This is a genomic window from Kitasatospora sp. NPDC015120, assembly GCF_043080305.1.
GTDB lineage: Bacteria > Actinomycetota > Actinomycetes > Streptomycetales > Streptomycetaceae > Kitasatospora.
Genome location: NZ_JBIBVJ010000001.1, coordinates 82,928 through 138,689 on the forward strand (window position 1 = coordinate 82,928; position 55,762 = coordinate 138,689).

52 protein-coding genes and 1 pseudogene (1 of these 53 only partly in view) are annotated in these 55,762 nt (G+C 74.7%); 31 read left to right on the top strand and 22 right to left on the bottom strand.

Annotated features, from left to right (window positions below):
• Positions 1-171: 171 nt before the first annotated feature.
• From ACF1AK_RS00325 to ACF1AK_RS00335, 3 genes are all read right to left on the bottom strand, one after another.
• Positions 172-1,830 (bottom strand): alpha/beta hydrolase, encoded by a 1,659-nt coding sequence (locus tag ACF1AK_RS00325; RefSeq protein ID WP_391496544.1) that lies wholly within the window; start codon positions 1,828-1,830, stop codon positions 172-174.
• 157 nt (positions 1,831-1,987) lie between these two features.
• Complete coding sequence (locus ACF1AK_RS00330) at positions 1,988-2,764, bottom strand: HNH endonuclease family protein (RefSeq protein WP_391496545.1); 777 nt, start codon at positions 2,762-2,764, stop codon at positions 1,988-1,990.
• 104 nt (positions 2,765-2,868) lie between these two features.
• Positions 2,869-3,783 carry an NAD-dependent epimerase/dehydratase family protein gene (locus tag ACF1AK_RS00335; protein WP_391496546.1) on the bottom strand — a complete coding sequence of 305 codons (915 nt, stop codon included), beginning with the start codon at positions 3,781-3,783 and terminating at the stop codon, positions 2,869-2,871.
• Positions 3,784-3,905: 122 nt separating this feature from the next.
• On the opposite strand from ACF1AK_RS00335, the gene ACF1AK_RS00340 reads away from it, so the two are divergent.
• The 5 genes from ACF1AK_RS00340 to ACF1AK_RS00360 all read left to right on the top strand — a co-directional run bounded on the left by ACF1AK_RS00340 (position 3,906) and on the right by ACF1AK_RS00360 (position 9,249).
• Positions 3,906-4,937 carry a GlxA family transcriptional regulator gene (locus ACF1AK_RS00340; protein WP_391496547.1) on the top strand — a complete coding sequence of 344 codons (1,032 nt, stop codon included), beginning with the start codon at positions 3,906-3,908 and terminating at the stop codon, positions 4,935-4,937.
• 112 nt (positions 4,938-5,049) lie between these two features.
• Positions 5,050-5,649, top strand: a complete 600-nt coding sequence (locus ACF1AK_RS00345) for an NTP transferase domain-containing protein (RefSeq protein WP_391496548.1) — start codon at positions 5,050-5,052, stop codon at positions 5,647-5,649.
• 219 nt (positions 5,650-5,868) lie between these two features.
• Entirely contained in the window at positions 5,869-6,735 is an 867-nt protein-coding gene (locus ACF1AK_RS00350; RefSeq protein WP_391496549.1) for a hypothetical protein, read from the top strand.
• Positions 6,736-6,935: 200 nt separating this feature from the next.
• Positions 6,936-7,778 (top strand): hypothetical protein, encoded by an 843-nt coding sequence (locus ACF1AK_RS00355; RefSeq protein WP_391496550.1) that lies wholly within the window; start codon positions 6,936-6,938, stop codon positions 7,776-7,778.
• Between the two features lie 436 nt (positions 7,779-8,214).
• Positions 8,215-9,249 (top strand): DUF2637 domain-containing protein, encoded by a 1,035-nt coding sequence (locus ACF1AK_RS00360; RefSeq protein WP_391496551.1) that lies wholly within the window; start codon positions 8,215-8,217, stop codon positions 9,247-9,249.
• A gap of 34 nt (positions 9,250-9,283) precedes the next feature.
• Here ACF1AK_RS00360 and ACF1AK_RS00365 read toward each other — a convergent pair whose 3' ends face one another.
• Positions 9,284-11,533 (bottom strand): SpoIIE family protein phosphatase, encoded by a 2,250-nt coding sequence (locus ACF1AK_RS00365; protein WP_391496552.1) that lies wholly within the window; start codon positions 11,531-11,533, stop codon positions 9,284-9,286.
• Between the two features lie 332 nt (positions 11,534-11,865).
• Positions 11,866-12,363, bottom strand: a complete 498-nt coding sequence (locus tag ACF1AK_RS00370; protein ID WP_391496553.1) for an ATP-binding protein — start codon at positions 12,361-12,363, stop codon at positions 11,866-11,868.
• A 426-nt stretch (positions 12,364-12,789) separates the two neighbouring features.
• Between ACF1AK_RS00370 and ACF1AK_RS00375 the strand changes: the two genes are divergently transcribed.
• The 3 genes from ACF1AK_RS00375 to ACF1AK_RS00385 are packed head-to-tail and all read left to right on the top strand — an operon-like array spanning position 12,790 to position 16,284.
• Positions 12,790-13,500, top strand: a complete 711-nt coding sequence (locus ACF1AK_RS00375) for an urease subunit gamma (protein ID WP_391496554.1) — start codon at positions 12,790-12,792, stop codon at positions 13,498-13,500.
• Positions 13,497-15,212 carry an urease subunit alpha gene (locus ACF1AK_RS00380; RefSeq protein WP_391496555.1) on the top strand — a complete coding sequence of 572 codons (1,716 nt, stop codon included), beginning with the start codon at positions 13,497-13,499 and terminating at the stop codon, positions 15,210-15,212. The genes ACF1AK_RS00375 and ACF1AK_RS00380 overlap by 4 nt, the downstream gene beginning before the upstream one ends.
• A gap of 28 nt (positions 15,213-15,240) precedes the next feature.
• On the top strand, positions 15,241-16,284 hold the full coding sequence (locus ACF1AK_RS00385; protein ID WP_391496556.1) for an agmatine/peptidylarginine deiminase: 1,044 nt from the start codon (positions 15,241-15,243) through the stop codon (positions 16,282-16,284).
• A gap of 22 nt (positions 16,285-16,306) precedes the next feature.
• Here the strand turns inward: ACF1AK_RS00385 and ACF1AK_RS00390 are convergent, their stop codons facing one another.
• Complete coding sequence (locus ACF1AK_RS00390; protein ID WP_391496557.1) at positions 16,307-16,531, bottom strand: hypothetical protein; 225 nt, start codon at positions 16,529-16,531, stop codon at positions 16,307-16,309.
• Between the two features lie 143 nt (positions 16,532-16,674).
• Between ACF1AK_RS00390 and ACF1AK_RS00395 the strand changes: the two genes are divergently transcribed.
• Positions 16,675-17,298, top strand: a complete 624-nt coding sequence (locus ACF1AK_RS00395) for a TetR family transcriptional regulator C-terminal domain-containing protein (RefSeq protein WP_391496558.1) — start codon at positions 16,675-16,677, stop codon at positions 17,296-17,298.
• Here ACF1AK_RS00395 and ACF1AK_RS00400 read toward each other — a convergent pair.
• Complete coding sequence (locus tag ACF1AK_RS00400; protein WP_391496559.1) at positions 17,295-17,909, bottom strand: DUF1707 domain-containing protein; 615 nt, start codon at positions 17,907-17,909, stop codon at positions 17,295-17,297. The genes ACF1AK_RS00395 and ACF1AK_RS00400 overlap by 4 nt on opposite strands.
• A 26-nt stretch (positions 17,910-17,935) precedes the next feature.
• Positions 17,936-19,555 carry a hypothetical protein gene (locus tag ACF1AK_RS00405; protein ID WP_391496560.1) on the bottom strand — a complete coding sequence of 540 codons (1,620 nt, stop codon included), beginning with the start codon at positions 19,553-19,555 and terminating at the stop codon, positions 17,936-17,938.
• A gap of 253 nt (positions 19,556-19,808) precedes the next feature.
• Between ACF1AK_RS00405 and ACF1AK_RS00410 the strand changes: the two genes are divergently transcribed.
• The 3 genes from ACF1AK_RS00410 to ACF1AK_RS00420 all read left to right on the top strand — a co-directional run bounded on the left by ACF1AK_RS00410 (position 19,809) and on the right by ACF1AK_RS00420 (position 21,949).
• Positions 19,809-20,393, top strand: coding sequence for a hypothetical protein (locus ACF1AK_RS00410; RefSeq protein WP_391496561.1), 585 nt, complete (start codon positions 19,809-19,811; stop codon positions 20,391-20,393).
• 135 nt (positions 20,394-20,528) lie between these two features.
• Positions 20,529-21,227 carry a DUF3105 domain-containing protein gene (locus ACF1AK_RS00415; RefSeq protein WP_391496562.1) on the top strand — a complete coding sequence of 233 codons (699 nt, stop codon included), beginning with the start codon at positions 20,529-20,531 and terminating at the stop codon, positions 21,225-21,227.
• Complete coding sequence (locus ACF1AK_RS00420; RefSeq protein ID WP_391496563.1) at positions 21,224-21,949, top strand: DUF305 domain-containing protein; 726 nt, start codon at positions 21,224-21,226, stop codon at positions 21,947-21,949. The genes ACF1AK_RS00415 and ACF1AK_RS00420 overlap by 4 nt, the downstream gene beginning before the upstream one ends.
• Before the next feature lie 71 nt (positions 21,950-22,020).
• Here the strand turns inward: ACF1AK_RS00420 and ACF1AK_RS00425 are convergent, their stop codons facing one another.
• Positions 22,021-23,511 carry an MFS transporter gene (locus ACF1AK_RS00425; protein ID WP_391496564.1) on the bottom strand — a complete coding sequence of 497 codons (1,491 nt, stop codon included), beginning with the start codon at positions 23,509-23,511 and terminating at the stop codon, positions 22,021-22,023.
• A gap of 142 nt (positions 23,512-23,653) precedes the next feature.
• Here ACF1AK_RS00425 and ACF1AK_RS00430 point away from each other — a divergent pair, with 142 nt between their 5' ends.
• The gene (locus ACF1AK_RS00430; RefSeq protein ID WP_391496565.1) at positions 23,654-24,157 is read left to right on the top strand and encodes a MarR family winged helix-turn-helix transcriptional regulator; all 504 of its coding nucleotides are present in this window, start codon (positions 23,654-23,656) and stop codon (positions 24,155-24,157) included.
• Between the two features lie 98 nt (positions 24,158-24,255).
• The gene (locus ACF1AK_RS00435) at positions 24,256-24,777 is read left to right on the top strand and encodes a GNAT family N-acetyltransferase (RefSeq protein WP_391496566.1); all 522 of its coding nucleotides are present in this window, start codon (positions 24,256-24,258) and stop codon (positions 24,775-24,777) included.
• A 32-nt stretch (positions 24,778-24,809) separates the two neighbouring features.
• Here the strand turns inward: ACF1AK_RS00435 and ACF1AK_RS00440 are convergent, their stop codons facing one another.
• Together ACF1AK_RS00440 and ACF1AK_RS00445 are read right to left on the bottom strand one after the other, a co-directional pair.
• Complete coding sequence (locus ACF1AK_RS00440) at positions 24,810-25,322, bottom strand: methylated-DNA--[protein]-cysteine S-methyltransferase (protein WP_391496567.1); 513 nt, start codon at positions 25,320-25,322, stop codon at positions 24,810-24,812.
• The gene (locus ACF1AK_RS00445; RefSeq protein WP_391496568.1) at positions 25,319-26,836 is read right to left on the bottom strand and encodes a DNA-3-methyladenine glycosylase 2 family protein; all 1,518 of its coding nucleotides are present in this window, start codon (positions 26,834-26,836) and stop codon (positions 25,319-25,321) included. The genes ACF1AK_RS00440 and ACF1AK_RS00445 overlap by 4 nt, the downstream gene beginning before the upstream one ends.
• 146 nt (positions 26,837-26,982) lie before the next feature.
• On the opposite strand from ACF1AK_RS00445, the gene ACF1AK_RS00450 reads away from it, so the two are divergent.
• The gene (locus ACF1AK_RS00450; protein WP_391496569.1) at positions 26,983-27,438 is read left to right on the top strand and encodes an ASCH domain-containing protein; all 456 of its coding nucleotides are present in this window, start codon (positions 26,983-26,985) and stop codon (positions 27,436-27,438) included.
• A gap of 58 nt (positions 27,439-27,496) precedes the next feature.
• Here ACF1AK_RS00450 and rsgA read toward each other — a convergent pair whose 3' ends face one another.
• Together rsgA and ACF1AK_RS00460 are read right to left on the bottom strand one after the other, a co-directional pair.
• The gene (gene rsgA, locus ACF1AK_RS00455) at positions 27,497-28,618 is read right to left on the bottom strand and encodes a ribosome small subunit-dependent GTPase A (protein ID WP_391496570.1); all 1,122 of its coding nucleotides are present in this window, start codon (positions 28,616-28,618) and stop codon (positions 27,497-27,499) included.
• A 315-nt stretch (positions 28,619-28,933) separates the two neighbouring features.
• Positions 28,934-30,235, bottom strand: a complete 1,302-nt coding sequence (locus tag ACF1AK_RS00460) for a YihY/virulence factor BrkB family protein (protein WP_391496571.1) — start codon at positions 30,233-30,235, stop codon at positions 28,934-28,936.
• 188 nt (positions 30,236-30,423) lie between these two features.
• Between ACF1AK_RS00460 and ACF1AK_RS00465 the strand changes: the two genes are divergently transcribed.
• The 11 genes from ACF1AK_RS00465 to ACF1AK_RS00515 all read left to right on the top strand — a co-directional run bounded on the left by ACF1AK_RS00465 (position 30,424) and on the right by ACF1AK_RS00515 (position 40,313).
• A complete protein-coding gene (locus ACF1AK_RS00465; protein WP_310593185.1) occupies positions 30,424-30,507 on the top strand; it encodes a putative leader peptide in 84 nt (27 codons plus the stop codon).
• Between the two features lie 199 nt (positions 30,508-30,706).
• Positions 30,707-32,431, top strand: coding sequence for a nitrite/sulfite reductase (locus tag ACF1AK_RS00470; RefSeq protein WP_391496572.1), 1,725 nt, complete (start codon positions 30,707-30,709; stop codon positions 32,429-32,431).
• Positions 32,428-32,607: a hypothetical protein gene (locus ACF1AK_RS00475; RefSeq protein WP_350570673.1), complete on the top strand. Its 180-nt coding sequence runs from the start codon at positions 32,428-32,430 to the stop codon at positions 32,605-32,607. Before ACF1AK_RS00470 ends, ACF1AK_RS00475 begins: the two co-directional genes overlap by 4 nt.
• Entirely contained in the window at positions 32,588-33,289 is a 702-nt protein-coding gene (locus tag ACF1AK_RS00480; protein ID WP_391496573.1) for a phosphoadenylyl-sulfate reductase, read from the top strand. The genes ACF1AK_RS00475 and ACF1AK_RS00480 overlap by 20 nt, the downstream gene beginning before the upstream one ends.
• Positions 33,290-33,346: 57 nt before the next feature.
• Positions 33,347-33,928 carry an adenylyl-sulfate kinase gene (gene cysC / locus ACF1AK_RS00485; protein WP_391497321.1) on the top strand — a complete coding sequence of 194 codons (582 nt, stop codon included), beginning with the start codon at positions 33,347-33,349 and terminating at the stop codon, positions 33,926-33,928.
• The gene (gene cysD / locus ACF1AK_RS00490; protein WP_391496574.1) at positions 33,925-34,863 is read left to right on the top strand and encodes a sulfate adenylyltransferase subunit CysD; all 939 of its coding nucleotides are present in this window, start codon (positions 33,925-33,927) and stop codon (positions 34,861-34,863) included. Before cysC ends, cysD begins: the two co-directional genes overlap by 4 nt.
• Positions 34,863-36,188, top strand: coding sequence for a sulfate adenylyltransferase subunit 1 (locus ACF1AK_RS00495; RefSeq protein ID WP_391496575.1), 1,326 nt, complete (start codon positions 34,863-34,865; stop codon positions 36,186-36,188). The genes cysD and ACF1AK_RS00495 overlap by 1 nt, the downstream gene beginning before the upstream one ends.
• Before the next feature lie 280 nt (positions 36,189-36,468).
• Entirely contained in the window at positions 36,469-37,644 is a 1,176-nt protein-coding gene (locus ACF1AK_RS00500; RefSeq protein ID WP_391496576.1) for an aliphatic sulfonate ABC transporter substrate-binding protein, read from the top strand.
• Positions 37,645-37,809: 165 nt separating this feature from the next.
• Positions 37,810-38,613, top strand: coding sequence for an ABC transporter ATP-binding protein (locus tag ACF1AK_RS00505; protein ID WP_387672277.1), 804 nt, complete (start codon positions 37,810-37,812; stop codon positions 38,611-38,613).
• Positions 38,600-39,511: an ABC transporter permease gene (locus ACF1AK_RS00510; RefSeq protein ID WP_391496577.1), complete on the top strand. Its 912-nt coding sequence runs from the start codon at positions 38,600-38,602 to the stop codon at positions 39,509-39,511. The genes ACF1AK_RS00505 and ACF1AK_RS00510 overlap by 14 nt, the downstream gene beginning before the upstream one ends.
• Before the next feature lie 10 nt (positions 39,512-39,521).
• Entirely contained in the window at positions 39,522-40,313 is a 792-nt protein-coding gene (locus ACF1AK_RS00515) for a sirohydrochlorin chelatase (protein ID WP_391496578.1), read from the top strand.
• A 39-nt stretch (positions 40,314-40,352) separates the two neighbouring features.
• Here the strand turns inward: ACF1AK_RS00515 and ACF1AK_RS00520 are convergent.
• From ACF1AK_RS00520 to ACF1AK_RS00530, 3 genes and pseudogenes are all read right to left on the bottom strand, one after another.
• Positions 40,353-40,496: pseudogene (locus tag ACF1AK_RS00520) on the bottom strand (type II toxin-antitoxin system VapB family antitoxin); the annotation flags it as partial.
• A gap of 24 nt (positions 40,497-40,520) precedes the next feature.
• On the bottom strand, positions 40,521-40,844 hold the full coding sequence (locus tag ACF1AK_RS00525; protein WP_391496579.1) for a DMT family transporter: 324 nt from the start codon (positions 40,842-40,844) through the stop codon (positions 40,521-40,523).
• A 5-nt stretch (positions 40,845-40,849) separates the two neighbouring features.
• Positions 40,850-41,518: an FMN-dependent NADH-azoreductase gene (locus ACF1AK_RS00530; RefSeq protein WP_391496580.1), complete on the bottom strand. Its 669-nt coding sequence runs from the start codon at positions 41,516-41,518 to the stop codon at positions 40,850-40,852.
• Positions 41,519-41,663: 145 nt separating this feature from the next.
• Between ACF1AK_RS00530 and ACF1AK_RS00535 the strand changes: the two genes are divergently transcribed.
• The gene (locus ACF1AK_RS00535) at positions 41,664-42,266 is read left to right on the top strand and encodes a TetR/AcrR family transcriptional regulator (protein WP_391496581.1); all 603 of its coding nucleotides are present in this window, start codon (positions 41,664-41,666) and stop codon (positions 42,264-42,266) included.
• 209 nt (positions 42,267-42,475) lie between these two features.
• Here the strand turns inward: ACF1AK_RS00535 and ACF1AK_RS00540 are convergent, their stop codons facing one another.
• From ACF1AK_RS00540 to ACF1AK_RS00555, 4 genes are all read right to left on the bottom strand, one after another.
• Positions 42,476-43,201, bottom strand: coding sequence for a ricin-type beta-trefoil lectin domain protein (locus tag ACF1AK_RS00540; protein WP_391496582.1), 726 nt, complete (start codon positions 43,199-43,201; stop codon positions 42,476-42,478).
• A 328-nt stretch (positions 43,202-43,529) separates the two neighbouring features.
• Positions 43,530-45,212: a DEAD/DEAH box helicase gene (locus ACF1AK_RS00545; protein ID WP_391496583.1), complete on the bottom strand. Its 1,683-nt coding sequence runs from the start codon at positions 45,210-45,212 to the stop codon at positions 43,530-43,532.
• A 159-nt stretch (positions 45,213-45,371) separates the two neighbouring features.
• Positions 45,372-45,575 (bottom strand): cold-shock protein, encoded by a 204-nt coding sequence (locus ACF1AK_RS00550; protein WP_327676217.1) that lies wholly within the window; start codon positions 45,573-45,575, stop codon positions 45,372-45,374.
• A 321-nt stretch (positions 45,576-45,896) separates the two neighbouring features.
• Entirely contained in the window at positions 45,897-48,086 is a 2,190-nt protein-coding gene (locus ACF1AK_RS00555) for an MMPL family transporter (protein ID WP_391496584.1), read from the bottom strand.
• 570 nt (positions 48,087-48,656) lie between these two features.
• On the opposite strand from ACF1AK_RS00555, the gene ACF1AK_RS00560 reads away from it, so the two are divergent.
• The 3 genes from ACF1AK_RS00560 (at position 48,657) to ACF1AK_RS00570 (ending at position 52,954) form a co-directional block, all read left to right on the top strand.
• The gene (locus ACF1AK_RS00560) at positions 48,657-50,921 is read left to right on the top strand and encodes an MMPL family transporter (RefSeq protein ID WP_391497322.1); all 2,265 of its coding nucleotides are present in this window, start codon (positions 48,657-48,659) and stop codon (positions 50,919-50,921) included.
• A 132-nt stretch (positions 50,922-51,053) separates the two neighbouring features.
• Positions 51,054-51,947, top strand: a complete 894-nt coding sequence (locus ACF1AK_RS00565; protein WP_391496585.1) for a phosphotransferase — start codon at positions 51,054-51,056, stop codon at positions 51,945-51,947.
• A gap of 149 nt (positions 51,948-52,096) precedes the next feature.
• Positions 52,097-52,954, top strand: a complete 858-nt coding sequence (locus ACF1AK_RS00570; protein WP_391496586.1) for a polysaccharide deacetylase family protein — start codon at positions 52,097-52,099, stop codon at positions 52,952-52,954.
• Between the two features lie 309 nt (positions 52,955-53,263).
• Here ACF1AK_RS00570 and ACF1AK_RS00575 read toward each other — a convergent pair whose 3' ends face one another.
• The gene (locus tag ACF1AK_RS00575) at positions 53,264-53,965 is read right to left on the bottom strand and encodes an exonuclease domain-containing protein (RefSeq protein ID WP_391496587.1); all 702 of its coding nucleotides are present in this window, start codon (positions 53,963-53,965) and stop codon (positions 53,264-53,266) included.
• A gap of 321 nt (positions 53,966-54,286) precedes the next feature.
• Between ACF1AK_RS00575 and ACF1AK_RS00580 the strand changes: the two genes are divergently transcribed.
• Positions 54,287-54,538, top strand: a complete 252-nt coding sequence (locus ACF1AK_RS00580; protein ID WP_391496588.1) for a hypothetical protein — start codon at positions 54,287-54,289, stop codon at positions 54,536-54,538.
• A gap of 142 nt (positions 54,539-54,680) precedes the next feature.
• On the opposite strand, the gene ACF1AK_RS00585 is transcribed toward ACF1AK_RS00580, so the two are convergent.
• Positions 54,681-55,762, bottom strand: the 3' portion of a protein-coding gene (locus ACF1AK_RS00585) for an SAV2148 family HEPN domain-containing protein (RefSeq protein WP_391496589.1). 199 nt of this gene lie beyond the right edge of the window; 1,082 of the gene's 1,281 nt are visible here — the last part of the coding sequence; the start codon falls outside the window, past its right edge; it ends in the stop codon at positions 54,681-54,683.

The window sequence follows — 55,762 nt, forward strand, 5'->3', positions numbered from 1 at the left end:
CCCCGCCCCCCCCCCCCCCGGCCCCCGCCGCGGGGTCCCCGGCGTCGCCGCCGCGGGCGCCCGGCCCCCCCCCCCGGCGGGCCGGCCCCCCCCGCGCGGGGGGGGGGGCGCCCCCGGGTCCCCCCCCGGCCCCCCGCCCCGCCGTTGTCCTGCGTCAGGGCTGCCCGCGGCTCACTGCGCGGGGTCGCTCGCGCAGCGCGTCCCGGCGGCCGGCGCGGTGCCCTCCAGCAGGAAGGCGTCCACCGCGGTCCGGATGCAGGCGCTCCAGCCGTACCCGGTGTGCCCCTCGCCCTCGCGGGTGAGCAGCACGGCGTTGCCGAGCTGGCTGGCGAGCTTCTCGGCGTTGGCGTACGGGGTGGCCGCGTCGCCGGTGGAGCCGACCACCACGATCGGCGCCTGAGCCTTGGAGCTGATGGGATGCGAGCGCTCGGCCGAACGGAACGGCCAGGCCCGGCAGTCCGGGTCGAAGACGGCGGCGCTCGGGTCGTGGCGGCTGATCAGCGGGGCCTTCGCGGCCAGGTCGGCGTAGGCGGCCTGGAGCGCGTCGCCGGCGGGCACGTCGGTCGCGCCGTCGGCGCAGTGGATGGCGGTGTAGGCGTCGGCGGAGACGTTGTAGTGGCCGTCCTTGTCGCGCCGGTTGTAGGAGTCGGCGTAGCCGAGCAGGAGGTCGCCCTTGCCGTTGGCCATGGCCTGGGTCAGCACGGTCCGCAGCTGCTCCCAGGCGCTCTCGTCGCCGTAGAGCCCCTCGATCACGCCGGTCCACGCCAGGGTGCTGGTGAGGACGCGGCCGGTGCTCGTGGTGAGCGGCTTCTGCTTGAGCCCGTCGAGGAAGTCGGCGAGCTTGCCGGCGGCCTTGTCGGGGTCCTTGCCGAGCGGGCACGGCGACTTCTTGGCGCAGTACGCGGCGAAGGCGTTGAGCGAGCGCTCGAACCCGGCGTACTGCTCGATGTTGTGCTGGGCGAGCGGCAGGGACGGGTCGACGGCGCCGTCCAGGACGAGCCGGCCGACGCGGTCCGGGAACTCCTCGGCGTAGACGCTGCCGATGTAGGTGCCGTAGGAGAGCCCGAAGTAGGTGAGCTTCTGCTCGCCGAGCGCGGCGCGCAGCACGTCCATGTCGCGCACCGAGTCGCGGGTGCCGAGGAAGGGCAGCAGCTTGCCGTACTTGGCCTGGCAGGCGTCGGCGAGGACCTTGCCGTGCTCCGGGCCGGGGTCGTCGGCGCCGAGCCAGGCGTCGCGGGCCTTGTCGTCGAGGCAGTTCACCGGGGAGGTGCCGCCGACGCCGCGCGGGTCGATGCCGACGGTGTCGAAGCGCTCCCGGACGCCCTTCTGGAAGTAGTCGGGGTTGCGCTGGACGAAGCCGACGCCGGTGCCGCCGGGCCCGCCGGGGTTGACGACGACGGCGCCGATCCGCTCGCCGGGCTTGGTGGCGGGCTTGCGGACCACGGCGACGTCGAGGGTGCCGGCGCCCGGGTCGGCGTAGTCCAGCGGGACCTTGAGGGTGGTGCACTGCACCGCCGACTCGTCGGTCTTCGCGGTCCTCGGGTCGTCCTCGCAGGCCGCCCAGCCGAGCTGCTGGCCGTAGAAGGCCTGGAGGGCCGGGTCCGCCTGGCCGGTGGGCTTCGCGGTCGGCGTGGGCGTGGCGGTCGGCGTGGGCGCCGGGGCGGGGGCCGTGGCGGCGGTCGCGGGGCCGGTGGGCGACGGCGTGGCGGTCGCGGCGGTGGACGGCGTGCCGGGGGCCGCGTCGGTGGAGCCGCCCGAGCTGGTGCAGGCGGCCAGCAGGGTGGCGGCGGCGACGGCGGGCAGGGCGCGTCGCGAGAACCGGGTGATCATCGAATGCACCGCACACGAATACCACCTGACGATCCGACTGCTGACGGTGCCCCGCCCGCTGCGGGCCGCCGGCCGTGCACGCTTCCGGACAAAGAGCGACGAACCCTCCGAGGAAACGTTTCCTCGGAGGGTTCGCGGGCCGTTCGTCAGCGTTCGGTCAGCCGCCGCACTGCTGCAGCATCGCCTTCTTGTCGGCGTCCGTCACCGGCAGCTGGTACTTCAGCGACACCTGGGCGAAGCGCACCGCGTAGGAGCAGCGGATCTCCGGGTTGGCCGGCAGCCAGGCGGACGGGCCGGAGTCGCCCTTGGAGGCGTTCTGCGAGCCGTCGGCCGGGATGAGGTTGAGCGGGTCGTTGGCTATCTGCACCCGCTTCGGCTTGTCCCACTTGCTCGCCCCCATCTGCCAGTCGTAGGACAGCGGCATCACATGGTCGATCTGGATCCTGGAGGCCTGCTTCTTGTCCCACTCCACCGTCTTGCCGGTGTACGGGTCGTGGATGGTCATCGAGCTGACCACGCACGTCGAGCCGTCCTTGCGCTCCACCGCCGAACCGTCCCGGGCCAGCAGGTCGTTGCGGGTGTCGCAGTTGTTGTGCCCGCCGGGTATGCCGTCCACGTTGTCGGTCCAGGCCGGGCCGAACTCATTGCGGTCGTAGCCGTCCTTGGGGCCGGCCGCGGCGGTGGCGACCTTGGCGATCAGCTCGCGGCCGGCCTTCTGGTCCTCGGCCGAAGTCAGCGGCGCCAGACCGGGCTTGGTGCCGTCGGGGTTCTCCAGCGGGCTGGTGCCCCGGCCCGCCGCGGCCGCCGCCCCGGAGCCGGCGGACGCGCCGCCGTCCGCCGGCTTCTTGTCGTCCGAGCAGCTGCTCAGCACCGCGGCGGATATCAGGAGGACCACGGCGGTGGCGGACAGGGTGGTGCGACGGCGGGCGGACACGGGGACTCCCCAGGTGGGCGGGCGGCTGACGGCGCACCAGCAGACCAGCCGCCCCGCGGGCGGTCAAGCCACCACAACACGGAGCATTTCGATCATGGCGAAGCTCACACCCGCAGGTCCCGGACGACCTCCTCCACCACCGTCCCCAGCGGCGTCGCCGCCACCCCCAGCACCTGCCGGGTGAGCGCCGAGTCGAGCAGCAGCGGCCGGTCGTAGAGGTAGGCCATCTCCTCGACCTCGGCGAGGATCTCGTCGCCCGTCCCGGCGAGCTCCGCCGCCGGGACCGCCGTGAGCGCCGGCCGCGGCGCTCCGGCCGCCTCCGCCAGCAGCGCGGACAGCTCGCGGGCGGAGGCCTCGCTCGTACTGGGCACGTGCCAGGCCCGGCCCCAGGACGCCTCGTTGCGCGCGGCCGCGACCAGGGTGGCGGCCACGTCGCCGACGTAGCTCCAGCTGTGCGGCGCGTCCAGGTCGGCGGGGTAGCCGACCGGTGCGCCCGCCACCACGGCCGGCGCCACGGTGAGGGCGAACAGCGAGGTCGCGCCGCGGCCGAGGAAGTCGCTGGCCCGCACCTCGGTGACGCGTGCCCGGCCCGCCTCGTGGGCGGCCAGCGCGTCCGCCCACAGGGCCGCCCGCAAGGTGCCCTTGCGGCTGCTCGGGGCGGCCGGCCGGTCCTCGGTGAGCGGGCCGTCCACCGGGCCGTAGCCGTAGACGTTGCCGAGCATCACGTAGCCCGCGCCGGACCGTTCGGCGGCGGTCAGCAGGGCGGCGGCGAGCGGCGGGAACCCGGTCGGCCAGCGGTGGTACGGCGGGGCCGCGCAGTTGATCAGCGTGTGGGCGCCCTCGACCAGCGCGGTGAGGGCGTCGGCGTCGGTGGCGTCGGCGGCGACGCGCTCGACACCGGGGTGCTCGGGACCGCCGCCGCGGCGGGTCACGAGGCGGACCCGCTCGCCCTCCCGGGCCAGGCGCAGGGCGGTGGCGGTACCGGTCGGGCCGGCGCCGGTGACGACGTGGAAGGACATGGGGGGCTCCCGGGTTGCCTGAGGGGTGGTGACGCCGGACTGGGCGGCGCCGTGATCAACTCTCGGCCAGGGCCCCGCCGCGCGGCAGGGCTCCGGCTGCCAAGGTTCCGGAGGTTCTGGCCATGCCCTCGTCCGCGCTCCCGCCCGCGCCCGCGCCCCCGTCCGCGCTCCCGCCCGCACGGCCGGCCGCGGACGTGCACCGGGTCGCGGTCGTCGCCGTGCCCCCGGTGACCGCCTTCGACCTCGCCATCCCCGACATCGTCTTCGGCTCCGCCGAGGTGGACGGCCGCCCGGCCTACCGGGTGCGGATCTGCACGGTCGAGCCCGGACCGGTCGCGAGCACCAGCAGCCTCCAGGTCGTCGTCCCGCACGGCCTGGACGCGATCGCCACCGCCGACACCGTGCTGGTGACCGGCTCGGCCTCCCGCACCGACGCCGACGAGCGGATCCTCGCCGCCCTGCGCGCCGCGGCCGCCCGGGGCGCGCGGATGGCCTCGATCTGCACCGGCGCCTTCGTCCTCGCCCAGGCCGGACTGCTGGACGGGCACAGCGCCACCACCTACTGGGTGCAGGCGGGCGCGCTGGAGCACCGCTTCCCCCAGGTGCGGGTGCTCCCGCAGGCGCTGTTCGTCGACGACGGCCCGGTGCTCACCTCGGCCGGGCTGACCGCCGGCATCGACCTGTGCCTGCACATGGTGCGCACCGACCACGGCGCGGCGGTGGCCAACGCGGTGGCCCGGCTGGCGGCGGTCTCCGCGGTCCGCGACGGCGGCCAGGGACAGGTCCTGCCGACCCCGGTGGCCGCCCCGGACGGCAGCTCGCTCGCCGCCACCCGGGCCTGGGCCCTCACCCGGCTCGCCGAGCCGCTCACCCTGGCCGGGCTGGCGGCGCACGCGGGGGTGAGCGTGCGCACCCTCAACCGCCGCTTCCAGGCCGAGACCGGGACCACCCCGCTCCAGTGGCTGCTCACCCAGCGCCTCGAACAGGCCCGGGAGCTGCTGGAGTCCACCGCCCTGCCGGTGGACCGGGTCGCCGCCCGCACCGGGTTCGTCACCCCCGACTCGCTGCGCCGTCACCTCCTCCAACGGGTCGGCATGACGCCGCGCGCCTATCGTGCGCACTTCACCCGGCCGACGGCCCGCGCGAACGGCTGACGGCCGCGGCCGACGGGCCGGCGGGCCGGCGGGCCGGCGGCGACCGGGGCGGACGGACGGCCGACGGCCCCGGGCGGTGCGGGACGACGGCCGGGCGGGGCAGGCTGGGTGCATGGAACGGAGCGGAACGGTGGCCGCCCTGGTGCTGGCCGCCGGTGGCGGGCGGCGGTTGGGCGGACGGCCGAAGGCGCTGGTGCGCTACCGGGGCCGGCCGCTGGTGGAGCACACGGTGGCGGTGGTCCGGGCGGGCGGCTGCCGGGAGGTGACGGTGGTGCTGGGCGCGGACCGGGAGCGGGTGCGCTCGACGGCCCATCTGCCGGGCTGCCGTCTGGTGGCCAATCCGGACTGGGAGCGCGGCCTGGGCTCCTCCCTGCGCACCGGGCTGGCCGCACTGCCCGCCCGCTCCCCGGCGGCGCTGGTGATGCTGGTGGACACGCCGGGGGTGAGCCCGGCCGCGGTGGCCCGGCTGCTGGCCGCGCACCGGGCCGGGGCGGAGCTGGCCGCCGCCGCGTACCACGGCCGGCGCGGGCACCCCGTGCTGATCGGGGCCCGGCACTTCGCCGAGGCGGCGCAGGGCGCGCACGGCGACGCGGGGGCGCGCGCCCTGCTGGCGGCGCACGCGGACGACCTCACGCTGGTCGAGTGCGCCGATGTCGCCGCCCCGGACGACCTCGACACCCCCGACGACCTCGCCCGGTGGGGCGCGGAGTGACGCACGGGCCGCACCGGGCCGCACGCGTCCACCCCCGTTCGCCCGGGAGGAGGGCCCGGCTCCCGCCCGGGAGGGAGGCGTCTCCTCCTCTCCGCCGATCGATCGAGCGCACACCCCTGATTCGTCCCTGAGGATTGCCGCATTCCGCGCCGCGCCCCCCGGGTTTCGGGGAGCATGGGACACGTCACCCACCCCCGATGCGAACGGACGGTGCCCGCGATGCCCGGACTGCCCGACGACTTCACCGGACACGACCCGGCCGGACGCGGCCCGGCGGCGGGTGGCGCCCGGGCGATCCGCTGCCCCGCCTGCCGGCGGGAGCACCTGTACGAACCGCCGTCGCTGCCCTGCCCGTGCGGTGCCTCGCTCAAGGTGCCGTTGCTGCGCGGCGGGGTGCCGGTCCAGGTGCGCTTCCGCTCGTGGGAGGACTCCTGGCTGAGCATGCGCTGTCCGCACTGCGGACGCTCCGACCAGTGGCCGCAGCCCGAGTTCACCTGCAACTGCGGGGCCACCGTGCGGCTCCCGGTGGACCGCACCACCCGGCTGGGCGGCGGCTCCGCCACCGGTCCGCTGGGCGCCGCCGCCGGTCCGCGGACCTCCCACCCCCACCCGGTGCGTCCCGCGCCCTCGCTGGACGCACCCGCCGCGGCCCCGCCGGCCGCCGGTGCGGGCGCCCCGGCCGCGCCGTGGCGGCGGCGCGCGCCGTTCCGTCCGCACCCGGTGCGGACCTCCCAGGACGCCGTCTTCACCGCGGCCCGCTACCTGGAGTGGCTGGGCTTCGACGACCTGGAGCTGACCGAGGCCCAGGAGCGCGACGGGGTGACCCTGCTGGGCAGCCGGATGGTCGCGCAGGTGGACACCTGGACGGAGCCGGCCGACGTGAAGTCGGTCGAGTGCCTGTGGCTGCAGACCCTGCACGCGGAGGAGATGGCCGCCGCGATGTTCACCCTTGCGGGCTATTCGCACCAGGCCACGGTGCGCGGCGAACAGCTGCTGGTGGCCCTGTTCAGCCTGGACCTGGCAGGAGTGCCGCAGCCCGCCAACGGCGCCGCCGAGGCCCTGATGGAGACCGGCTGGACATCCTGAGGTTCCGTCCGGTTCCCCGGCCGGCCGCCCGCTGATCGTTTAGACGAAAACCCGCCCGGACGCAACAACCTCCGCTCGTGATCTGGTGCACAAGCTCGCCCCCGTGTTGAATTGCCGCCACAGCGCGGGCCTGTGGCGCGTCATGCCACGAGTGGGGAGGGGCCCGCTTCCTGCTGGATGGCGCACACAAGGAGGTGGCGTTGTCGGAGCACGGATGGGGCCCGAGCGGCCGGGACGCACGGGGGCCGGCGGCGCCTCCGGAGCCGGGGGACACCGTATGGCGGCTGCGGTCCCGGGCGTGCTGGCGGGAGGCCGCCGAACTGTTACGGCCGGCCGCCGAACGCGACCCGGCGGCGGCGCTCGTCAGGGCCGAACTGCTGATCGAGCAGTGTCTGTTCACCGCGGCCCACTGGAGCCAGGCCGAGCAGGCGCTGCGACTGGCCGAGGCCGTCGCGGCGACCACCGAGCAGCGTGCGGCGGCGGCCTGCGCGCGCGGCTTCCTGGCGTACGTGGCCAGTGTGCTCGGCGCCCGCGACCGACTGGACGAGGCACAGGCCGCGCTCGGGCGCACCTCGGCCCTGCTGCCGCCGGACGCCCCGGGCCGGCCGCTGCTGGACTTCCGGCGGGGGCTGGTCGCGGAGAACCTGCTGCGCGATCCGACGGCGGCCTGGATCGCCTACCGGCGGGCCCACGACGGCGCGGGCGAACGCGGCGACGAGCTGCTCCGCTCCTCGACCTGGCGGCACCTGGCCGCCCTGGCGCTCGCGGCCGGGGACCACGAGCGGGCGAGGGAGGGGTTCGACGCCTCGCTGCGGCTGCGCGAGCAGCTGGGCTTCACGGTGGGTGTGGCACCGGCGCTGGCGGCGCTCGCCGAGGTGTCCGAACCGGCCGAGGCCGTACGGCTGCGGGCGGAGGCGACCAGGCTGGTGCAGGCGCTGGGGGGCGTGCCGGTCTGGCTCGCCCGCCAGCTCGGCGCGGCACGCGCACCGGGTGCCCACCCGGACGAGCACGCCGAGAGGCAGGCACAGCGGCCGATCAGCTAAGGTGAGGCTAACCTGGCCGGGTCGAGCAGTGACCCGGCCGGGTCGGCCCTCACGTACCCGGGTTCCACCGGCCCCCCGGCGCACGTGATCCCCCGCCGCCGGTGGTCCCGGCGCGAGCGGCCCCGGCGCGCCGGAGTGCGCGCCCTTCGCGCCCGGCGCCGGATTCACCGCCCCGGCGCCCCACTCCCCCGTGCACCTCGAATCCCGCGAACGCCGCCGGGCCGGCCACCGCTCCGCCGACCGGGGCGAAGGTCCGGAATTCCGGACTCCCTTTTATTCGCGCCAATGCGATGAAAAGATTAACCCCTCGCCAAAAATCCCCCGCCCCGGTGCATTGACAGGAAATCAGTCATTCCCCGGCCGGGCATCCGTCATGATGGTCCCCGCCGTCACGGCGCGGGAATTGCGACGCAGGAGAGCGAGGCTGGTCCAGGCGATGACATTGTCCGACATACCGCTGGGTTGGGCCGTCACCGGCGTCGCGGTGCTGCTGGCCGGCGCGCTCCTGGTGACCCTGGTCCGGAGCCGGGGGGCGGCGCGCAGCGGGGCCGCCGCGGATTCCTGGGAGCGGGCCGAGGAGCGCCGCCGCCGCAAGGAGTCCCTGTACGGCGGGGCCTCGTACACGCTGCTGTTCTGCTGCGCGGCCGTGGCCGCCGCGCTCTCCTTCCACGGCCTGGTCGGCTTCGGGGTGCAGAACCTCAACCTGTCCGGCGGCTGGGAGTACCTGGTCCCGTTCGGCCTGGACGGCGCGGCGATGTTCTGCTCGGTGCTCGCCGTGCGCGAGGCCAGCCACGGGGACGCGGCGCTCGGCTCCCGGCTGCTGGTCTGGCTGTTCGCCGGGGCCTCGGCCTGGTTCAACTGGGTGCACGCCCCGCGCGGCTTCGGCCATGCCGGGGCGCCGCAGTTCTTCGCGGGGATGTCGCTCTCGGCCGCGGTGCTGTTCGACCGGGCGCTCAAGCAGACCCGCCGGGCCGCGCTGCGCGAGCAGGGGCTCGTCCCCCGCCCGCTGCCGCAGATCCGGATCGTCCGCTGGCTGCGCGCCCCGCGCGAGACCTACGCCGCCTGGTCGCTGATGCTGCTGGAGAACGTCCGCAGCCTGGACGAGGCGGTCGACGAGGTCCGCGACGACAAGCGCGAGCGGGCCCGGGAGAGGGAGCGCCGCAGGCTGGCGGGGCGCCGCGAGCGGGCCGAGATCCGGGCGATCAACCGCACCAACAGCGTCTGGCGCCACCGCGGCGGCGGTGCGCCCCCGGCGGCCCGGCAGCTGGAGTCCGGCCCGGAGTCCGTCATAGCGGCCCCCGGGGGCGCGGGGCCGGAGCGGCCCGCCGGGGGCGCCGCCGCCCAGGCCGGTCTGCCGGCCGTGCCCGAGCGGCGCACCCTCGACCTCACGACGCAGGACGACATCGCGCCGCTGCCCCGGCTGGACTCGCTGGAGCAGAAGCTGAAGGACCTGGAGCAGCAGTTCGGCTGACGCCCCGGCGGCGGCCCGGCCACCGCTCCGGCCGTCACTCCGCGGGCGTCGCGCTGAGCTCGAACCACATCCGCTTGCCCGACCCCCGGGGCTCCACGCCCCAGCCGTCGGCCAGCGCCTCGACCAGCATCAGCCCGCGCCCGGAGGAGGCCTGCTCCCCCGGTGTGCGGCGGGTCGGCCAGAGGTCCGACTCGTCCTCCACCTCGACCCGCAGCCGCGCCCGGCCGCCGTCCGCGGCCGGCTCCCGGTAGAGGCGGGCGGTGAACATGGCGTCCCGGTCGGTGTGCCGGATGGCGTTGGTGACCAGCTCGGAGGAGAGCAGTTCGGCGGTGTCGATCAGCTCCGCCACCCCCCAGCGGCGCAGCGCGTCGCGCAGTTCGGCACGGACCTCGGAGATCCGGGCGAGGTCGGCCTGGCCGATCCGGCGGCGCAGCTGCTGGGCGGCCAGACCGCCCTCGGGGCCGTCCCAGCGCAGCAGGAGCAGCGCTATGTCGTCCTCGCGCTCGCTGGAGTCGGCGGCCTGCGAGGCGATCCGGTCGGCGAGCTCGTCCAGCGGGTCGCGGCCGGTCTCGACGCGGTCCACGAGCGGTTCGGAGAGCACGGCGGTGAGCCGGGCGATGCCCTCGTCGAGGTCCATGCCGCGCGCCTCGACCAGGCCGTCGGTGCAGAGCAGCACGGTCTCGCCCGGGTCGAGGCTGAACCGGGTGACCCGGTACTCCTCGTCCGGGGCGATGCCGAGCGGCAGTCCGCCGGCCACCGGGACGGTGGTGGCGGTGCCGTCGCCGCGCCGCACCACCGGGTCGAGATGACCGGCCCGGACGGCGTAGACCACGCCGTAGTCGACGTTGACCTCGGCGTAGGTACAGGTGGCGAAGTGGTCGGTGTCGAGGTCGGCGAGGAAGCGCGAGGCCCGGGCCATCACCGCGGCGGGCGGGTGGCCCTCGGCGGCGTAGGCGCGCAGGGCGATCCGCAGCTGGCCCATGATGCCGGCCGCGTGCACGTCGTGGCCCTGGACGTCGCCGATCACCAGGCCGACGTGACCGCCGGGCAGCGGCACCACGTCGTACCAGTCGCCGCCGATCTGGAGGCCGGAGCCGGCCGCCAGGTAGCGGACGGCGGTGGTGACGCCCGGCACGGACGGCACGGTGCGCGGCAGCATGACGCGCTGCAGGCCGGCCGCCAGCTCGTGTTCGGCGTCGTGCAGCCGGGCCCGGGCCAGTGACTGGGCGACCAGGCCGCCGAGGGTGGAGAGCAGGGTGCGCTCGTCGGCGTCGAGCCGGCGGTCGTCGTCGAAGCTGACCACGCAGACGCCGATGGCCCGGCCGCTGGCGACCAGCGGCAGGAACGCCCAGGAGCTGCGGGTGGTGCGGCGGGCCTGCTCCCAGACGTCGGGGTAACGCTCGCGGTACTCCTCGCGGCTGGCGCAGAACACCGGGGCGCGGCCGCGCAGCGCCTCGGCGGCGGGGTGGCTCGGCGGCAGCACCGAGCGGTCGTAGCAGGAGAGCTCGTCGGTGCGGTAGCCGGAGGCGCCGAGGATCTGCACCCGGCCGGCCTCGAAGGAGGCCAGCACCAGGCCGTCCGGCGGCAGGCCGGGCAACGGCAGCTCGGTGAAGACCCGGGCGACGTCCCGCACGGTGACCGCCTCGGAGAGGGCGCGGGCGGCCTCCTTGATGAAGCGGGAGCGCTCCTCGCGCAGCAGGGCGAGCCGGTCGGCGCGGTCGCGCTTGTGCAGTTCGACGGTGGCGTCCCAGACGAAGCCGACCATCCGGGAGGCCCGGCCGAAGGCGTCGGCCAGGACCCGGCCGCGGAACCGGACGGCCCGCATGGCGCCGTTCGGGCCGACCGTCCGGTAGTAGGCGCCGCACTGGCCGAGCTCGGCGACGGCGCGCTCGACCCGGCGGCGCACCACGGGGGCGTCCTCGGGGTGGAGCAGGGCGAGGAAGGAGGCGGAGGAGCGGTCGAAGCGGCCCTTCTCGACGGCGTCGAGCCCGACGATGGTGCAGGCGCGCTGGTCGCCCTCCAGGATGTCGCGGCGGATGTCCCAGTCGAACGAGCCGATGCCGTTGGCGGCCATCGCGGGCTCCAGCCAGTCCGGCGTGGTGTCGCCCGGGGAGAGCGGCAGGCCGCCGGAGAGCATCGGCGCCAGCCGGCCGGCCGCCAGGCCGGGAGCGGTGCGCAGCGCGTGCCGCCGGGCCGCCTGTGCCGGGGGTCTGGCCCGCCCGGAGCCGGTCGTGGACGGACCGGAAGGAAGGGCCGGCCCCGGTGACTCGGACTCTGTGGGCATGCTGCTCCTGCCGCTGCCGTGACGGACCGCGCCGACCGTCCGGACGGGCCGCGTGGCGTGTGTGGGTGGTGCTCGACGGTCGCGCGCCGACGGGCGGTCAGTGGTCGAGGTGGTCCTTCCCCGCCGCTTCTCGCACGTGGGCACACATTCCCACCATCCTGGCCAATGTTCGGCCCGGCGGCAATGGCAACGGGCCGGAAATCTTGCCTTCCGCCTTCGCTTCCAGGCATCGTTCGACAGCGAACAGTGCTCGTACGACAAACGGCGGCCGGGCGGGACCGGAGAGGGCCGAACGGAGCACGGAAACGGGGCCGGGGCGGGGCGGGGCGGTCTCAGGCGTCGACGGTGGCCAGCTCGAACCAGGTGACCTTGCCGTCCCCGCGCAGCTGGACCCCCCAGGAGTCGGCGAGCGCCTCGACCAGCAGCAGCCCGCGGCCGGAGGTGGCGTACTCCACCTCCTGGTCGCGGCGGCGCCCGGGCAGGCGGGCCGTGCCGTCCTGGACCTCGATGCGCAGCCGCTGGTCGCCGGTGAGCACCGCCTCGAAGACGGCGCCCTGGCCGGTGTGCTGCAGCGCGTTGGTGACCAGTTCGGAGGTCAGCAGCTCGGCCGTGTCGGCCAGCTCGGGCACGCCCCACACGCCGAGCGCGGCGCGCAGCCGGCGGCGCACCGCCCCGACGCCGACCAGGTCGGCGGCCTCCAGCGCCAGGTGGAGCCTGCGGTTGAGCGCACACCCGGGCGCGGGCACGCCCGGCCGGGTGGCGCCCGCCGGGCCGGCCGCGTGCACGGGGCCCACCGTGCCCGCCGGGGCACCCTGGCCGGTTCCGGTCACCCGGAAGGCTCCGCCCGAACTTGTCCGCTGCCGCGGGAATCGCGACTGACCGTCCATCACCCCTGCCCCCGCCCTCGTTGCGGGCCGCCGGGCCGGATCCCCCGCCGGCCGGTCGGCCTCCTTGGTACTGACCAACCATCCTCATGCCCAGCTTTCGGCATTTGGAACAGTGCCCGGGCGATCACCTGGGGTGAAAGGGGCACGGGGCGGTCCGCGTGATCCAACTGCCCTCGGCGGTCAGGTTTGCGAAGCGTACGGGCGGTTTTCGACCTCCGGCGCCACCGCGCCCGGTCGGTCGGCGAGCCGATCGCCGCGGGAACGGCAAGGCTGGACAGGGCGGGCGGCTCCGGGTTCAATGACCGGAAGTGTTTGAACGCCGTTCTAACCACCCTCACCCCCTCTCCCGGCGACCGCGAGCGAGGAACCGTGCGACTGACCCCCACCGAGCGGGACCGGCTGCTGATCTTCACAGCAGCCGAGCTGGCCCGCGCCCGCCGCGCCCGAGGCGTCCGCCTCAACATCCCCGAGGCGACCGCACTGATCGCCGACACCGTCTGCGAGGCCGCCCGGGACGGCCGGCGCCTCGCCGAGGCCATCGAGGCCGGCCGCTCCGTGCTCACCGCCGACGACGTGCTGCCCGGCGTGCCCGACGTGGTCACCGTGGTCCAGGTCGAGGCGGTCTTCGACGACGGCACCCGGCTCGCCGTGGTCAACGACCCGTTCCGGGGCGCCGGCTCGCTCGGCGCCGAGGCCCCCGGCGGCGCGCTGCCCGGCGACGGCGCCGGCTACGACCCGGTCGAGGAGAGCGTCGTCCTGCCCGTCCACAACACCTCCGGGGTGCCGATCTCGGTCACCTCGCACTTCCACTTCTTCGAGGCCAACCCGCGCCTGGCCTTCGACCGCGGCGCCGCCTACGGCACCCACCTCGCGATCCCGGCCGGCTCCTCGGTGCGCTTCGACCCGGGCGCCACCGTCGAGGTCGGCCTCGTCCCGATCGGCGGCGAGCGGGTCGCGATCGGCTTCGCAGGCCTGGTCGACGGCCCGCTGGACGCCCCCGGTGCCAAGGAGGCCGCGCTGGCCAAGGCCCGCGCGACCGGCTACCTCATCCACTTCGACGACGCGGAGGTCGAGTCGTGACGTCCATCACCCCCCACGACTACATCTCCGTGCACGGCCCGCGCGCCGGTGACCGGATCCGGCTCGGCGACTCCGGGCTGATCGTCCGCGTCGAGTCGGACTCCCAGGCGCCGGGCGACGAGTTCCTGGCGGGCTTCGGCAAGACCGCCCGCGACGGACTGCACCTCAAGCCCGCCGCCGTCCGCGACACCTGTGACGTGGTGATCAGCAACGTCCTGGTGATCGACGCGATCCAGGGCATCCGCAAGACCTCGATCGGCCTGATCGCCGGGCGGATCGCCTCGATCGGCCGGGCCGGCAACCCCGACACCATGGACGGCGTCGACGTGGTCGTCGGCACCGGGACCACGATCGTCTCCGGCGAGGGCATGATCGCCACCGCCGGCGCCATCGACACCCACGTCCACCTGCTGTCGCCGCGGATCATGGAGGCCTCGCTCGCCTCCGGCGTCACCACGATCATCGGCCAGGAGTTCGGCCCGGTCTGGGGCGTCGGCGTCAACTCCCCCTGGGCGCTGCGGCACGCCTTCAACGCCTTCGACGCCTGGCCGGTCAACATCGGCTTCCTCGGCCGCGGCTCCTCCTCCGACGAGGCCCCGCTGGTCGAGGCCCTCGCGGAGGGCGGCGCCTCCGGCTTCAAGGTGCACGAGGACATGGGCGCCCACACCCGCGCCCTGGACACCGCGCTGCGGGTCGCCGAGGAGTACGACGTCCAGGTCGCCCTGCACACCGACGGCCTCAACGAGTGCCTGTCCGTCGAGGACACCCTCAAGGTGCTGGAGGGCCGGACCATCCACGCCTTCCACATCGAGGGCTGCGGCGGCGGCCACGTGCCCAACGTGCTCAAGATGGCGGGCGTGCCGAACGTCATCGGCTCCTCCACCAACCCCACCCTGCCCTTCGGCCGGGACGCGCTGGGCGAGCACTTCGACATGATCGTCTCCGCGCACGACCTCAAGACCGACCTGCCCGGCGACGCCGCGATGGCCCGCGACCGGATCCGGGCCGGCACCATGGGCGCCGAGGACGTCCTGCACGACCTGGGCGTCATCGGCATCACCTCCTCCGACGCCCAGGGCATGGGCCGGGCCGGCGAGACGGTGCGCCGCACCTTCGCCATGGCCGGCAAGATGAAGGCCGAGCTCGGGCCGCTCGACGGCGGCTACGGGACCACCGAGGGCGGCGACGACAACGAGCGCGTGCTGCGCTACATCGCCAAGCTCACCATCAACCCCGCCATCGCCCACGGCCTGGCCCACGAGGTCGGCTCGATCGAGATCGGCAAGCTCGCCGACATCGTGCTCTGGCGCCCGGACCACTTCGGTGCGAAGCCGCAGCTGGTGCTCAAGGCCGGTTTCCCCGCCTACGGCGTGGTCGGCGACCCCAACGCCTCCACCGACCGCTGCGAGCCCCTCGTGCTGGGCCCGCAGTTCGGCGCGCACGGGGCCACCGCCGCCGACATCTCGGTCGCCTTCGTCGCCCAGGCCGCCGCCGACGGCGCCTACCTCGACCGCCCCGCCGACGGCCTGCCCACCCGGCGCCGGCGCGTCGGCGTGCGGGGCACCCGCGGCATCGGCCCGCGCGACATGGTGCGCAACGCCCGGGTCGGCCGCGTCGAGGTCACCGAGACCGGCCTGGTCTCCCTCGACGGCTCCCCGCTGCGCTCCGAGCCCGCCGACAGCGTCGCGCTCAGCCGCCTCTACTTCCTCTGACCCTCCCGCCCCACCGAAGGACGCCGCGATGACCACCCCCGCCCCCGCCTCGCTCGGCTACCGGATGCCCGCCGAGTGGCACCCGCACGACCGCACCTGGATGGCCTTCCCGACCGACAACCCGACCTTCGACACGCCGGAGCACCTGCACGCGGCGCGCGAGGCCTGGGCGGACGTCGCCAACACGATCGTCCGGTACGAGCCGGTCACCCTGGTCGTGAACACCGGGGAGACGGCGGAGGCCCGGAAGTACGTCGCCGACGCGGTCGAGATCGTCGAGCGCCCGCTGAACGACGCCTGGATGCGCGACATCGGCCCGACCTTCCTGGTCGACGGCGAGGGCGGCCTCGCCGCGACCGACTGGGTCTTCAACGGCTGGGGCGCGCAGTCCTGGGCCCGCTGGGACAAGGACCAGCACATCGCCGAGCACATCGCCGGGCTGACCGGGGTCCGGCGGTTCGCCTCGAAGCTCATCAACGAGGGCGGCGGCATCCACGTCGACGGCGAGGGCACCGTGCTCGTCACCGAGACCGTCCAGCTCGGCGAGGGCCGCAACGCCGACTGGACCAAGGAGCAGGTCGAGGCCGAGCTGCACGCCTTCCTCGGCACCACCAAGGCGATCTGGCTGCCGCGCGGGCTCACCCGCGACTACGACGAGTTCGGCACCCGCGGACACATCGACATCGTCGCCTCCTTCGTCCGCCCCGGCGTCGTCGTCGCCCACGTCCAGCCCGATCCGGCGCACCCCGACCACGCGGTGTGCCAGGAGCTGGTGGCCGTCCTGCGGGCCTCCACCGACGCCCAGGGCCGCCCGCTGGAGGTCCTCGAACTGCCCGCCCCCACCGTCCTGCTGGACGAGGAGGGCGAGCCGGTCGACTACTCGTACATCAACCACTACGTGGCCAACGGCGCCGTGGTGCTCTGCGCCTTCGACGACCCGCGCGACCAGGAGGCCGCCGCGATCCTGGCCGAGGCCTACCCCGGCCGCACGGTCGAGCTGGTCGACGCGCGCGAGATCTTCGCCAACGGCGGCGGCATCCACTGCATCACCCAGCAGCAGCCGAAGGCCTGAACCCCGCCCGCCACCACCGGGTCTACCGGTGGTGGCGGTTCAGGTCGTCGGTGGTGAGTCCGTGGGAGCTGTGCATCGCGATCGAGCTGAAGGAGGAGCGGAGGGCCCTGATCCGGGCCAGCCGCTCCTGCTCGGCCAGCACCCCGTCGAGGTTCTCGGTCGGGCCGCTGCGGCGGCGGTCCAGGTACACCGTCAGTCCGGTCACCAGGACGGCGAGGCCGGCGAACAGGGCGATCATCGTGGCCATGGCCACCACCCCCGGAGGTCGGGAACGTCCTGAGCGGTTCGTACCCGCAGGGGCGGAGCGCCGAACCTCCGCCGCCCCGCTCCGTGGCCGTCCGGCCACGGCCGGTACCGTGAAGGACCCTTGAGTCCCGAGGAGCAGCACCGATGGCCGACGCCCGCCCGCGCCGACCGGCCCGCCCGCGCGAGGAGGTCTTCGCCACCGCGCGCGCCGCGATCGCCCAGCACGGGCTCGCCAAGCTCACCATGGCCGGCCTCGGCAAGCAGCTCCGGATGAGCGCCGGGCACCTGCTCTACTACTTCGGCAGCAAGGACCAGTTGCTGCTGGAAACGCTGCGCTGGAGCGAGGAGCAGCTCGGCGCCCGCCGCCGGGCGATGCTCGCCGAGGGCGGGCGCGGCGTCCGGCAGCGGCTGGCGGAGTACACCGCGCTGTACCTGCCGGAGGGTCCGGGGGACCCGCGCTGGATCCTCTGGGTCGAGGTGTGGGGGCGCTCCCCCGCCAGCGAGGAGCTGCGGCGGGGGCAGCTGGAGATCGAGGCGCCCTGGCAGGCCGATCTGGTCGCCCTGATCGAGGAGGGCGCCGCGGCGGCCCGCTTCGCCCCCGGCGACGCCACCGAGCGTGCCGTCCAGATCCGCGCCCTGCTCGACGGCCTCGCCGTCCCCCTCGCCCTCGGCCTGCCCGGCGCGGACCGCCCCCGCGCCCTCCACCTCGCCGCCACCGCCTGCACCGCTCTCCTCGGCTCCGGCCCGGCCGCCGGGGCCGACGGCTAGCGCGCCGGCCGGCCGGGGAGCTTGCGCCGCTCCCGGCGGTTGGGGTGGCGGACGACCACTCCCGCCACTCCGCCGGATCCGGTCAGCCGGATCAGCGGCGTGCCCGGGAGCCGGTCGGGAGTCGTCCGGTCCTTCAGGCCGCCGATGCCGGGATCCATGCCGCCGGTGTCCACGGCCCAGGTGCCGGGGACGACGACCGTGACGCCGGCCATCTCCCCGTACGCCTCCACCACGACCTCCGCGAGGCGGCACTCGGCCCGGGTGAAGTCGAGCTTCACGCCGCCCAGCCCTCCGTGGGCGATCACGCGCCCGGGAACCTCCCAGTACCCGGGGCCGCGCGAGACTCCCTGCACCCCCGCCCTGAGCAGCAGCGGCGGCCGGTCCTCCGGCCGAACCGGCCCGGGCAGGTCGGCGGTCAGGACGGCCAGCTCGCCGTGGGTCTTCGCGCCCAGCGCCCGCTCCACGCGCTCGCCCAGCTCGTCGAGATCGATCCGCCCTTCGGCCGCCGCATCGCGCAGCCGCGCCACCACGGCCTCCCGGTCGTCGTGGGAGGCCCGGAGGCCGCCCGGGGGCACGGGGCTCGGAGAGTTCTCCGGAGGCTGGACGGTCATGACCGCCAGGATAGGCAGCGGGCGGGCTACTCGGTCCAGACGGCGGCGGCGGTGCGGTCCTCGGTGTAGCCCTTGGCGCGGACCTGGACCTGGCGGAGGAAGTCCACGGTGCCCGGCGGGTGGGGGTGGGCCCAGTGCGAGGCCAGGAAGTGGGCGACGGCCGGTTCACCGGCGACCGGGCGGGACAGTCCCGGGGTGCAGAGCAGCAGGATGTCGCCCGGGGTCGCCGGGACCATCCGGAAGCGGAACGGGCGCGGGCCCGCCGTCGCCGGCTCCGGCACCGGCGGCTGGCCGTCGGGCTGGTGCAGCAGCCGGGCCGCGTACGCGTCGATCCAGTGGCCGGACCGCAGCAGGAACAGCCCGCCCGGCCCCACCCCGAACGCCGCCCGGTAGCCGGCCGCCGGGTCGAGCGACACCAGCAGGCAGTGCAACGAGGCCGGGGACGGCTCGGCGTCGCCGCCGTCCGGCGCGGGCTCCGGCGCCAGGGCGCGCAGCGGGGCGACGGCGCTCAGCGCGAGCCGCTGCAGGCCGTAGCGGAGCCGGTCGCGGGCGCCGTCGCGCAGGTCGGCGGCCAGGCCCTGGCGGCTTCGGCCGACCGCACCGGCGAGCTGGCGGCAGGCCTCGGCGGCCGCGGTGGCGACCTCCCCGGCGGCCGGTCCCGCGTGCTCGAAGCCGCCGAGCACCGCGAGCAGCAGGCCGTCGGTCCCCTCGCCGAACCGGGTCACCAGCAGCGAGTCCCGGCGGGGCTCGCCCCGGTGGCGGGCGGAGTCGCCGCGGACGGAGACCGCCCGCAGGGTGGTGGCGGCGTACTGGGCGCCCTCCAGCACGGTGTCGGCGACGACGCCGCCCAGGGAGCCGGGGTCGGCCTCGGGCAGGGCGGTCGGCTCGGGGCCGTAGGCGGGCGGGCGCTCGCCGACGTGCGGCACGGCGGGCGCGGCCGCGGGCCGTCCGGGCCGGGGGGCGGCGGGGCGCGGCGTGGGCGGCTCGACGGCGGCCGGTTCGGGCTCGACGGCGGCTTCGGGCTCGGCGGCCGGTTCGGGCTCCGGCTCGGCCGCGACGACCGGCTCCGGCTCCGGATCGGGCTGGGGCTCGGGCTCGGGCTGCGGCTCGGGACGGGGTTCCGGTTCCGGCTTCGCTTCGGGTTCCGGCTGCGGCTCCGGGGCCGCAGCCGCTGCGCCCCCGGCACCGGGCCTGGAGCGCGGTTCCGGCACCCGGGCGTCCGTCGCCCAGAAGGGGGCGGGGAAGCGGTGCGTCTCTCCGGCCACCGGAGCAGCGGCGGCCGGAGCAGCGGCGGCCGGAACAGCGGCAGCCGGGGGCTCGCCGGCCGGGGGCTGCGGCGCGATCACGCCGACGGCGGTGTCGAACCAGTCGTCGATGCTGTCCCGCTCCAGCACCTCCCCGCCGGCCTCCGGCGCTTCCGGCACCGCCTCCGGGACCGTCACCGCCGCCGCCTCCTCGGGCGGTGCCTTCCGCTGCTGCCCGATGAGTCCGGCCGCCGTCTCGAACCAGTCGTCGACGCTGCCCTCCCCCGACCGCGCGTCCGGAGTGTCGGGGAGGGTGCCGGCCGGGCCCGCGTAGACCGTGTCCCACCAGCCGTCGTCCGGCCGGTGCTGCTCCTGCTGCGCGGGTGCACCCTGCTTGGTCATCTGGCGGCTCCTGGTCGCTGGTTCGACGTCATTGTCCCCAAGCACCACCACGCTGTCCGGGTTTCGGCGACAACCGCGCGCACATCGGCCGATATCGATCACCGGGTTCGCTGCCCGTTTCGTTTCCGTTCCTCCCGCAGTCGACCGAACCGCCCCGACCAGGGTGTTTCCGGGGTATTACGGCGGCTCCGGGGCCGAAAATGAGGACCGAGGAGGGGGCTCGCTTCACTCGTTCGGCTGATTAAATGTGCGCATGACCGCGTCGGCCCCCAGCACCCCCCGGCCGGGGAGGACCGCACTCGCGGCCCGCCCGGTGGGCGCGCTGTGGGTCCTGCTGCTGGCCGGGCTGCTGCTGGCACTGCCGTGCACCGCGCACGCCAAGGCGGTCACGGCCGAGCGGACCGGCTTCCCGGTGACCGTCCCGGCCGACCCCCCGGCGGGCCCCCCGTCCGGTGTGTCCGCCGGTACCACCACGGCCGGCCTCGTCGCGGCCGGCGCCGCGTTCGTCGCCCCGGTCCACCCGCACGGCGACGGCACCGCCGCCACCGGTCCGGCCACCGCGCCGCAGACCCTCGGCGACCGGATCCGCGCGGAGAGCCACCGGCACTGGACCTGGTGCTCGGTCGACGGCGACCCGCCGCACCGCAACAACGGCTGCTCCAGCCACCCGTACTGCGCCCAGGACGCCCAGCTCCCCAACCCGCCGCCGCACCCGCAGCCCGCCGCGGCGCCGCCGGCCACGGCCCCCGAGGCGCTGCCCCGGGTCGTGCCCGCCGGACTGCTGGTCGGTCCGCACCCCGTGCCCGACCTGCACGAACTCCAAGTACACCGGTCCTGAGCGGAACCCGCCGCCGGACCCGGCCCTCCCCGGCGACCCGTGTGTCACCGGGCGGGCGGGACCGACGGAGCCGCCCCTTCCCGCCACTTCTTCCAGACCGCCGCGCCCGATGCGCGGTGGGGACAAGGACACCACATGGGTTCCGCCTCCAAGCAGACTCAGCCGAACAAGGCAGCGAACAAGGCGCCGGGCAACAAGCCGAGCGCCAAGCAGGCGAGCACCGACCGCCGTGCCCGGATCGCCGAGCTGCGCGCGGCCGAGCAGCGGCGCGACCGCCGCAACAAGATCATCGCCGGCTCGGTCGCCGGTGTGCTGGTGATCGCGGCGATAGCCACCGGCACCTGGATCGTGGTCGACGCCAACAAGGACAAGAAGGCCAAGGAGGCCGCCGCCGCGGCCCCGATCGACGGCGTGCAGACCTTCGGCGACCTGAGCCGCAACCACGTCAAGGAGAAGGTCAGCTACCCGCAGACCCCGCCGGTCGGCGGTGACCACAACGCGATCTGGCTGGACTGCATGGGCACCGTCTACGACCAGCCGGTCGAGAACGAGCGCGCCGTCCACTCGCTGGAGCACGGCGCGGTCTGGGTGACGTACAACGGCAAGGCCACCCCGGACGACATCAAGACCCTCTCGGAGAAGGTGAAGGCCACCCCGTACTCGCTGATGAGCCCGTACCCGGACGAGCAGGGCACCATCACCCTGAGCGCCTGGTCGACCCAGCTCACCGTGGACAGCGCGAGCGACCCCCGGGTGAACCAGTTCTTCACCAAGTACGTCCAGGGCAAGCAGACCCAGGAGCCGGGCGCCTCCTGCACGATGGGGTCGATGTGACCGCCGCCGAGGGCGGCACCGCCGGGGACCCGCTGGACGCCGCGGAGACGGACCGCGCGGCCGCGCGCCGGCGGATCTGGTGGCCGGCCGCGCTGGCCGCCGCGCTCGCCCTCGCGCTCGGCGTGCCGGCCCTGGTGGCGGGCGGGAGTCCCGCCTCCGGGTCCTCCTCGCTCAGCGTGCCGGCGGACAGCTCGCCCGAGGCCGGCTTCGCCCGCGACATGTCGACCCACCACCAGCAGGCGGTGGACCTGTCGTTCATCGTCCGCGACCGGACGTCGGACGAGCCGACCCGCACCCTGGCGTTCGACATCATCAACACCCAGGCCAACCAGCGCGGCATGATGATGGGCTGGCTCGACCAGTGGGGGCTCACCCAGCACTCCACGGCCAAGCCGATGGCCTGGATGGCGATGGGCGGCCACGGCCACGGCGCCGACTACCAGGCGCACGACGGCTCGCTGATGCCCGGCATGGCCACCACCACGCAGCTCGCCAAGCTCCGTTCGCTGAGCGGGCGGGACGCCGAGGTGTTCTACCTGCAGCTGATGCTGGAGCACCACAAGGGCGGCGTGGAGATGGCCCAGGGCTATGTCGACATGGCCCGCAACGAGGCGGAGAAGCGGCTCGCGCAGTCGATGGTGGTCGGCCAGAGCGCGGAGATCGACCTGATCACCGACATGCTCAAGGAGCGCGGCGCCGCCCCCGGCGTGCCCGCCTCCTGACGCCCCGGCGCACCCGACGGCCGGGGCGGTGGACGGTTCGCCCGTCCGCCGCCCCGGCCGTTTCCGCGTCCTCAGCGCCGGCGCACCGGCCGGGAGAGCGCCACCGCCAGGGCTGCGACGGCGGCCAGGACCAGCAGGACCGCACGGCCGCCCGGCACCGGTCCGGCCAGGTGGACGCCGAGCACCGGCAGCGCGGTGCCGAGCGCCGTACCGAGGCTGCGCGCCATGTTGACCATGCCGCCGCCGACCGCCGAGCACTCGGCCGGGATCGCCCGCATCACCAGGGCGTTGTTGGCGGGCAGCAGCAGGCCGAGCCCGCCGCCGGCCACCAGCAGGGGCAGCGCCGGGGCGGCGGCCCCCGCGGCGGGCAGCAGCGCGCAGCCCAGCAGCCCGGCCCCGGCCAGGGCCGCGCCGAGGCGGCAGCGGGCGACGTCCGACCAGCCGCGCGGCAGCAGCGCGCCGCCGGCCGTCGCGGCCACCGCGAACGCGGCCGGGAGCACGGTGATCACCAGACCGGCCCGCCCGGTCGGCAGGCCCGCCTCGGCGAGCAGCACCGGGCCGAGCACCAGCGGGCAGAACAGCAGCAGGTAGCCGATCAGCGAGACGGCGAGGCCCGGGCGCACCCCCGGGGTGTTGACCAGGCCGGGGGCGAGGACCGGCCGGGCCGCGCGGCGTTCCTGGCGGACCAGGCCGAGGCCGCACAGCACGGCGGCGAGCACCAGGGCGGCGACGGCCCAGCCGGGCAGCGGCAGGCCGGAGGCGGCGGAGAGCGCGAGCAGCAGCGCGGTGGTGGAGGCGGCGAGCAGCAGCAGTCCGGCCAGGTCGAAGCGTCCGCCGTCCGGGTCGGACCGGACGAGCCGGCGGCTCCGGGCGGCCCCGCGCGGCCGGGGCACCGGGCGGGGCAGCGCGCGCGGCACCGGGCCGGCGTCGGGGCGGCGGGTCCGGGGCAGCAGGAACCAGCCGGCCAGGATGCCCGCCAGGGCGACCGGCACGTTGATCCAGAACACCCAGCGCCAGGAGGCGTGCTCGACCAGCAGTCCGCCGAGGCTGGGGCCGAGCGCCAGGCCGAGGCCCTGGGCGGCGGCCTGGATGCCGAGCGCCCGGCACATCGCGCGTTCGGGCACGCCGCGGGCGACCAGCGCGACGCTGTTGGCCTGCATCATCGCGCCGCCGACGGCCTGGACGGCGCGGCAGGCGACCAGGGTGCCGAGGCCGCCGGCGAACCCGGCGCCGAGCGAGGCCAGGCCGAAGACGGCGAATCCGCCGATGTACACGGTCTTGCGGCCGACCAGGTCGGAGAGCCGTCCGACCGGCGCCAGCAGCGCCACCAGGACCAGCAGATAGGCGAGGGCGACCCACTCGACGGCGGCGAAGCCCGCGCCGAAGTGGCGCTGGAGCGCCGGGTAGACGAGGGCGGTGACGCTGGCGGTCAGCTGGCCGAGGAAGGCGCCGAGGCAGACGGTGCCGACGGCGAGCCAGTGGGCGTACCGCCAGTCGGCTATGCCGCGTGGCCGGGGCTGCTCGGTGAGCAGCCGGGTGGTGAGGGTCGACGCCGCGTTCATACGGCGAAATATATCGGATACAGATATGTTCTATCTACGATCTGATCTGCGTGCGAGCGGTCCAGGACGCGGCGGGACCGCTCGTCCCCGACCCGTTCGAGCGGGTCGGGCGGTGTCCGGACCAGGCGCTACGCTGTCGGCCATGCCGTCGTCACCCTCCGTTCCCGAACCCGCCGCCGATCCGCAGGCCGTGGCGCCGGCGGCGATCGAGCGCGCCCGGCGGCTCACCGACGCGGTGACCCGGCTCCGCCGCGCGCTGCGCAGCAGCATCCGCACCGACTACCCCTGGGAGTCCCTGCCGATGGCGCAGGTCGAACTCCTCCAGACGCTCGCCGCCGCCCCGCTGCGGGTCGGCGAGCTGGCCGCCCGGCAGCGGCTCGCCCCCAACACCGTCAGCGGCCTGGTCGGCAAACTGCTGGACGCCGGGTTCGTCGACCGCCAGACCGACCCCGGGGACCGCCGCACCGCACGCATCGCGCTCACCCCGGCGGGGCGGGGCCAGCTCGACGACTGGCAGCGGGCGCACGAGCGGCGCATCGCCACCGCGCTCGACACCCTCTCCCCCGCCGACCGCGACGCCGTGATGCACGCGCTGCCCGCCCTGGAGAACCTGGCCCGCGCGCTCGCCGAGCCCGCCGGCGGCTGACCGACGGCTGACCGGCGGCACCGACGGCACGGCGAGGCCCGCGCGGGCCCGGGGAAATCCGGTACCGCGCCCGGCGCCCGCCCCGCTAGCGTCCCGCCATGGACCCCGCGCTGCTCCGCCTGGAACCCTGGACCGACGCCGACCTCGCCCTGCTGCGCCTGGTCAACACCCCGGAGATGCGCCGGCACACCGGCGGCCCGGAGGACGAGGAGCGGATGCTGCTGCGCCACCGGCGCTACCTGGACTTCGTCCCCTCCGGCACCGGCTGCATGTACCGGATCGTCCTGGAACCGGAGGGGGTGGCGGTCGGCACCGTCGGCTACGCCGAGCGCGACCGGCGGGGCGGGACCGTCTACGAGATGGGCTGGAACGTCCTGCCGCCGTACCAGGGCCGGGGCATCGCCCCGGTCGCGGCGCGGGCCGCCGTCGAGGCCGCCGCCCGCACCGCCCGCCACCGGTACCTGCACGCCTTCCCCTCGGTCCGCAACCCGGCCTCCAACGCCGTCTGCCGCCGGGCCGGCTTCACCCTCCTCGGCGAGACGGACTTCGAGTTCCCGCCCGGGCGGTGGATGCGCAGCAACGACTGGCGGGTGGACCTGCGGGCGCTCCCGGCCGGCTGACCGGGAGCGCCCGCGTCGCTCCGCCCCGGGGCTCAGAACAACGAGGTGCCGCGCTCCAGGTCGAGCAGGAAGCGCTTGCGGTCGACACCGGCGGCGAAGCCGGTGAGCGTGCCGTTGGCGCCGAGGACGCGGTGGCAGGGGCGGATGATCAGCAGCGGGTTGGCGCCGACCGCCCCGCCCACCGCGCGCACCGCACGTGGGGACTCGCCCGCCAGGTCGGCGAGCTGTCCGTAGGTGACGGTCTCGCCGTAGGGGATCTTGTCGAGGGCGTCCCAGATCCGGCGGCGGAACTCGGTGCCGACCGGCGCGAGCGGCAGGTCGAAGCCGGTGCGCTCGCCCGCGAAGTACTCGGTGAGCTGGGTGACCGGCTGCGCGAGCGCCTCCGGGTCGTACACCCAGTCGTCGGCGGGTTCGGCGAGCGCGTACCGCTGGCCGGGGGCGGTCACGGCGGCCAGTCCGGCCGGGCCGCCGCCCTCCGGCACGGTGCCGCTGAGCAGCAGCCGGCCGAACGGGCTTTCCATGGAGGTGAAGACGGTGGTGCTCATGGTGCGGTGTTCTCCGTTCCGGTGCCGGGTTCTGCCAGGCTCGCCCAGAGGCGGTGCACGGCGTAGGAGCGCCAGGGGGCCCAGGCCCCGGCCGCGAGGGCGGCGGACTTCGGGTCCCCCGGGGCGCCGAGCCGGAGCAGTCCGTGCTTGACGCCGATGTCGCTCGGGAGGAAGACGTCGGGGTCGGCCAGGGAGCGCATCCGCAGGTAGCCGACGGTCCACGGGCCGATGCCGGGCAGGGCGAGCAGCTGGGCCGCCGCCTCCTCCCGGTCGACGCCGCCGTCGAGCCGGACGGTGCCCTCGGCGAGGGCCGCGCACAGGCCGGTGAGGGCGCGGCGCCGGGCGGCCGGCATCGCGAAGTCCTCCGGGGCGGCGGCCGCCAGGGCGGCGGCGGTCGGGAAGAGCAGCCGCAGCCCGCCGTTGGGCTCGGGCAGCGCCGCGCCGTACTTCTCGGCGAGCCGGCCGGCCAGGGTGCGGGCCGCGCCCACGGTGATCTGCTGGCCGAGGACGGCGCGCACGGCCAGTTCGTGCGGGTCGACGTGGCCCGGCGAGCGCAGTCCGGGGCGGGCCCGCACGAGCGGGCCGAGCAGCGGGTCGGCGCCGAGCTGCTCGTCGACCGCGACCGGGTCGGCGTCCAGGTCGAACAGGGTGCGCAGGCGCTGGACGGCGGTCGGCAGGTCGCGCAGGTCGGCGAGCAGCAGCCGGCAGTCGAGCCAGCCGCGGGTGGCCGGGTCGTCGGGGGCGAGGCCGTCCACCTCGGCGATGCCGTGGCCGTACGGGAGCGCCAGGGTGCGGCGGTAGGTGCGCACGCCGGGGCGCGCGCCCGGGACGACCTCCTCGACGCCGGGGACGGCGCGCAGGGCGAGGAAGTCGATGAGGTGGTCGCTGTCCACGGCGCCCCGGTAGGCGAGCCGCAGGGCGAGGCCGCCGGCCGGGGTCGAGGTGCGGCGCCCGGCCGTGACCTCGGCGCGCAGCCCGCTGGGGGTGCGGTCGTAGACCTCGCGGACGGTGTCGTTGAACTGCCGCACCGAGGTGAAGCCGGCGGCGAAGGCGATGTCGGTGACCGGCAGTTCGGTGGTCTGGAGCAGCAGTCGGGCGGTCTGGGCGCGGCGGGCGCGGGCGAGCGCGATCGGGCCGGCGCCGAGTTCGGCGGTGAGCTGGCGCTGGAGCTGGCGGGAGCTGTAGCCGAGCCGCTGGGCCAGGCCGGCCACGCCCTCGCGGTCCACGACGCCGTCGCCGATCAGCCGCATGGCCCGGCCGACCAGGTCGGCCCGGTGGTTCCACTCGGGCGAGCCGGGGACGGAGTCGGGGCGGCAGCGCCGGCAGGCCCGGAAGCCGGCGCTCTGCGCGGCGGCGGCGCTGGGGTAGAAGGTGCAGTTGACGCGCTTCGGGGTCACGGCCGGGCAGCTCGGCCGGCAGTAGATGCCCGTCGAGGTGACGGCCGTGAAGAAGACGCCGTCGAAACGGGCGTCCCTGCTGTCCACGGCGCGGTACCGGATGTCGTCGTCGATCACGTTGTCCAGTCTGCGGCACCCGGGGGCCCTGGACTGGCGGAAATCGGACGTGGCAGCCGGGGGGCGTCGGGCGGAAATTCACGCGCCCTCGCCCGCCCCGGCCGGATAGCCTGCGCACGGCCCGCCCCCGAACCCCAGGAGATCCCGTGTCCGAGCAGCCCTACACCGGCGCGGACGACCCCCGGGTCGCCGCGCTGCCGGTCGAGGAGTTCGCCTTCCCCGGACCGCTGCGGGACCGGCTGGTCGCCGCCGTGCTGTCCGGCGCCAAGACCAGCACCACCGGGCTGCTGACCGCGTACGAGCGGGAGGGCGCGCCCCTGCCCGCGGTCGGCGGCCGCGGGGCGGTGGCCGACTCGGACGGGCGGATCGTCGCGGTGATCGAGACCACGGAGGTCCGCGTCGTCCCGCTCGGCGAGGTCGACCTGCGGCACGCCCTCGACGAGGGCGAGGGGTACGCGTCGGTCGCCGAGTGGCGGGCCGGGCACGAGCGGTTCTGGCACGGCCCGGAGCTGCGCGCGGCGCTCGGGGACCCGGCGTTCACCGTCGACGACAGCACGCCCGTCGTCCTGGAGCGGCTGCGGCTGGTGGCCGACCTCCGCTGACCCGCGGGCCTGCGGGCGGGCCCGTGGAACCGGGGCCCGCCCGCCCGACGACCGGTCGTCACCGCTTCACCGGACCTCCCGCGGCGCGCATCGACTTGGTGATGGTCTTCCACTTCTTCAGCCGGGCCGAGGCCAGCCGGGCGTCCGAGCGGGAGGCGATCCAGTCGTTCTCCCGCTGGAGCTTGCGGTAGCTCTCCATCCGGCGTTCCGGCAGCGAACCGTCGGCGAGCGCCGCCCGGACGGCGCAGCCGGGCTCGCTGTCGTGCCGGCAGTCGTGGAAGCGGCACTGCTCGGCCAGCTCCTCGATGTCGGCGAAGGCGAGCGCCACGCCCTCGCCACCGTAGAGGCCGACCTCGCGCAGGCCGGGGGTGTCGATCAGCACCCCGCCGCCGGGCAGCGGGACGAGTTCACGGGTGGTCGTGGTGTGCCGGCCCTTCTGGTCACCGGAGCGGGCCTCCTGAACGGCCATCACCTCGGCCCCGGCGAGCACATTGGTCAGGGTGGACTTCCCGACGCCGGACTGCCCGAGCACGGCGGTGGTGCCGGGCGTGCAGGCGCGCAGCACGTCGATCCCCTCGCCGGTCTCGGCGCTGACCACCAGCACGGTCACCCCGGGCGCGGCGGCCTCGACGTCGGCCCGGATGAAGTCGGCGTCGTCGACGAGGTCGGCCTTGGTGAGCACCACCACCGGCTCGGCGCCGGACTCCCAGGCGAGGGCGAGGAAGCGCTCGATCCGCCCGAGGTCGGGCTCGGCGGCGAGCGAGGCGGCGACCACCACGGTGTCGACGTTGGCGGCCAGCACCTGGCCGTCGGAGCGCTTGCCGGCGACCTTGCGGATGATCGCGGTGGAGCGTGGCAGCAGCGCCGCGACCGCGGGCATCGGCAGCCCGGCCGAGAGGTCGACCGCCGCCCAGTCCCCGGTGCACGGGCAGTTGATCATGTCGGCGTCGCCGACCTGACGGGTGTCGGCCCGGACGGTGCGCAGCTCGCCGGTCCCGGGGTCGGCGAGCACGGCGTCGCACTGGCCGCGGTCGACCCGCACGATCCGGGCCGGGACCAGCCCGGCCTCGGCGAGCGGCGCGAACAGCTCGTCGAGCTCGGCCGTCCAGCCGTAGCCGGCCAGCGGGGAGGCGTCGATGGTGTTGTCGGAGGAAGCGGAAACGGAGGCAGCGTTGAACAACGCAGTGGGCCCTTCGGGAGGAAAGTGATCCCGCCGGGCTGCTGCGGCTGCGTGCGCGAGGGGCTACGTCAGCCGGCGGCCGGCAGGCAGAGGTGGATGCGGGCGCTGCCCAGGGCAGCCGTCATGACAGTCGTGGTCATGGGGCTCACCTCCTGCTTTCTCTCCTCGGGCGGCGCCGACGCCGCCCGAACCGGACGCTCACACGCTAGCGGCCCGGCCCCGTCCTGCCAACCGGTTTTCCACCTGCGCCTTCGCCCGCTCCCCGCCCGGGCCGGGGCGGCATCCGCCTCCCCGCGCCGCCGCTGCCGGCCCGGCTCAGCGCCGGTCCCACGGCGGGCGGGGCGGGCGGGTCGGCAGCGGGTACTCGGGCGGCGGGGCGGTCGGGCGGTCGCTGTCCGGCGGGGGCGGGGCGGGGCGGTGGTGCGGGCCGCCGCCGCGGGTGGTCAGCCGTCCGCGGACGTTGTCGGCGGCGAGCACGTCGGCCCACCGCTCGGGGTACTCGGAGGGCACGTCGCCGTCCTCGCCGTCGTCCTCCCAGTACTCCTCCTCGCCGCCCTCGGCGAGGCCCAGTTCGCGCGCCCGGCGGGCCCGTTCGACGGCGCGCCGGGCGGCCACCTCGCGGACCACCGCGGCGGCGGCCTCCTCGTGGGCGCGCTCGGCCTCGGCACGGGCGTCGGCGGTCTCCAGGGTGGGCCAGCGGCGGTCTATGGCCGCGTTCATGGCGGCGCCGATGAGCACCGCGAGCGCGACCACGAAGATCCACAGCAGCACCGCCACCGGCGCGGCCAGCGAGCCGTAGACCGAGTGGCCCTCGATCGAGCTGACCAGGTAGAGCCGCAGCGCCACGCTGCAGAAGACCAGCACCACCAGGGCGACCAGGGCGCCGGGGATGTCCTCGCGCCAGGGCGTGGAGACCGGCACCGCGAGGTGGTAGAGGGTGGTCAGCGAGACGATCAGCAGCAGGATCGCGAGCGGCCAGTAGGCGGCGTTGAGCAGTTCGGCGCTCTCCGGCACCGCGTTGGTCACCAGTTCGGGTCCGGTGGTCAGCAGCGGCAGCACCAGCGAGCCGATCACCAGCGCGCCGAGGTAGAGGCCGAGCGACATCAGCCGGGTCTTGACGATGCCCCGTCTGCCGTCCAGCCCGTACATCACGGTGATGGTGTCGATGAAGATGTAGAGCGCCCGGGATCCGGACCACAGGGACAGCAGGAAGCCGATCGAGACCAGGTCGGGCCGGGTCCGGTCGAAGACCTGCTTCAGCAGCGGCTGGACCACCTGCGTGATGGAGGAGTCCGAGAGGACGGTGCCGGCCGCCTTGACGATGTCGGCCTTCAGCTTGTCGATGGTGCCGGCGCCGAGGAAGTCGTCCAGGTAGCCCAGCGTGCCGGCCAGGCAGAGCAGCAGCGGCGGGATGGAGAGGAGGGTGAAGAACGCCGCCTCCGCGGCGAGTCCGGTGACCCGGTACTCGACGCAGGTGTTGGTGGTGTCCTTGACCAGGGCCCAGGCGGTGCTCCGCCAGGTGACCTGCTTGGCCGCCCGGCGGCGCCGGGCGCCCTTGCCCCGACGCCGGGAGGGCCGCTCGGGGTTCGGCCTGGTCGTCTCGCCTGCTGCTTGCACAGGGGTAACGGTATCGGGCCGGGACCGCCCGGCGGATCTCCCGGCTCGGGGTGCCGCCGGGACGGCTCGCGGGGGGCCCGGTCGGCGGGAGCGGCCGGAACGCCCCGGCATCTCGGCATCCGAAACCCGAGCATCCACCATGCGGACGTTAGTGGACCGCGAGTCGTGCGCCGTGCGAATCTCTTGCCATGCCGAGCGCCGGAACCACCCTAGTAGGTCGACTGCACGTCGATCTCCTTCGCGTGTCCAGCGCCATCTGTCCGGTGACCTGAGCCCGACCCCGCCGCCTCCCACCGCACCCGGCGCCATCTCCCCCGCCATCCCCGCTGAAGCGGATGCGCAGGCGCCCGCCCGGCCACCGCGACTGCTCTCCCGGAACCAAGAAAACCGCAGGTCACAGCAGTAACGCACCGCCGAGCACGCCCAGCGACCAACCCGGCGTCAGAGCCACCTGCCCCGAAGGACTTCACCATGGCCACCACCCCCGAGACCGCCGAGCCCCCGGCCGACCGCGCCCCCGCGCGCCGCCCCGCCGCCGCTCGCAAGGTGACCCGTCACCGCGGCGAGGGCCAGTGGGGCATGGGCCACTTCACCCCGCTGAACGCCAACGAGCAGTTCAAGAAGGACGACGACGGTCTCAATGTACGGACACGTATTGAGACGATCTACGCCCACCGGGGCTTCGACTCGATCGACCCGGCCGACCTGCGCGGCCGGATGCGCTGGTGGGGTCTGTACACCCAGCGCAAGGAGGGCATCGACGGCGGCAAGACCGCGATCCTGGAGCCGCACGAGCTCGACGCCGAGTACTTCATGCTCCGCGTCCGGATCGACGGCGGCCGGCTGACGGTCGCCCAGCTGCGCGCCGTCGCCGAGGTCTCCGAGCAGTACGGCCGCAACACCGCCGACCTGACCGACCGCCAGAACGTCCAGTACCACTGGATCCGGATCGAGGACGTCCCGGCGATCTGGCAGAAGCTGGAGGCCGTCGGCCTGTCCACCACCGAGGCCTGCGGCGACACCCCGCGCGTCATCCTCGGCTCCCCGGTGGCCGGCATCGCCGAGGACGAGATCATCGACGGCACCCCCGCCATCGAGGAGATCCAGCGCCGCTTCATCGGCAACCCGGACTTCTCCAACCTGCCGCGCAAGTTCAAGTCCGCCGTCTCCGGCTCCCCGCTGCTGGACGTCGCCCACGAGATCAACGACATCGCCTTCGTCGGCGTGGTCCACCCCGAGCACGGCCCCGGCTTCGACCTCTGGGTCGGCGGCGGCCTGTCCACCAACCCCCGGCTCGGCGTCCGGCTCGGCGCGTGGGTCCCGCTGGACGAGGTCGCCGACGTCTACGGCGGCGTCATCGGCATCTTCCGCGACTACGGCTACCGCCGGCTGCGCAACCGCGCCCGGCTGAAGTTCCTGGTCGCCGACTGGGGCACCGAGAAGTTCCGTCAGGTGCTGGAGGACGAGTACCTCAAGTACAAGCTCGTCGACGGCCCCGCCCCGCAGCAGCCCGCCGGCCGCTGGCGCGACCACGTCGGCGTGCACCGGCAGAAGGACGGCAACTACTACGTCGGCTTCGCGCCGCGGGTCGGCCGGGTCGACGGCCGGCTGCTCGGGCAGATCGCCGACCTCGCCGAGGCCCACGGCAGCGACCGGCTGCGCACCACCGCCGAGCAGAAGATGCTCGTCCTCGACATCCCCGGGGACCGGGTCGAGTCGCTGGTGGCCGGCCTGGAGGCGCTGGACCTGCGGGTCACCCCCTCGCCGTTCCGCCGCGGCACCATGGCCTGCACCGGCATCGAGTACTGCAAGCTCGCCATCGTCGAGACCAAGGAGCGCGGCCGCACGCTCATCGACGAGCTGGAGAAGCGCCTGCCCGACTTCGACGAGCCGCTGACCATCAACATCAACGGCTGCCCGAACGCCTGCGCCCGCATCCAGGTCGCGGACATCGGTCTCAAGGGCCAGCTGGTGACCGACGAGCAGGGCAACCAGGTCGAGGGCTACCAGGTGCACCTGGGCGGCGCGCTCGGCCTGGAGGCCGGCTTCGGCCGCAAGGTCCGCGGCCTCAAGGTCACCAGCGAGGGCCTGCCCGACTACGTCGAGCGGGTGCTGACCCGGTACCGGCAGGACCGCACCGAGGGCGAGCGCTTCGCCCAGTGGGCGGCCCGGGCCGGCGAGGAGCAGCTGTCGTGAGCGAGCGCGCGGCACCGTTCTTCTGCCCGTACTGCGGGGACGAGGACCTGCGCCCGTCGGAGGCCGGGCACGGCGCCTGGGAATGCCACGGGTGCCGCCGGGCCTTCCAGCTCAAGTTCCTCGGCCTGCTGTCACCGACCAACGGGGGTAACCGAAGTGACCGGCACGACGACTGACCACGAGGAGCTGGCCACCCGGGCCGGCCGGGAGCTGGAGGAGGCCACCGCGCAGGAGATCCTGCGCTGGGCGGCCGACACCTTCGGCACGCGCTTCTGCGTCACCTCCTCCATGGAGGACGCGGTCGTCGCCCACCTGGCCGCCTCGGTCCACCCCGGCGTGGACGTGGTCTTCCTGGACACCGGTTACCACTTCCCCGAGACCATCGGCACCCGGGACGCGGTGGCGGCGACCATGCCGGTCAACGTCATCACGCTCACCCCGGCGCTGACCGTCGCCGAGCAGGACGCCCGCTACGGGCCGCGGCTGCACGACCGCGACCCCGACCTGTGCTGCTCGCTGCGGAAGGTCGAGCCGCTCAACCGCGGCCTCGGCGGCTACGACGCCTGGGCCACCGGACTGCGCCGCGACGAGTCCCCGACCCGCGCCGGTACCCCGGTGGTCGCCTGGGACGCCCGGCGCCGCAAGGTGAAGATCGCGCCGATCGCCCGCTGGACGCAGGAGGACGTGGACGCCTACGTCAACGCCCACGGCGTGCTGCTCAACCCGCTGCTGTGGGAGGGCTACACCTCGGTCGGCTGCTCCCCGCTCTCCTGCACCCGCAAGCCGGGCGAGGGCGAGGACGCCCGGGCCGGGCGCTGGTCCGGCTCCGGCAAGACCGAGTGCGGCATCCACCTCTAGCCCACGACTCCCGTCAACCACCGTTCTAAGGACATCACCGTGACCACAGCCGACACCCTGGCCGCCGCCGGAGCCGCAGAGGCGGCCCGCGCGGCCGGCCCCTGCGAGCGCGGCGCCACCGTGTGGCTGACCGGGCTGCCGAGCGCGGGCAAGACCACGCTCGCCTTCGCCCTGGCCGGGCGGCTGCGCGCCGAGGGCCACAAGGTCGAGGTCCTGGACGGCGACGAGATCCGCGAGTTCCTCTCCAAGGGCCTGGGCTTCAGCCGCGAGGACCGGCACACCAACGTCACCCGGATCGGCTTCGTCGCCGAGAAGCTCGCCGCCAACGGCGTCAAGGTGCTCGCCCCGGTGATCGCGCCCTACGCCGACTCCCGCGCCGCCGTGCGCGAGCGGCACGCCGAGCACGGCACCGAGTTCCTGGAGATCCACGTCGCCACCCCGGTCGAGCTGTGCGCCGAGCGCGACGTCAAGGGGCTGTACGCGAAGCAGGCGGCCGGCGAGATCTCCGGCCTCACCGGCGTCGACGACCCCTACGAGGCGCCCGAGCACCCGGAGCTGCGGCTCCAGACCCAGGGCCGCGCGGTCACCGAGTCGGCCGCCGAGCTGCACGCCTTCCTGACCGAGAGGGGCCTGGCATGACCACCGCGACCGACAGCCTGCTCCCCACCGACGACACCCCCTTCGCGCTGTCCCACCTGGACGCGCTGGAGGCCGAGTCGGTGCACATCTTCCGCGAGGTCGCGGGGGAGTTCGAACGCCCGGTGATCCTGTTCTCCGGCGGCAAGGACTCCATCGTCATGCTGCACCTGGCGCTCAAGGCCTTCTGGCCGGCCGCCGTGCCGTTCTCGCTGCTGCACGTCGACACCGGCCACAACTTCCCCGAGGTCATCGCCTACCGGGACCGCGTGGCGGCCGAGCACAACCTGCGCCTGCACATCGCCTCCGTGCAGGACTTCATCGACCGCGGCGTGCTGCGCGAGCGCCCCGACGGCACCCGCAACCCGCTGCAGACCGTCCCGCTGCTCGACGCCATCGAGAAGGGCCGCTTCGACGCCGTCTTCGGCGGCGGTCGCCGCGACGAGGAGAAGGCCCGCGCCAAGGAGCGCGTCTTCTCGCTGCGCGACGAGTTCGGCGCCTGGGACCCGCGCCGCCAGCGCCCCGAGCTGTGGTCGCTCTACAACGGCCGGCACGCCGTCGGCGAGCACGTGCGGGTCTTCCCGCTGTCCAACTGGACCGAGCTGGACGTCTGGCAGTACATCGAGCGGGAGGGCATCGAGCTCCCGGAGATCTACTACGCCCACGAGCGCGACGTCTTCCCCCGCAACGGCATGTGGCTGACCGCCGGCGAGTGGGGCGGCCCCAAGGAGAACGAGCCGGTCGAGCGGCGGCTGATCCGCTACCGCACCGTCGGTGACATGTCCTGCACCGGTGCCGTCGACTCCGACGCCACCACCATCCAGGCCGTCATCGCCGAGATCGCCGCCAGCCGCCTCACCGAGCGCGGCGCCACCCGCGCCGACGACAAGCTCTCCGAGGCCGCGATGGAAGACCGCAAGCGCGAGGGATACTTCTAATGAGCACCACGCAGGACACCAACGCCACCTCGCTGCTGCGCTTCGCCACCGCCGGCTCCGTCGACGACGGCAAGTCCACCCTGGTCGGCCGGCTGCTGCACGACTCCAAGTCGGTGCTGGCCGACCAGCTGGAGGCCGTCGAGCGCGTCTCCCTGGGCCGCGGCCAGGAGACCCCCGACCTGGCGCTGCTCACCGACGGCCTGCGCGCCGAGCGCGAGCAGGGCATCACCATCGACGTCGCCTACCGCTACTTCGCCACCCCCCGGCGGCGGTTCATCCTCGCCGACACGCCCGGGCACGTGCAGTACACCCGGAACATGGTCACCGGCGCCTCCACCGCCGAACTGGCCGTCGTCCTGGTCGACGCCCGCAACGGCGTGGTCGAGCAGACCCGCCGGCACGCCGCCGTCGCCGCCCTGCTGCGGGTCCCGCACGTGGTGCTGGCCGTCAACAAGATGGACCTCGTCGACTACGCCGAGCCCGTCTTCGCCGCCATCGCCGCCGAGTTCACCGCCTACGCGGCCTCGCTCGGGGTGAAGGACGTCGTCGCGGTGCCGATCTCCGCGCTCGCCGGGGACAACGTCGTCGAGCCGTCCGCGCACATGGACTGGTACGGCGGCCCGACCCTGCTGGAGCACCTGGAGACGGTGCCGGTCGGCAGCGACCCGAGCGTCGAGCCGGCCCGCTTCCCGGTCCAGTACGTGATCCGCCCGCAGACCGAGGAGCACCCCGACTACCGCGGCTACGCGGGCCAGCTGGCCTCGGGCGTGCTGCGCGTCGGCGACGCCGTCACCGTGCTGCCCTCCGGCCACACCACCACCGTCGCCGGCATCGACGCGCTCGGCCGGTCCACCGCGATCGCCTGGGCCCCCCAGTCGGTCACCGTGCGGCTCGCCGACGACCTCGACATCTCCCGCGGCGACCTCATCGCGGCCGGCGTCACGCCCGTCCCCACCAAGGACATCGAGGCCACCGTCAGCCACCTCAACGAGCGGCCGCTGCGGGCCGGCGACAAGGTGCTGCTCAAGCACACCACCCGCACGGTCCGGGCGCTGGTCAAGGAGATCACCTACCGGATCGACATCGACACGCTGGAGCAGCGCTCCGGCGCCGAAGGCCTGAACGTCAACGACATCGGCCACGTGGTGCTGCGCACCGCCGAGCCGCTGGCGCTCGACGACTACGGCGACAACCGCCGGACCGGCTCGTTCCTGCTGATCGACCCGGCCGACGGCACCACCCTCACCGCCGGCATGGCGGGCGAGGCCTTCGAGACCGTACGGACCACCGACGCCAACGACCCCGACGAGGAGGACTGGGTCTGATGCCCAGCGAGGCGTTCTCGGGCATGGACAAGGAAGGCGGCCGCATCGGCAGCGGCGTCCTCGGCAGCGGCCAGGGCGGCCTGACGCGATGTGTGGGCCGACAGGGCTGAGAACCGCCCTGTCACCGGGCCGGCCGGCCGCTGTCCCTTCCCACAGCAGGCACAGCAGCCGCCCCCCGGCCCGGCTTGCCCGGCACCCCGCGATGCCGCAAGCACGACCTTGACCGAACGTCCGCCCGGGACCGCCTTCCTGACGGTCCGTCCGCGAACAGGACTCACCCATGGCACCGAACCAGGCACTTTCGCATACCTCCGTGCGCCCCGCCGCCGGCCGGATCAGACGCTCCGCCACGGCCGCCGTGGCCGGCCTCACCGCCGTCGCCCTGCTCTCCGCCTGCGGCTACGGCTCCAAGAACGACGACAAGAAGACCGGCAGCGCGGCCCCCGCCGGCGGTTCCGCCGCCGCCTCGGCCGGCGCGTCCGGCGCCAAGCTCTCCGCCGACACGGTGAAGATCGGCTACTTCGCCAACCTGACCCACGGCACCCCGCTGGTCGGCCTCCAGGAAGGCATATTCCAGAAGGAGCTGGGCGCGACCCAGATCAAGAGCCAGGTCTTCAACGCCGGCCCGGCCGAGATCGAGGCGCTCAACGCCGGCTCCATCGACATCGGCTGGATCGGCCCCTCCCCGGCGATCAACGGCTTCACCAAGTCCGAGGGCAAGTCGCTGAAGATCGTCGGCGGTTCGGCCTCCGGCGGCGTCAAGCTGGTGGCCAACCCGGAGAAGGTCGGCTCGCTGGACGACCTCAAGGGCAAGAAGATCGCCACCCCGCAGCTGGGCAACACCCAGGACGTGGCGCTGCTCAACTACCTGGCCGGCAAGGGCTACAAGGTCGACGCCCAGTCCGGCGCCGGCGACGTCAGCGTGGTGCGCACCGACAACAAGGTCACCCCGGACGCCTACAAGCAGGGCTCGATCGACGCCGCCTGGGTGCCCGAGCCGACCGCCTCCAAGCTGGTCTCCCTCGGGGCGAAGGTCCTCCTCAACGAGAAGGACATCTGGCCGGACAAGAAGTTCGTGATCACCAACATCATCGTCTCGCAGAAGTTCCTGGCCGAGCACCCCGACGTGGTCGAGGCCGTGCTGCGCGGCTCGGTGAACACCAACGCCTTCATCAAGGCCAACCCGGACAAGGCCAAGGCCACCGCCAACGAGGCGATCAAGAAGGAGGCCGGCAACGCCCTGGAGCCGGCCATCCTCGACCCGGCCTGGGCCGACATCGACTTCCTGGACGACCCGCTGGCCTCCACGCTGCAGACCGAGGCCGACAACGCCGTCACCGCCGGCCTGCTCAAGAAGCCGAACCTGAACGGCATCTACGACCTCACCCTGCTCAACAAGGTGCTGAAGGAGAAGGGGCAGAGCCCCGTCGCGGACGCCGGACTCGGCGCCAAGTAGCGCCCGCAGGACCGCACCACCGCGCCCGGAACCCCGCGGTCCGGCCCCCGCTCCGCCCGGAACGATGCCCGCTCGATGCCCCGAGCCCGGGCGGGGCGGGGGCCCGGACCCCGGCCCTCTCCCTGACACCAGATGCCAGACCACACCACGCAGGAGGTGCCCGGAATGACCCCGGCACTGACCACCTCGGACGACGCCCCCGGCGTCGGCACTCGCGACGGCTCCCCCGCCGTCCGGATCTCGCACGTGCACAAGTCCTTCGGCCGCCCCGGCGCGCAGACGCACGTCCTGGACGACATCACCCTCGATGTCGCCCCGGGCGAGTTCGTCACGCTCCTCGGCGCCTCGGGCTGCGGCAAGTCCACCCTGCTCAACCTGGTCGCCGGCCTCGACAAGCCCACCGCGGGCAGCATCGAGGTGCCCGGAGGACGCCCCGCGCTGATGTTCCAGGAACACGCGCTCTTCCCCTGGCTCACCGCCGGCAAGAACATCGAACTCGCCCTGAAGCTCGCCGGCGTCCCCCGCCCCGAGCGCCGCCCCGAGGCCGAGCGGCTGCTCGAACTCGTCCGGCTCCAGGGCTCCTACGACAAGCGGGTGCACGAGCTGTCCGGCGGCATGCGCCAGCGCGTCGCGATGGCCCGCGCGCTCGCCCAGGGCAGCCAGGTGCTGCTGATGGACGAGCCGTTCGCCGCCCTCGACGCCATCACCCGTGACGTCCTGCATGACGAGATCACCCGGATCTGGGCCGAGCGGCAGCTGTCGGTCCTGTTCGTCACCCACAACGTGCGGGAGGCCGTCCGGCTCGCCCAGCGCGTGGTGCTGCTCTCCTCCCGCCCCGGCCGGGTCAACCGCGAGTGGCGCATCGACCTCCCCCAGCCGCGCCGGATCGAGTCCTCCGGCGTGGCCGACCTGTCCATCGAGATCACCGAAGAACTGCGTGGGGAGATCCGCCGTCATGGCCAGCACTGACACCACCACCAAGACCGGGCCGGTCCACGCGGGCACCGTCGCCGACTCCGTGGGCGTCGGGTCGGGGCTGGACGCGCTGGACGCGGTCGTCACCCAGCGCAACTCCACCGCCGAGACGCTGCGGCAGAAGGTGCTGCCGCCGCTGCTCGGCGTCGTCCTGGTGCTCGCCCTCTGGCAGGGCGCCTACAGCCTCCACGTCACCACCGCGTACAAGCTCCCCAGCCCGCTGGACGTCTGGAACGCCGCCGAGGACCTCTGGTACGAGGGCAAGCTGTTCTCGATCGTCTGGACCAGCGTCTGGCGCGGCCTGTCCGGCTTCCTGGTCGCGCTCGTCATCGGCACCCCGATCGGCCTGCTCGTCGCCCGGGTCAAGCCGGTACGGGCCGCGCTCGGCCCGGTGCTCTCCGGCCTCCAGTCGCTGCCCTCGGTCGCCTGGGTGCCGGCCGCCGTGATCTGGCTCGGCATCAACGACTCGATGATGTACGCGGTCATCCTGCTCGGCGCCGTCCCGTCCATCGCCAACGGCCTGGTCGCGGGCATCGACCAGGTCCCGCCGCTGTTCCTGCGGGCCGGGCGCACCATCGGCGCCACCGGCCTGACCGGTGCCCGGCACATCCTGCTGCCCGCCGCCCTGCCCGGCTACCTGGCCGGGCTCAAGCAGGGCTGGGCCTTCTCCTGGCGCTCGCTGATGGCCGCCGAACTCGTCGCCTCCTCCCCCGACCTCGGCCTCGGCCTCGGCCGGTTCCTGGAGAACCAGCGCGAGTTCTCCGACATGGCGGGCGTGCTGCTCGGCATCATCCTCATCCTGTTCGTCGGCATCGCCATCGAACTGCTGGTCTTCACCCCGGTCGAGCGCCGGGTCCTGCGCAACCGCGGCCTGCTGGCCGGCGGCAAGTGAGGCTCTCCGCATGACCGGTCACCGGCTGTCCGCCGCCCCCGCCACCCCGGTGGCGGCGGGCAGCCCCGCCCTGCTGCTGATCGCCCACGGCAGCCGCGACCCCCGGCACGCCGCCGCCGTCGCCGCGCTGGTCGGCCAGGTGCGGGCGCTGCGGCCCGGCCTGGAGGTCGCCACCGCCTACCTCGACCACTGCGCCCCGCGCATCCCGCAGGTGCTGGACCGGCTCGGCCCGGCCGCGGTGGCCGTCCCGCTCCTGCTCAACCGGGCGTTCCACGCCAAGCACGACATCCCCGCCGCCCTGCGCGCGGCCGGCTCCGACCTGCCCGTCGCCGACGTCCTGGGCCCCTCCCCGCTGCTGCTGTCCGCGCTGGACCACCGGCTCACCGAGGCCGCGCCCGCGCTCGCCTCCCCCGCCGCGCGCGCCCGCACCGGCGTCGTGCTCGCCGCCGCCGGCTCCTCCGACCCGGCCGCCGACGCCGCCACCCGGGCGGTCGCCGCCGCGTGGCGCCGCACCCGCGGCTGGGCCGCCGTCGAGGTCGCCTACGCCTCCGCCGCCGGCCCCCGCGTGCCCGACGCCGTCGCCGTCCTGCGCCGCACCCCCGCCGTCCGCCGGGTCGCCGTCTCCCCCTACCTGCTCGCTCCCGGCCTGCTCCCCGACCGCATCGCCGACGCCGCCACCGCGGCCGCCGCCGACCACCTGGCCGCCCCCCTCGCCCCGGCCCCGGACCTCGCCCGCCTCCTCCTCACCCGCTACGACGAGGCCCGCACCCGGACGCAACGGCCCCCGGCCCTGACCGCCTGAGCCCGTCACGCCCCGGACCTCGCCGAGCAGAGCGAGGTTGACGGCCTCCTTCTCGGTCCGCACTCCGGCCGGCGCCATGGCGCGTGCCAGCGCCTCTTCGTCGATGGCGATCTGCGGGACGGACGTTCCGCACCTCCGACGCCCGATGTTGGTGATGGACAAGCCACCGTCCTGCACCACCATCAGAGCGGGGCCGGCCCGACGGGGTCAGTGGGCGGAGGTGCCCAGGTGGACGGTGATGAGACCGGCGGTGATCAGGGCGAGGCCGGTGAGGGCGGTGGGGGACGGCACCTCGTGGCGGACGGCGAGGGAGGTCAGGACCGTGCCGATGGTGCCGATGCCGGTGAAGACGGCGTAGGAGGTGCCGACCGGGAGGTCCTGGAGGGCGCGGGAGAGGAGGTAGACCGCGCCCAGCATGAGCACGAAGCAGACGGCGGTCTGCGGGAGGCGGGTGAAGCCCTCGGTCGGCTTGATGGACTGGGCCCAGGCCACCTCCACCGCCCCGGCCAGCAGCAGCCAGATCCACGGCACGGCGCTCAGCCCTCCCTCGGGATGCGGTGGCCGACCAGCTCGGCGCCCAGTGCGCCGGCCCGGTCGAGGGCGTCGGCGACGGACTCCCGGTGCTGGTCGAGGCGGCCGGCCAGGGCCGGGTCCACCAGGGAGTTGACGAGCTCGGCGGCGATCAGCTCGGTGCCCTCGACCGCGTAGTGGCCGCGGACGAAGTCGCTCAGGTAGCGGCCGTTGTGGTCGTAGGGCTCGCGCGGGGTGCCCGGCCCGTAGGCGCCGCCGTGTGCGGTCACGACCACGAACTTCCGCGGCGCGAGCACCATCTTCGGGAAGGTGACCTGGTCGATCCAGGCCTTGAGCGCGGACGGGACCCCGAAGTTGTACATCGGCGCGCCGATCAGCACGACGTCCGCCGCGACGAGTTCGTCGAGCAGCGGCCGGACGACCGCCCACGCCTCGCGCTCCTGCTCGGTGCGGACCGCCTCGGAGTAGCGGTCGATGTCGGTGATGCCCTCGCGCAGCAGGGTGTCGCAGATCCGGGTCCAGCCCTCGCGGATCGGCGGGACCGGGTCGGCGGCGAGGTCGCGGTGGGTGACCTCGCCACCGCCGCCGCGCCAGGCGTCGGCGAAGGCCGCGCCGAGGCGGCGGGAGAAGGAGCCGGCGCGTGCGCTGCTGTCGAGGTGCAAGAGGTGGGACACGGTGAACCCCCGGGGGCGGTCTGGGCGGGACGGAACGGCCGGGCAAGCGGACAGTGCGTCCGCTTTCCGGCCCTCCCCACGCTAGAGGGAAATGGACGGCGTGTCCACTTCCCTTCGGGCCCCGTTCCCTCTACCGTTGCTGCCCATGACGACCGAGCTCCCGATGGCCGACGGCCGGCCGCCCCGCGAACGGGCCGACGCCGCCCGCAACCGGGCCAAGGTGCTCGCCGCCGCCGAACGGCTCTTCGCCGCGGGCGACCCGGCCGCCGTCACCATGGACGACATCGCCCGGGCCGCCGGCATCGGCCGCGGCACCCTCTACCGCCGCTACCCCGACCGCGCCTCGATCGCCCGCGCCCTGCTCGACGAGCACGAGCGCGCCCTCCAGGAGCGGATGCTGCGCGGCGCCCCGCCCCTCGGCCCGGGCGGCCCGGCCGGAACGGTCGCCCCGGCCGACCGGCTGGCCGCCTTCTACGCGGCGATGGTGGAGCTGCTGGAGACCCACGTCCATCTGGTGCTCGGCGCCGAGACCGGCGCGGCCCGCTACCGCACCGGCGCCTACGCCTTCTGGCGGCTGCACGTCGCCCACCTGGCGCGCGAGGCCGGCCGGCCGGACCCCGAGGTCCTGGCCGACCAGCTGCTCGCCCCGCTCGCCCCCGAGCTCTTCCGCCACCAGCGCGACGCCGGCGTCACCCCCGCCCGGATCGCGGCCGGCCTCGCCGCCCTCGCCCACGGCGCCCTGGGCTAGGTCCTCTCTTCCGGATCACGCCAGGCGGTCGCCGCCGGAGCACGCACTCCCCCGGCCTCCGGCCGGGAGGCGCCCCCACCGCATGGGCTCCCTCCTCCGCACCGCCGATGGACGCTCCCTCCTTGCCCGCCCACGGGCAAGGAGGGGCCCGTCAACGACGCCCGCTCGTCCGACGTGATCCGAAAGAGGGCCCGACGCACGCCCGCGGCTCAGGCCGGGACGTGCCAGACCTGGTTGGCGGCGCCGTTGCAGTCCCAGATGCCCAGCTGGTTGCCGTTGGCGGTGGAGAAGCCGAGGTCGTCCAGGCAGCGGCCGGACGACGGGTTGAGGATCGAGCCGTCGGCTCGGACCTGCCACTGCTGGGCGCCGGTGCCGTTGCAGGTGTAGAGCTGGACCTTGGTGCCGTTGGCGGTGCCGGCGCCGGTGACGTCCAGGCACTTGTTGAAGGCCCGGACGGTGCCGTCCACCGCGATCTTCCACTGCTGGGCGTTGGTGCCGTTGCAGTCGTAGATCTGGACGGGGGTGCCGTCGGAGCTGCTCGCGCCCTTCACGTCGACGCACTTGTCCGCGTAGCCGGTGATCCGGCCGACCGGACCGGCGGGCTGCGGCGGGAGCTTGGGGCCGAGGACGACGTACGGGAAGGACACGGTCTCGTTGACGCCGCAGGGCGCGACCGCGGTGCCGTCGCCGACCACGGTGCCGCTCATGGTGCCGCGGCTGAACTGCACGGTGTGCTGGGCGTTCCACCACTGGCAGGTGGCGCTGACGTACCAGGTCTGGAGCGGGTCGATGCCGGAACAGGAGCCGTAGGCGTTCCAGCCTCCGACGTAGGCGGAACAGCCCGCGGCGGCCTGGGCGCCGGGGGCCGGTGCGGCGAGGGAGGCGGCCGCGCCGAGCAGGGCGGCGGCGGAGAGGAGGGCGGCGGTACGACGCATCGGGAAGGTCCTTCCGAGGACGGTGAACCGGACGAGCCGCGCGGCGGGGAACCGTGATGACGGTGCGCCACTTGTGCGGGCCGCGTGAAAGCCTCGGGGGGACGGAGGACCACGGTCAACAGCGCGGGGGGACGATCACGCCAACGGTCCGTCCACGGACGGGGCCCGGGACGAACGGACGTCCACGGACGGCGGCAGGCCGGGGCGCCGGACCATCCGTCCGGAAAAGCACCCGGCTCCCCCGCGCGGGGAGCACGCGGAACGGCCCGGCTCCCCCACGCGGGGGGAGCCGGGCCGTCGGATGCCGGGGGCCGCTCGGGCCGGGTGCTCAGTCGGCCTGGCGGCGCTGGCGGCCGGTGCCGTAGTTGGAGCCGGACTTGGAGCCGCTGCCGGGCTTGGACCGGCCGGACGAGCGGCCGATGAAGCCGGCCGCCTGGCGCGGCGCGCCGCCGCCCTGGCCGCCGCCGGCGCCGCCCAGGCGCTGCTTCGGCCGGGGACGGCGCGGGTTGCCGTTCATGTCGACGTCGGTCGGCAGCCCCGAGCGCTTGCCGGAGCGGCGGCGCGGGCCGGAGGAGCTCTTCGGCGCGGTCTTCCCGGCCTCCGCGTCGGCGGGCGCCGCCGGAGCGGGCACGGCCAGGGTGACCGGCACGCCGCTGGGGGTGCGGGCACCGGTGATCCGGGCGAGCTCGACGTCGCCGGGGCGGATCTTGGTGGTGGTCGGGCGGATCCCGGCCACCGTCATCAGCCGGCCGACCTCGCGCCGCTGGTCCGGCAGCACGAGGGTGACGACCGTGCCGGACTCGCCGGCCCGGGCGGTGCGGCCGCCGCGGTGCAGGTAGTCCTTGTGGTCGATCGGCGGGTCGACGTTGACGACCAGGTCCAGGCCGTCGACGTGGATGCCGCGGGCGGCGACGTTGGTGGCGATCAGCGCGGTGACGTGGCCGTCGCGGAACTGGTCCAGCACCCGGTTGCGCTGCGGCTGGGACTTGCCGCCGTGCAGGGCCGCGGCCTTCACGCCGTTGGCGAGCAGCTGCTTGGCCAGCCGGTCGGCGCCGTGCTTGGTGTGCACGAACATGATCACGCGGCCCTCGCGGGAGGCGATGTGGGCGGTGGTGGACGCCTTGTCGGCCGGCTCCAGCTGGAGCACGTGGTGGTCCATGGTGGTGACCGCGCCGGCCGAGGGGTCGACGGAGTGGGTCACCGGGTCGGTCAGGAAGCGCTTGACCAGCCGGTCGACGTTGCGGTCCAGGGTGGCGGAGAACAGCATCCGCTGCCCGCCCTCGGCGACCTGCTCCAGCAGCTTGGTGACCTGCGGCAGGAAGCCCATGTCGGCCATCTGGTCGGCCTCGTCCAGCACCGTGATCGCGACGTCGGAGAGCCGGACGTCGCCGCGGCCGATCAGGTCGTCCAGCCGGCCGGGGGTGGCGACCAGGACCTCGGCGCCGCGCCGCACCGCGTTGGCCTGCCGGGTGATCGACATGCCGCCGACGACGGTGGCGATCCGCAGGTTGACGGCGGTGGCGTACGGGGTGAGCGCCTCGGTGACCTGCTGGGCCAGTTCGCGGGTGGGCGTCAGCACGAGCGCCAGCGGGTGGCGGGCGTCGGCGCGCTTGCCGGCGGTCCGGGCGAGCAGCGGCAGACCGAAGGCGAGGGTCTTGCCGGAGCCGGTGCGGCCGCGGCCGAGCACGTCGCGCCCGGCGATCGAGTCGGGCAGCGTGGCGGCCTGGATCGGGAACGGCTCGGTGACGCCCTCGCGGGTCAGCGCGGACAGGATCGCCTTCGGCAGCTCCAGCTCGGCGAAGCTCGCCGCCGGCGGGCGGGCCGGGGTGCCCTGGACGACGGTGAACTCGGCGGCCTCGGCGACCCGCGGGGCGTTGCGGCGCGGGGGGCGGGAGGACGCGCCGGTGCGCGGGGCGCCGGTGCGCGCGGCTCCGGTGCGGGGGGCGCCGGTACGGCTGCGGGGCTTGCGGGTGCGGCCGCCGTCGTGGGGCGGCTGGGCAGGGGTGGTCACGGGGTTTCTCCGTCCGTAGCGCGGCAGCCCCGGTCAGGGGCTGGTCGGCCGTAGGAAAGGAGTGCGCCGCCCCGGCCGTTCGGCGGCATGGGCGAGGGCCCGCACCGTGCGGTGCGGGCCCTCGCTACGCGAGATCGCGAGTCAGCTCGGAAGCCGGACTCAGATGACGCGGATGTTCTCGGCCTGCGGGCCCTTCTGGCCCTGGGTGACGTCGAACTCGACCTTCTGGCCCTCGACGAGCTCACGGAAGCCCTGAGCGACGATGTTCGAGTAGTGCGCGAACACGTCGGGGCCGCCGGTCTCCTGCTCGATGAAGCCGAAGCCCTTCTCGCTGTTGAACCACTTCACGGTGCCGGTAGCCATAACCGTCTCCTCTAACTGGGGCATCGGAGCCCACACCTCGTGGACCCCAAGTAGCCGCGATCCCCATCCGGAGACTGAAACACCGGACAAAACAAATGCGCCTGTTGGTTGGGACCAGCAGGCGCACACAAGCGTTCATGGGAACCAAAACTGCAACTGACTCGACTGTAGCACGGCCGCACCCCGATTGACCGGGGATTTTCTGCCCGACAGATCACGTTTGCGGGCTCCGGGAAGCGGGCAGACGGCGCCCGCCGAAGCGGGCGCCGTCCTCGGCGGCACCGCAGTGCCGCCCTGGTGTCACCGGAACGATTGAACGGATCAGCGCCGTCCGGCCGACTCCGGCAGACCGTGTGCGCCGTACGGGCTCGCCGGTGCGGCCACCGGGTCCCCGTGGCCCCCGCCGGTGGCGTCGCCGCCGTGGCCGGGCCACCAGGCGGCCTTGCCGACCAGCGCGGTGAGCGCCGGGGTGAAGAACATCGCCATCACGAAGGCCGCCAGGAAGATGCCGAAGGCCATCGCGAAGCCGAACTCCAGCATGAAGATGTTGCCCGCGAGCATGAAGGTCGCGAACGACACCGCCAGGATGAAGCCGGCCGCCGCGACGGTCGGGCCGCCGTGGCGCACCGCCTCGCGGGCCGCCTCGCGCGGGTTGCGGCCCTCGCGGGCCTCCTCGCGCAGACGGGCGATGATCAGGATGTTGTAGTCGGTGCCGATCGCCACCACGAAGAGGTAGATGAGGATCGGCAACATGAACATCATGCCGTGCTCGCCCTTGATGTTCTGGAACAGCAGGGTCGAGGAACCGAGGGTGGCGGTGAAGCCGAGGCCGACCGAGGCCATCAGGTACCAGGGGGCGACCACGCTGCGCAGCTGGAGGGCCAGGATCAGCAGGATCAGCAGACCCGCGATCGGGAACACCAGCTTGTAGTCGTGGCTCATCGCCAGGTTGATGTCCTTGTAGATCGCGGTGATGCCGCCGACCTTGGCCTCGGTGCCCGACGGCGCCTGGCCGTGGGCGACGTCGCGCAGCTTGGTCAGGGTGTCGATCGCGTCGTTGCTGGACGGCTCGTTCTTCAGCAGGACGGTGAAGTCCGCCGTCGCGCCATCCTTGCTGACCTGCGGCTTCGCCTCGGCCTCGGCGACGCCGGGGACGGCGCCGAGCTTGGCGGCGTAGCCGTCGAACACGGCCTGGTCGAGCTTGCCGCCCTTGGTGGTCAGGTAGACGTGCGTCGGGTCGGCGGCGCCGGCCGAGAAGCCGTTGACCAGCCTGTCCTGGACGACCATCGACTCCTTGTCCTTGGGCATGGAGCTGCCCGCGAGGTCGAAGGTGCCGTTGTAGTTGAGGGCGCCGGCGGTCAGGGCCAGCAGCACGCCGCCGGAGGCGACGGCCACGATCGCCGGACGCTTCTGGACGACGCGGCCGAGCGCGGCGAACCGGGCGTTGTTCGGCTCGCGCATCCACTTCTTGCCCGGCCAGAACACACCGCGGGCCGGGATGACCGCGAGCACGGCCGGGGCCAGGGTGAGCGAGGCGAAGGCGGTGACGACGACCGCGATGGCCAGCGCCGGGCCGAGCGCCTTGAACATGCCGAGGCTGGAGAGGATCAGCACCGCGAAGGCGACGGTGACCGCGCCGGCCGCGGAGGCGATGGCCTCGCCGACCCGGCCGACGGCGTTGACCACGGCGTCCTGGCGGTTGTCGCCCGCCCGCAGCCGCTCCCGGTAGCGGAAGGCGAGGAACAGGAAGTAGTCCGTGCCGACGCCGAGCACCACGACGATCAGGATCGCCGAGAGGATCGGTGTGGACTTCAGGTCGAAGGCCTTGGTGGCGTAGGCGATCAGGCCGTTCGCCGTCGGCATGGCGACCATCAGCGAGAGCAGCACCGGCAGGAGGCCGGCCAGCACGCTGCGGAAGATGAGGCCGACGATGATCGCGACCAGGACGACGCTGCTGACCGCGATGATCGCGTCGGCGGCGCCGGAGGACTCCTTCTGGTCCAGCTGCTGGGCGGCGGCGCCGCCGAGCCGGAACTTCAGGTCGGTGCCCTCGGCGAGCGCCTTGCCCTCCTCACGGATCTTCTTGGCGGTGTCGCCGAAGGCCTCGGACTGCTGGGTGGTCTTGTCGATGGCGATCGGCGCCAGCGCGTACTTGCCGTCCTTGGACGTCGTCTGGTCGCTGAGCGGGACGATCTGCTCGACGTGCTCGATCTTCTTGTCGGTGAGCCCCTGGACGATCTTCGCCGCGGCGGACTTGTCGTCGGCCGTCATCGGCGCGCCGTCGTTGCGCTCGAACAGGGCGAGCGCGGACGGCGTGAAGCTCGCCGGGAACGCCCGTTCCTGCAACTCCGCGGCCTGGATGGACTCGTAGTGCTTCGGGAGGAACGCGGCCTCGTCGGTCTGGGCGGTGATCTTCGGCGCCGACGCCGCGATGGCGATCATCGCGACGATCCACGCGGCGATCACCCACCAGGCGCGACGGACGACGAATTGTCCTAGTCGGTGGAACATGCTCGTGATGCCTCCTGGGCATGGTTCACCGCAGCCCTTGGGGGACGGGACGCCGGGCGACGGATCGGGATCGGCTCCGGCCGGTGCGGGGGCACTGGCCTAGCCGGTCGGCAGGTAAGTACTCAGAGGGGATCATCCTACGGCCACTTACTTGCCGACCGGCAAGCAGTTTTTCCCCTCGACCCCGTTGCCGCGGGCCGACCCCCTCAGGGACGCCGCGAAGCGGCCCTGACCCATCTTCGCCCCCGCACGACCCCTCGGACCTCGTGCTCGGGGTGGATTCCACTCCCCCTCAGGGTGGAGCCGCTGCCCCGACCCCTGGGAGGAGATATCAGGGTTGGCGGGTAGGGATAACCCCACCCCGCCCCCGAGGAAGACCACAGGGAGAACTCCCCCGCCAGCCGGATACCCCGTCACCTGCGGCTTCCCTACTGTCGATCGGGACGCCGGGCCGCACCCCGGCGCCCGACATCCGGCGGTCCACCACCGCCGCAGGCCCGGCCCGCGCCCGCCACCGACTCCCGGCGCCGGCCGCACTCCCAGGGGGAAACCGTGAAGACCAAGCTCGGCATGGCCGCCGCCATGGGCGCGTGGAGCGCCAGGCACAGAAAGACCGCCGTCTTCGGCTGGCTGCTCTTCGTCGTCCTCGCCGCCGTCCTCGGGGGCATGCACGGCAGCACCAAGGTCACCGACGCCGAGTCCATGCCCGGCCAGGTCTCCCGGGCCGCCGAGATCCTCGACCGGGCCGGCCTCAAGCCGCCGTCCACCGAGACCGTGCTCGTCCAGAGCAGCACCCTGACCGCCGACGCCCCCGCCTTCCGGGCCACCGTCGAGCAGGTGATCAGCGGGGTCGGCGCCACCGGCAGGGCCACCGACGTCCGCTCGCCCTACGACACCAAGGCGGTCTCCGCCGACGGCCGCTCCGCGCTCGTCCAGCTCACCGTGAAGGGCGAGCACGAGGAGGCGGTGAAGAACGTCACCGCCGTGGTCGACGCCGTCGCCGCCGTCCAGAAGCAGCACCCCGACCTCACCGTGGTCGAGCTCGGCGACGCCAGCTCCGGCAAGTGGATGGACGAGCAGTTCGCCGACGACTTCGCCCGCGCCGAGTGGACGGCCGTCCCGCTCGCCCTCGGCATCCTGCTGGTCGCCTTCGGCGCGCTGGTCGCCGCCGTGCTGCCGGTCGTGCTCGCGCTCACCGCCTTCATCGCGGCCGGCGGACTCGTCGCGCTCAGCAGCGGCCTGCTGCACACCAGCAACAGCGCGAGCTCGGTGATGCTGCTGGTCGGCCTCGCCGTCGGCGTCGACTACTGCCTCTTCTACCTGCGCCGCGAGCGCGAGGAGCGGGCCGCCGGGCGCGACCTGGAGACCAGCCTGCGGATCGCCGCCGCCACCAGCGGCCGGGCCGTCCTCGTCTCCGGCGTCACCGTGGTGATCGCCATGGCCGGCATGTTCCTCACCGGCATCGCCGAGTTCGAGTCCATGGCCTACGCCACCATCGTGGTCGTCGTCACCGCCGTGCTCGGCTCCCTCACCGTGCTGCCCGCCCTGCTCTCGATGCTCGGCGACAAGGTCGGCAAGGGCCGGGTGCCGTTCCTCGGCCGGCTGCGCCGCCCCGATGCCGCCACCACCGGCGGCCGCTTCTGGAACGCCGTGCTGACCCCCGTGCTGCGCCGCCCGCTGGCCGCCACCGTGCTCTCCGGGGCCGTGCTGATCGGCCTGGCCGCCCCGCTGCTCACCATGCACACCGCCAACCTGACCTTCCAGCAGCAGCTGCCCAAGGGCAACGAGCTGGTCGCCGTCTCGCAGAAGATCGAGGCCGCCTTCCCCGGCAGCCCGGCGCCCGCCTCCGTGGTGATCAAGGCCGCCGACATCGACTCCCCGGCGATGACCGCCGCGATCGCCGACCTCAAGGCCCGCGCCCTGGCCAGCGGGCAGATGCACGGACCGGTCGACGTCACCGTCCACCCGCAGCAGAACGTCGCCACCGTCGACATCCCGCTCAACGGCACCGGCAACGACAAGGTCAGCAACGCCGCGCTGAAGACCCTGCGCGAGCAGCTGGTGCCGGCCACCGTGCTCACCGTCCCCGGCACCGAGGCGCCGGTCACCGGCCGCACCGCCGGCTCGTACGACTTCAACGCCAAGATGACCGACTCGATGCCGGTGGTGTTCGGCTTCGTGGTGGCCTTCGCCTTCCTCCTGATGCTGACCTCCTTCCGCTCGCTGGCCGTCGCCGGCACCGCCGTGGTGCTCAACCTGCTGTCGGTCGGCGCCGCGTACGGGGTGCTGACGCTGGTCTTCCAGCACGGCGTGGGGGCCTCGCTGCTGGGCACCGAGGGCGTCGGCGCGGTGGAGTCCTGGGTCCCGCTGTTCCTCTTCGTGATCCTCTTCGGCCTCTCGATGGACTACCACGTCTTCGTGGTCTCCCGGATCAAGGAGGGCCGCGACCGGGGCCTGCCGACCCGGGCCGCGGTCGCCCACGGCATCCGCTCCACGGCCGGGGTGGTCACCAGCGCCGCGGTGATCATGGTGGCGGTGTTCGCGGTCTTCGGCACCCTGTCCATGCAGGCCATGAAGCAGATGGGCGTCGGCCTCGCGGTCGCGGTGCTGATCGACGCGACGATCATCCGTGCGGTGCTGCTGCCCGCGGTGATGACGCTGCTCGGCGAGCACAACTGGTACCTGCCGCGCTGGCTCGGCTGGCTGCCCGACCTCTCGCACGGCGAGAGCGTCCCGCCGCTCGGCGCCGGCGCCGCCCACGCCCCCGTCCCCGCTCCGCAGGCCGCGCCGGAGCAGCGGCCCCACCAGGCCCGGCATCGCCGGATCGAGGTCTGACCTTCCCCAGCGGTCCCCGGACCAGCAGACCTCGGACAACCGCCGGGCCCCGCGTGACGCGGGGCCCGGCACCCGTTTGCCAGAATGATCGCCCACCCTCACCCGGCTGTCATGCAAGAAACGGACACCCCCATGCTCCCCTTCGACGAGGCCCGGGCCCGGCTGCTGCTCGCCCGCGCCTGCGAGTCGGCCGGCCTGCCCGGCCCGGGCGACGCCCGGCTGCTCGCCCTCGGCGAGAACGCCGTCTTCGACCTCGGCGACCCGGCCGTGGTCGCCAAGGTCGGCCGCGCCCCGGAACTCCACGGGCGCGCCCGGCGCGAGCTGGCCGTCGCCGACTGGCTGGCCGGCCACGGCGTCCCGGTGGTCCGCCCGTACGACGCGCTCCCCGTCGAACCGCAGCTCGCCCACGGACACCCCGTCACCTTCTGGCACCGGCTCGCGCCCGCCGAGCGGGCCGCCCGGCCGGTCGACCTCGCCCCGCTGCTGCACGCCCTGCACCGGCTGCCCGCCCCGCCGTTCACGCTCGGGCGGCGCGACCTGCTGGCGCCCGTCGAGCGCTGGCTCGCCTCCGCCGAGGGCCACGTCGACCCGGCCGACGTCGACTTCCTGCGCCGGCGCCGGGACGCCTTCGAGGCCGAGGCGGCCGCGCTCGCCCCGCACCTGCCCGCCGGGGTGATCCACGGCGACGCGCTGCCGCGCAACGTCCACATCGGCCCGGACGGGCCGGTCCTGCTCGACCTGGAGTTCGTCGCCGACGACCTGCGCGAGCACGACCTGGTGGTGCTGGCGCTCAGCCACGACCGGTACGGCGTGCCGGGCGAGGAGTACCGGGCGTTCACCGAGGCGTACGGCTGGGACGTGCGCGAGTGGCCCGGCTTCGCGGTGCTGCGCGGGGCGCGGGAGACGGCGAGCGCGTCCTGGGTCGCGCAGCAGGCCCCGGGCAACCCCGCGGCGCTCGCCGAGTTCCGGCGGCGGGTGGACTCGCTGCGGACGGGGGCCACGGAGGTGCGCTGGTACCCGTTCTGACCGGGTGCCCGTGGCCGGAAAGCGCCGGTCGGCGGGGGTGCCGGGGGCCGGAGCGGAACCAGCGGCAGCATGAAAAACGTCTTGTCGGACAGTCATCCTGCACCCTGACCGAGGATCGGCACCGTCCCTGTCCCCCAGGAGCCGCCGCCATGTCCGAGCCCGCCGTCCCGCAGCCGCCCGCCCCCGCCGTCCGGCGCGGCCCGCGCCGGGCGGCGGCGGGCCTCGTGGCGGCGCTCGCCGCACTGGCCCTCGCCGCCTGCGGGACCGCGAACGGCGCGCTCCGGCCGGAGCCGGGCACCTCCGCCCCGGCCACCCCGGCGCCCACGCCGTCCCTCACCCCGACGGCCGTTCCGACGGCCGTTCCGACGCCCGCCCCGCCGCCGGCCACGTCCCCCGGCAGCGGTGACCCCGCCCCGGTCGTCCACTCCACCGCCTCCGGCGGCCGGACCGTCGCGCTCACCTTCGACGACGGCCCCGGCCCGGCCACCGGCCAGGTGCTGGACCTGCTCGCCCAGTACGGCGCCAAGGCCACGTTCTGCCTGATCGGCAAGCAGGCCCTCGCGAGTCCGGCCACCGTGAAGCGGATCCTCGCCGGCGGCCACCGGCTCTGCGACCACACCGTGGACCACCCGCAGCCCTTCGCCGCACTCCCCCACGACCGCGCCGTCCACGAGATCGCCGACGGCCGGCGGATGATCGTCCAGGCCGGCGGCCCGGACACCGAGGTCGGCTGGTTCCGCGCCCCGGGCGGCGCGTTCACCCCCGGCAACCGGGCGATCGCCGCCGACCACGGCCTGCGCCCGCTCGGCTGGTCGGTCGACCCGCGCGACTGGTCCCGCCCGGGCACGGCGGCGATCGTCTCCGCCGTACAGGCCCAGCTCAAGCCGGGCGGCGTGGTCCTGCTCCACGACGGCGGAGGCGACCGCGCCCAGACCGTCGCCGCCCTGCGGCAGCTGCTCCCCTGGCTGACCGCCCAGGGCTACCGCTTCGACGTCCCCGCCGGCTGAGCCCGCTCCTGCTGGGCTCCCTCCACCCCTGGCTGCTCGTCCCCACCGGCGCCGTCCGCGCCGGTCTCCCCGAACGGCGCGTCACCGTCGGGTTCACCACCACCGACGGCACTCCCCGCACCGCCGCCGTCACCGACGCCTTCCCCGCCCGCGAGACCCCCCGCCGCGGCGGTCCCGCCGAGGTCCGTTACGACCCCGCCGGCCCGGAGGTGGTCGCCGCCCTGGAACGCCTGGCCGCGCTCCACCGCGACGGCGCCCTCGACACCGCCGGGTTCACCGCCGCCAAGGCCCGCCTCCTGGGGACCGGGCTCAGCGCAGGGGCCAGCGGGGGTCGATGACCGCCTCCGGGTCCTTGCCCCGGCGCAGCCAGGCCTGGAGGTCCTCGGCCCAGGCCCGGTGCCAGTCGACCTGACGGGCGTGGAGCTCGGCCGGGGGGAGGTCGCCGACCCGGTCGGGGTAGCGCTCGGCGAGGGCGACGGCGACCCGTACGGCGGCGAGGGCGTCGCTGCCGGCCTCGTGGGCGTCGGTCAGCTCGACGCCGTACACCTCGCAGACCCGCTGGAGGGTGCGGGAGCCCTTGCGGTACTTGTCCACGGCGCGGTCGATGACCAGCGCGTCGAGCACCGGCGCGACCGGCCCCCCGAGGCGCTCGGCGAGCACCGGAAGGCCGTGCCGGCGCAGCTCGGCGTCGAGCAGCGAGAGGTCGAAGGGCGCGTTGAAGGCGACCACCGGCCGCCCGTCGGCGAGCCGTCCGCACAGCGCCGCGGCTATCTCGTCCACCGCCTCCTTGGCCGGCCGCCCCTTGGCCCGGGCCAGGTCGTCGCCGATCCCGTGGATCGCCGCCGCCTCGGCGGGGATCGGGACCCCCGGATCGAGCAGCCAGCCGGTGGCGCTCAGCCGGCGGTCCCCGACGGTGTCCACGAGGGCGGCCGTGACGATGCGGTCCACGGCCGGGTCGGTGCCCGTGGTCTCCAGGTCGAAGCCGACCAGTGGCTGCTGCCACCAGCTCATAGGGGTGTGTCCTTCCGTCCTCTGGGTCGAAGCAGCCCCTATCATCACCCGCCCCTCCGACAATCCGGCCGGTGGGGGGCTCGGCGCCCGCGTCCGGAGAGCCGGCGGCCCGCCGCCGCCGACGGCACCGCCGCAGCGCCGGCCGGCGGGCCCGCAGCGGTGTCCGGGCGTCCGGGAGGTGTCCGGGACGGGGGGTGCGTCGCAGGTCGGCGGTGTCCGGGTGTCCGGGACGGGGCCGGGCTGTTGAAGCGGGCACGGCGCAGCGGATTCGGTGGCAGCAGACATCCGCCGACACCGGGCGGACGACGAAAGGACAGGCACATGCGCACACGTCTGCTGCTCTCCGGCGCGGCCCTGACGGCCGCCGCCCTGCTGGGCACCACCGCCGCCACCGCCCACGCCGCCGCGGGCGACACGACGGGCTCCGCCGCGAGCGTCGCGGCGGGCTACTGGAAGAAGATCGGCCGCTTCTCCAGGTCGGCCTGCATCGAGCTGCGCGACTCCTACGCCGGTGAGGCCCAGTGCCGCTCGGCCGGCGGCGGCCAGTACGACCTCTGGGTCTGGGTCCCCTAGCGGGCCTCACCCCGGCCGGTGAAGCCGCCGTGGACGACGCGGGCGGGGCCGGGGCCGGTGGGGTGCGGCAGGGGGCGGCACACGGGGGCCGCCCCCTGCTCCATGGGGAGGGGGCGCGTCCTCCGTACGGGGGAGGCGGCGGTCAGGAGACCGGCCGGGAGTCCGCCCAGACGCCCTCGAACTCCTCGCGGTAGACCTCCAGCAGCCCGGCGTCCGTGCCGCCCGGCTGCTGGCCGGCGCCGCCGCGCAGCACGAGGGCGGGCGACTCCATGCCGCGGGCCCGGCGCAGGTAGGGCTGGACGACGCCGAGGTCGCGGGTCTGGCGGCGGCCTCCGCCGCCCGGGGCGGCGGACGGCACGCCCTCGACCAGGTAGGCGGTGAAGCGCGGGGTCTCGTCGAACACCCGGATTTCGAAGCCGCCCTGGTCGCGCAGCGCGGCGCGGACCCGGCGCACGTGCAGGATGTTCATCTGGATGGAGCGGCCGAGCTCGCCGCGCCCGAGGCCGAGCTCGCGCTCGCGGCGGCGGACGGCGCTGCTGGCCGGGTTGAGGAAGAGCAGCCGGACCCGGCAGCCGTCGGTGGCGAGCCGCACCAGCCGCTTGCCGGTGTAGTTCTGGCAGAGCATGCCGAGGCCGATGCCGAGCGCGTCCAGCCGCCGGGCGCCGTCGAGGAGGTCCTCGACCGGCAGGTCGCGCTGGAGCCGGACCCGGTCGGGGTGGACGGCGACGACGTCCGCGTACCGGCCGGCCACCAGCGACTCGACGACGTCCGCGGGCACGGCGCCGGCGCCGCCGTCGAGCAGGGCGAGCAGCCGGGCGGCGGCCCGTTCGGTCTGGGCGAGCACGGTCGGGGTGAGGACGCGGTTGCGGGAGACGACGTGCCGGGCGACCTCCAGCTCGTCGAGGGCCAGCTCGATCTCCCGGCGGTCGGCCAGGTAGGGCTCGAAGCACGGCCAGTGCTGCACCATCAGTTCGCGCAGCTGCGGCAGGGTGAGGAAGACCAGCGGGTCGTCGTCGGCCGGATCGAGGAGGTAGCCCTTGCGCCGGCTGACCTCGCGCACGGCGCCGGCCCGGTGGGCCCACTCCTCGCCGGCCGGGCCGGCCGCGGCGGTGACCCAGTCCTCGCCGTGGGCGGGCGCGTAGATCGGGTGGAGCACCTCGTCGACGAGCGAGCGCAGCCGCTGCTCGACCAGGTTGAGCCAGACGTAGGCGCGCCCGGAGAGCC

Coding starts and splice junctions, on each gene's coding strand:
- ACF1AK_RS00340 (WP_391496547.1), top strand. CDS start 3,906: ATGCCCTCGTCCGCGCTCCCGCCCGCGCCCGCGCCCCCGTCCGCGCTC.
- ACF1AK_RS00550 (WP_327676217.1), bottom strand. CDS start 45,575: ATGGCTACCGGCACCGTGAAGTGGTTCAACAGCGAGAAGGGCTTCGGC.
- ACF1AK_RS00515 (WP_391496578.1), top strand. CDS start 39,522: ATGACCGGTCACCGGCTGTCCGCCGCCCCCGCCACCCCGGTGGCGGCG.
- ACF1AK_RS00390 (WP_391496557.1), bottom strand. CDS start 16,531: ATGGCCACGATGATCGCCCTGTTCGCCGGCCTCGCCGTCCTGGTGACC.
- ACF1AK_RS00580 (WP_391496588.1), top strand. CDS start 54,287: ATGCGCACACGTCTGCTGCTCTCCGGCGCGGCCCTGACGGCCGCCGCC.
- ACF1AK_RS00335 (WP_391496546.1), bottom strand. CDS start 3,783: ATGTCCTTCCACGTCGTCACCGGCGCCGGCCCGACCGGTACCGCCACC.
- cysD (WP_391496574.1), top strand. CDS start 33,925: ATGACCACCGCGACCGACAGCCTGCTCCCCACCGACGACACCCCCTTC.
- ACF1AK_RS00415 (WP_391496562.1), top strand. CDS start 20,529: ATGGGTTCCGCCTCCAAGCAGACTCAGCCGAACAAGGCAGCGAACAAG.
- ACF1AK_RS00440 (WP_391496567.1), bottom strand. CDS start 25,322: ATGAGCACCACCGTCTTCACCTCCATGGAAAGCCCGTTCGGCCGGCTG.
- ACF1AK_RS00470 (WP_391496572.1), top strand. CDS start 30,707: ATGGCCACCACCCCCGAGACCGCCGAGCCCCCGGCCGACCGCGCCCCC.
- ACF1AK_RS00350 (WP_391496549.1), top strand. CDS start 5,869: ATGCCCGGACTGCCCGACGACTTCACCGGACACGACCCGGCCGGACGC.
- ACF1AK_RS00325 (WP_391496544.1), bottom strand. CDS start 1,830: ATGATCACCCGGTTCTCGCGACGCGCCCTGCCCGCCGTCGCCGCCGCC.
- ACF1AK_RS00345 (WP_391496548.1), top strand. CDS start 5,050: ATGGAACGGAGCGGAACGGTGGCCGCCCTGGTGCTGGCCGCCGGTGGC.
- ACF1AK_RS00410 (WP_391496561.1), top strand. CDS start 19,809: ATGACCGCGTCGGCCCCCAGCACCCCCCGGCCGGGGAGGACCGCACTC.
- ACF1AK_RS00575 (WP_391496587.1), bottom strand. CDS start 53,965: ATGAGCTGGTGGCAGCAGCCACTGGTCGGCTTCGACCTGGAGACCACG.
- ACF1AK_RS00385 (WP_391496556.1), top strand. CDS start 15,241: ATGACCACCCCCGCCCCCGCCTCGCTCGGCTACCGGATGCCCGCCGAG.
- ACF1AK_RS00555 (WP_391496584.1), bottom strand. CDS start 48,086: ATGTTCCACCGACTAGGACAATTCGTCGTCCGTCGCGCCTGGTGGGTG.
- ACF1AK_RS00565 (WP_391496585.1), top strand. CDS start 51,054: ATGCTCCCCTTCGACGAGGCCCGGGCCCGGCTGCTGCTCGCCCGCGCC.
- ACF1AK_RS00500 (WP_391496576.1), top strand. CDS start 36,469: ATGGCACCGAACCAGGCACTTTCGCATACCTCCGTGCGCCCCGCCGCC.
- ACF1AK_RS00425 (WP_391496564.1), bottom strand. CDS start 23,511: ATGAACGCGGCGTCGACCCTCACCACCCGGCTGCTCACCGAGCAGCCC.
- ACF1AK_RS00505 (WP_387672277.1), top strand. CDS start 37,810: ATGACCCCGGCACTGACCACCTCGGACGACGCCCCCGGCGTCGGCACT.
- ACF1AK_RS00435 (WP_391496566.1), top strand. CDS start 24,256: ATGGACCCCGCGCTGCTCCGCCTGGAACCCTGGACCGACGCCGACCTC.
- ACF1AK_RS00395 (WP_391496558.1), top strand. CDS start 16,675: ATGGCCGACGCCCGCCCGCGCCGACCGGCCCGCCCGCGCGAGGAGGTC.
- ACF1AK_RS00535 (WP_391496581.1), top strand. CDS start 41,664: ATGACGACCGAGCTCCCGATGGCCGACGGCCGGCCGCCCCGCGAACGG.
- ACF1AK_RS00400 (WP_391496559.1), bottom strand. CDS start 17,909: ATGACCGTCCAGCCTCCGGAGAACTCTCCGAGCCCCGTGCCCCCGGGC.
- ACF1AK_RS00510 (WP_391496577.1), top strand. CDS start 38,600: ATGGCCAGCACTGACACCACCACCAAGACCGGGCCGGTCCACGCGGGC.
- ACF1AK_RS00465 (WP_310593185.1), top strand. CDS start 30,424: ATGCCGAGCGCCGGAACCACCCTAGTAGGTCGACTGCACGTCGATCTC.
- ACF1AK_RS00495 (WP_391496575.1), top strand. CDS start 34,863: ATGAGCACCACGCAGGACACCAACGCCACCTCGCTGCTGCGCTTCGCC.
- ACF1AK_RS00430 (WP_391496565.1), top strand. CDS start 23,654: ATGCCGTCGTCACCCTCCGTTCCCGAACCCGCCGCCGATCCGCAGGCC.
- ACF1AK_RS00540 (WP_391496582.1), bottom strand. CDS start 43,201: ATGCGTCGTACCGCCGCCCTCCTCTCCGCCGCCGCCCTGCTCGGCGCG.
- ACF1AK_RS00365 (WP_391496552.1), bottom strand. CDS start 11,533: ATGCCCACAGAGTCCGAGTCACCGGGGCCGGCCCTTCCTTCCGGTCCG.
- ACF1AK_RS00570 (WP_391496586.1), top strand. CDS start 52,097: ATGTCCGAGCCCGCCGTCCCGCAGCCGCCCGCCCCCGCCGTCCGGCGC.
- ACF1AK_RS00405 (WP_391496560.1), bottom strand. CDS start 19,555: ATGACCAAGCAGGGTGCACCCGCGCAGCAGGAGCAGCACCGGCCGGAC.
- ACF1AK_RS00360 (WP_391496551.1), top strand. CDS start 8,215: ATGACATTGTCCGACATACCGCTGGGTTGGGCCGTCACCGGCGTCGCG.
- ACF1AK_RS00560 (WP_391497322.1), top strand. CDS start 48,657: ATGGCCGCCGCCATGGGCGCGTGGAGCGCCAGGCACAGAAAGACCGCC.